Raw genomic sequence first — 57,671 nt, 5'->3', positions numbered from 1 at the left:
AGGCGCGGTTTTACGCCCAAACTTTTCGCTTCTTCTAGTACCAGATCCAGCTCAGAAAGCTTCTCTAGTACGATGAATACCTTGTGACCCAGCTTTTCACCGATCAGTGCAAGACGCACATACTCACGGTCTTTGTAGCCATTACACACGATCACGGAGCTACCTTGTTGAGCCAATGCAAGTACCGCCAACAATTCTGGCTTGCTACCCGCTTCAAGACCAAGCTGCTTGGTTTCTAGTTGAGCTTGGCTCGCTAGAATTTCATCCACCACTTCACGTTGTTGGTTTACTTTAATTGGGTACACCAACAAGTATTTGTTTGGATATTGGTATTCTTCAATTGCTTGGTTGAATGCGTGGCAAATACCATGCACACGTTGGTGCACGATTTGCGGGAAGCGTACTAATACAGGCAGATTTAACTGCTTCGCTTCTAGCTCATTTACAATAGCGCTGAAAGGGATTTGATGTGCACGATCACTACGTGGTGATACATATACTTCGCCTTGGTCATCAATGCCGTAGAAACCTTGGCTCCAGTAGTGAACGTTGTAGTCCGCGCGGATGCGGTCTAATTTAGTTGCTTTTTCCAACTCGATTCTCACAAAAATGTACTTAACTCCTTAATTAATTAGAAGGAAAAGTACAAAAAAGCAAATCATGAGGTATTTACCTCATACCCTGACACGAACTCCGTGTGCGCGCATTAACGGATAAAAGGGCCCTTGAGTCTAATGATTAAAATCTATCATCTCGATTATGATTTGTTGTCGTCGCTACGTGTGAATATTTGTTTACCGAAGCGTCCATTCTGCTGTTATAGTTGGTCTGACCAGTAAGGATTCGGTCATGAAGCATCTCACTAAAATAAGGACATATTTTGCAGCTGCACAGAATTCAGGGGTACATTCAGACCATGTATCTCGCCGAATATCCCGATAAATTATTGTTGCTTGATGGTGCCAGTCGAGCAGACATCCCTCATCTTAAAGACTTTATTGAACATCAACTCCATCGTCCTTTTTCTGACCTAAAGTTGGTTGTTGTGACCCACATGCATCCAGACCATGCTGGTGGTGCGCACAAACTACGTGATTTAACAGGATGTAAGCTATTGGCCGCAAAGCGAGAGAGCCAGTGGTATAGCGGTGTAGACGGTTGGCTAATGCATTTGACCGATTTAATGTTAGCACGCTGGATGGCGAATCGGATGCGTAAACCAAAGCAAAACCTTTGGTATTCCCGCAAGTTAAATCCAGATATTGAACTTATTGATGGAGAGTTTATTCCTGGATTTGATGATTGGCAGGTGCTAGAAACGCTAGGGCATACTGATCGAGATCTGTCGGTTTATCATTCTGAACAAGATGTGTTGTATGTGGCGGATTTAATGGTGCAGGTGAAAAAGCATCTGATTGCGCCGTTTCCCATATTTCATCCGAATCAATATCGGCAATCATTAAAGCGTGTGTTTGAGATGAATCCGCAATGTTTGCTTTTGGCACATGGGGGAGAGGTAACTTTGGATGAAAAAGCGTATCAGCACATTTTGAATACAGCGCCGACTAAGCCAATGACGCACTGGCGAGTGACAAAAGTTAAAGCGAAGGGATTGTTGTTTGCGTTATTTCGTAGGAAGTAAGCGAAGATAAAGCCAGACGAGTGATGCTCAACAAAAACGTTCGATCACTCATCTGAAGCTACGGAGTTAAGATGCCAATAAGTGAGATTGGCTAGGATCAACGAGCACTTTGTCTGCCATGCCCTGACGACCTAACAACATCATGTAAGTCATTTTTTCACGGTTAGTCAACGTAATGTCGATTGGCCATTGTTGGTCGCCCATACGCAGCATCGTCGTGATCACGCAGCGGTGCTCAAAAGTACCGTTAGAAGATTTAACCTTACGGTTTGCTTTTAGTTTCGCTGTGCAGCGAACCACTTGTTCTAAATGGTATACATCTGGGTGCAAATCGAATGCAACATAAGACTGACCATCTTTTTCAAAGCAATCAATATTGTCTACATGTAATGAAGAGGTTTGAGCGCCTGTATCAATACGCGCTTCAAGGTGAGTAATCCCTAACTCTGGCAAGCAAATAGCTTCGGCATTCCCAATGATCATTTTCTGATTCATAGTGTCATCCTAGCGACGAGTAACAAGAGAGCCGGTTTTTGGCTCTCTTGTGCGTTAAACAAAAATCAACCTTTACCGCGAGTACGGTTTGAATTTGGCTTAGCGTTTTTCTCGATAAAATCGAAGATCATACCTGCAATGTTTTTACCCGTTGCTAGTTCGATGCCTTCTAGACCAGGAGAAGAGTTCACTTCCATTACCACTGGGCCATTTTTAGATTGAAGGATATCCACACCACAAAGGTTCAAGCCCATCACTTTCGCTGCATTTACAGCGGTCGCACGCTCTTCTTTGCTCAAACGCACGAGTTGTGCAGAGCCGCCACGGTGAAGGTTAGAACGGAACTCGCCTTCTTTTGCTTGGCGCTTCATTGCGGCGATTACTTTATTTCCGACAACAAAACAACGGATGTCCGCGCCTTTTGCTTCTTCGATAAATTCTTGCACCATGATGTTAGCTTTCAAACCCATGAAAGCTTCAATCACGCTTTCTGCCGCTTTATTTGTTTCAGCAAGTACAACACCAATGCCTTGAGTGCCTTCTAGCAATTTAATCACTAGAGGTGCGCCACCAACGTTTTTGATCACGTCCTGAATATTGTCAGGATGGTGAGCAAAGCCAGTGCGTGGCAAACCGATGCCTTTACGTGATAGCAGTTGTAATGAGCGCAACTTGTCACGAGAGCGGCTGATCGCGACAGATTCGTTGACACAAAATGTACCCATCATTTCAAACTGACGTACAACAGCAGTGCCGTAAAACGTAATAGATGCCCCAATACGTGGAATAACAGCATCGTATTGCGGTAATTCTTCACCCTTGTAGCGGATCTTAGGGTTGTTGCTCGTAATGTCCATATAACAGTGAAGCGTGTCGATCACATCGATTTGATGCCCACGTTCTTCACCCGCCTGTTTTAGGCGCATGGTTGAATATAAATTCTCATTACGAGAGAGAATAGCAATACGCATGGCAATTCCTTAGTAAGTCAGTACCAAATTAAAATATAAGTATAGAGCATAGAATGCAGTAGGCAGGTGATCATGTTATGACATAACCTACTTACTTCAACGATTTAGAATTGTGGTTGAACAACCACGTCGTCAGAGGTGCGCACCTTAGGGCGTTTTTTTGTGAGATGAAAACGAAAAAGCATCGTCGACACGACAAAAATATTTTATCGAACGCTCACGCCTTGCGGTATGAGACTGTCAAGGGTGAGATAAATAAAATTGAGCAAAAATTTCATCGCTTTGTCACGAATTATCGCTTAAAAAAGCGGCCAATTTGACCGCTGTTTTTAGCTGTTTTGATAGTGACTTAAAAAAAGTTCCGCCGTTTGGGTAGCTAACAGCCTAGATTCTTCATTCGACAAAGAGGGGCGAATTCCCATTAACTGCGGCCAGAATGCACTGCCTTTAAGTAAGTTGTGCAATTGAGTGCTTGCTATATGTACATCATCAATTTGCAAAGCGCCACTGTTCGATTTCTCAGTAAGCCAGCGGTACAGGGCGGTTTCCTGTTTCGACATTTGTTCTGCTTGTTCTTTGAGATCTTCCGGCTTAAATAAGAAGTGCCCAAATGCCACTTTTGCCAGCTCAATATAGTTTGGTTCCGTCACCACAATGATCTCGCTGTAGAGTAATTCAATCAATTGATCTTTAAGTGGCAGAGTGGCCAAGCGTTTAATATCGCTTTCCATCATTGACGAACGCCAAAGCTCAGTCAGCAACTCCGTCACGATCGCTTCCTTAGAAGGGAAGTGATTATAGACCGTGCGCTTAGAGACTTGTGCGATTGAAGAGAGCTTATCCATGCTGGTGTTTTGCACTCCAAACTCTTGAAACGCTTGCCTTGCCGCGCACAAGATGGCTTCTCTTTTGGTTTCGCTACGACTTTTTCTTTTTACATTCATAAGCTTGCTAAGTTAAGAAGATCATTTCTTGATCTATTTTACACTAAGTAGTTTACTTTTGATAATTAGAATGTAAACTGCACCGTGTAGTTTACTTTTGTTCGGGTTAACTTTTTATGAAAAAAACTTTGCTAGCCACAGTAGGAGCGTTCGCGATGGGTACATCCATGATTTCTTGTTCTAATGTTGATACTGAAAAAGCGCCAACATACCCGGACAAATTTGCAAATACAGAGTTGGAATACAAAAGCGGTTTGGGCGACATGTTCGAAATCATGAAAGCGTATTTTACGACTGAGCGCCTTAACCCAACACCAACGATTGAAATTCCAGTGCATGCGATCACAGCGCAGCAGCTGTTAGAAGAGCACGATGACGTCATCTATCGTCTGGGTCACTCAAGCGTATTAATGAAGCTCGATGGAAAACTGGTGATGACCGACCCTGTATTCAGTGATCGCGCGTCTCCTGTGAAATGGGCTGGGCCAAAACGTTTTCACAAAACTCCCATCACGATAGAAGATTTGCCAACTATCGATGTGGTGGTGATCAGTCATGACCATTACGATCACCTAGATAAAGCTTCTATTAAAGTGCTAGGCGACAAGGTGGGCACTTTCTTGGTGCCGTTAAAAGTGGGGCAATTACTGGTTAACTGGGGGGTGCCGAAGGAGAAAGTGATCGAGCTAGATTGGTGGGAGTCACATTCTGTCGACGGCATTGAATATACATTGACTCCGACTCAGCATTTCTCCGGTCGAGGTTTGACAGACCGCGATACGACGCTGTGGGGCAGTTGGGTTATCAATGCACAACAACACAAAGTGTTCTTCAGTGGTGACTCTGGTTACTTCAATGGCTTTAAAGAGATTGGCGAAAAGTACGGTCCATTTGACTTCACCATGATTGAAACAGGTGCGTACAATGAACTCTGGTCAGACATTCACATGTTCCCAGAGCAAAGCGTTCAAGCACACATCGATGTGCAGGGCAAAGTTATGATGCCGATCCATAACAGCACGTTTGATTTATCGATGCACGATTGGAATGAACCGATGCAACGCGCGTTAGACATCAGTGAAGAGCGCGGTGTAACGTTAGTTAGCCCTGAGATTGGTCAACGCTTGGCGATTGCGGAGCCTCAGCCTGCTCGGGCATGGTGGCAATAATTGCTGAGCTAAGCAGCCAAACACCAGAATAGTTAAGTCACTTATCAGTAGTTACTATTAGTAGTTAGTAGTTACGTGGCCAGGGATAAGGATAAAGGTGCGATGAAAGCAAAGTGGACGTTGTTACTTACATTAAGCATTCTGCCTACCTTTGCACTAGCAGGGGTAGAGCAAGATATCTCGACGTTGATAAAACGAGTTGAGCAATCCTCTTGCACTTTTATCCGCAACGGCAAGTCGTACACTAATCAAGAAGCAGCAGAACACATGCGCAATAAATGGGATTACGCCAAAGATGACGTTGATTCCGTGGATGTGTTTATAAAAGAAGTTGCGTCGAAAAGTTGGTTATCTGGCAAACCATATTGGGTGGATTGCCAAGAGGAACGCATTACCAGCGAAGAGTGGCTAACATCATTGATGCGCACCACCGATCACATCCAATAACACTTCTTTGATGGTCTGATAGCGCAGAGGTAGAGCACGACTGCGCTTACGAACCAGAAATAGCTCTTCACATACAGTGTTTTTCAATTGAGCAATGTGTAACGTGTCTTTTAGCGGAAAATTGTCGACCGCACTTTGAGGCAGCACGGTGAAGCCAAGTCCTTTGCTGACAGGTAGCAAAATTTGGCTCAATTGATTTACGTAGCCGGATAATGGTAAATCGCTCATCTTAATTTCTTGGAGCTGTGGTTCTTCACACTGGTCAAAAAACAGCGTCATGTAATGCTCGGCATCAGGGTGGCTAATGACACCACAGTCATGCAAGAGTTGTGGCGTTATCTGCTTATTTTGATAATGCTTTGGCAGAACCAAGCACAACCTCTCTTTACCAATTCGCTCACTGTGAAACAGACCTTTGTTGGGAACATCAGTCACGATACCAATATCGATGTGCCCTTGCGTTATGGCGTTGAGAATAGATTGATTTGGCGCGGCTTCTAAATGTAACGATAAGCTCGGGTGCTGTTTTTGCTTCTCCAAAATGGGCCCATACAACATTAACGCCATTGCACCAGAACAAGCCAGTTTACAGTGGCCTGAAAACGCATCATCAAAACTGAGCTCTTCGAGCAGCTTCTTCTCTCTATCTTCTAACTCGAGCGCATATGCGTAGACAATCCTGCCTTGCTCGGTTAATTCGAAGCTTTTGTTTTCGCGCTTGATCAAGGCATGCTGACAACTTTGCTCTAATTTTTTGATGTGTTGGCTGACGCCAGGCTGAGTCATAAAAAGTTTTTCTGCCGTTTGCGTAAAATGACCGACTTCAATCAATGTCTTAAATGTATGTAACCAAACAGGATTAAGCATAGTGTGTGATTTTCTGAGAGCTTTGTTGGGAGACGTAAAGAAAATGATAGCACGGTGTTTTATGAAAACAGAGAAGACTTAAACGATAAAGATGAATCTTTATCAATACATTACAGACAAAATAAAACCCCGCCTGGTTTCCCAGACGGGGCTTATTCTTTTTCGCAGCAATCCCGCTACTAATAGGTGCTCCCTGCATCTATCCTTGATTGTGGCTAAGTCCTTTAACCGAGTTCCTTGTTCATCGCCTTCCTAGCGGTGTCCATTCTTGCCTATCATCCTGACGGGCGAACTCTATCCTAGAGCTTAACTACATCCTTGCTGACAACTCATCCTAAGCTATCAAATCTTCATCCTGAAGATACCCAATCCTTTAGGCTTTTTTCCTGTTCCCGCCAACATCCTGTCGACAAGTTGAGTATTGATGTTTTGCTGATTTGACTCAATTAACTTTTCTAAATTATTTTTACTTATTATTTTAAGTGAATTTAAATATTACTTTTAAATCATATATTTAATGTTTTTTTCTGGCATTGCTCTTAGAGGTGATTAATCTATTTGCTTACAACTCTTGTAAGAGATCTCGCACAAGTTTGGTGGTGAATGTATTAATGTGCGCTTTTTGTTCCGAGTTCTGTGGATTGAACTGGATCACAATGCGTTAAAAGGGAGACGATAAAGATGAAAGTGAATTGATCTTGAGTAGAGATTTGTTTGAAAAGAAATAAAAATTCTTGCGGTTTTTATAAACAGTATGGTAAATCTGAAATGCCCACCTTGTTAATCCTTATTAAGATTCAATGACAGTATAAGTAGGGAACTTGATTGCCATTTTTCTGTCATATCTGGTGAGTAAGTTAACTGTGTCAGATAGATAATATGCCGTTTGCCAGTAAAAACAGGCTGCAAGAAATCGGTAATTATCATTATGTTGTGAAATTGGTCACGGTTAAATGATTGATTCCCTTATAGATTGAAGGGGATACGACCTTAGACAATAAGCTCCATGAGGAGCGTTACTTATATAAGATGAGGGACTTTACTATGAAAAAGACTAGAAGAGCTCAGCTACATCGTGTGCGTATTCAATACTGGAAAGACACGAAAGACGCCCCAGCTAAAAAATCATAGTTAATTATACCTAAAGGCACGAGCTGGCTGTGGAACGCAGTTTCCCGTTGATTGCCAGCTCAAAAACGCCAAAATCACTCCGCGCAACTTCCCAAGCACCCTATTTTTAATATCGCATTCTTCCAAAAATAAAAAAGCCAGTCTTAAGACCAGCTTTCTCTACCATTTATTGAGCTCTGCGTATTACAGGTTGCCCTTTAGTTACAGGTAGTTGGCGTCAACTAGTTCGCCCGCTTGCGCGCTTTTCACTTCTGGGCGTGCTTCTAACCATTTGATAACTTGCGCTTTCTGTTCTTCAGTCGCACTGCCGTAACGGTTAGTAGAACATAGGAAGCCTTCAAACAGTTCTAGACCACCGCCACCGAAGCAAAGACCAAGCTCGTCAATGTAGTCGATAAAGTCATCAACGAATGCATCGTAACGGTCGAAGTCGTTAATGTCTGTTTCACAGCTGATCTCGAAACCTAGGATTGCGAACTCACCTAAGAACAGCTTTTTACGGATACGACGGCTCTTGTTATCGATCTTGTCTAATTTCATGATTATCTCTCGTAGATGATTTGATTTCGTACACCTTATACCTTCTATCATACTTTAGCCCAAGTAAAATCAGAATGAAGCGATACAGTTGGTGATTATGTGACCAGAATTTAATTGCTTCGTTAGCTGTGTTGGTTGGTTTGCAGTATTGTTGAAACACAAGTTTCATATGTTTTAAGCACTTTTGTCATTTTTCTTATCCAAACTTCTTGCCGTTCAACTAATCACTTATTTATTAATTAAACTATAAGATCGGGAAAGTAAAAATGAGCAAGGAAACCTTTGACGCGACGCGTTATAATCAAAGTGAAAACAAACCATTTGAAGAAGTATTAGAAGCGAGCCTATCTCGACGCAGCATTCTGAAAGGTGGTTTAGGTATCAGTGCGATGACAGCGTTTGGTGCTTTCGGATTGGCTGGTTGTAACTCGTCTGACTCAGGGAGTACAGTAAGCAGTGGTTCGGGCGCATCTAAAGCCGTTCTTAACTTTGAATCTATCCCTGGCTCACTCACTGACGCAGTTTCAATTCCACAAGGCTACACCGCACAAGTACTAGTACCTTGGGGAACACCACTTAATGCGCAAGGCAGCGCATGGCAAAATGATGGTACCAACACCAGTACCGATCAGTTAAATGCGCTAGGCATGCACCATGACGGCATGCATTTTTTCCCATTGAACGATAGCACTACAGATGGCTTGCTATGTATTAACCACGAGTACATCGACACATCAGCACTGCATCCAAATGGTCCGACGGTTGAAAATGGCGTACGTACCATTGTAGATGAAGTGCGCAAAGAGATTAACGCGCACGGTGTGTCAGTGGTTCGCATTCAACTGGAAGACAACATGTGGAAGTTGGTTGATACCGATCCACTAAACCGTCGTTATACTGGTGCGACAGTCATGGATTTGTCTGGCCCGGTGGCCCACACATCTTTAACTGTCACTCGTTTCTCGCCAGATGGCAGCCAAGCGCGTGGTACGTTAAACAACTGTGGCAACGGCTACACGCCGTGGGGCACGTACTTAACGTGTGAAGAGAACTGGCCAGGTTACTTTGTTAATGCCGGGACTCGTACAGAAGAGCAAGATCGCATTGGTGTCGATGATCAAAGTACACGCTACTTGTGGGAGACATTAGCAGGAAATTCAGAAGAGCGTCTTGATGAGTTCTCTCGCTTTAATGTGGCTCCAACAGGAGCAAGTGCGATGGATGATTACCGTAATGAAGCCAATGGTCACGGTTACATTGTCGAGATTGACCCTTACACGCAAAACTCACGTGCGAAGAAACGTACTGCGCTAGGTCGTTTCCGTCACGAGGGCTGTACTTTCGGTAAGCTTGAAGAAGGCAAACCAGTGGTATTTTATTCTGGCCACGATTCTCGCTTTGAATACCTATACAAATTTGAATCTGCGGCAGCGTGGGATCCAGCAGATGCTAACCCTGATAACCGCTTGGCGATGGGTGACAAGTACATGGACGAAGGCACACTGTATGTGGCGCGCTTCAATGAAGACAGCACAGGTACTTGGTTACCATTAACGCTTGATAGCGTAACAACCGCTGGTGGTACGTTAGCGGATCACTTTGATTCACTGGCTGAAATTATCATCAATACTGCGGGTGCGGCGGATTTAGTTGGGGCAACACCAATGGATCGACCAGAGTGGTGTACGGTTGATCCATTCACGGGTTCAGTATATTTAACATTGACGAACAATACGCGCCGTACAGATGAAACCAATCCTGCGAATCCACGTTTGAATAATAAGTTTGGTCATGTTATTCGTTGGGATGAAGGTGCTTCAGCAACTGACTTTACTTGGGATATCTTTGTGTTTGGTTCGCCAGCAAATGGTGATGCAGATACCAACCGTTCTGGCTTGAATGAGTTAAACCAGTTTGCGAGCCCAGACGGATTAGCGTTTGATGGCCGTGGTATTTTGTGGATTCAGACTGATAACGGCGCAGATGAAGTCACGTCTTACACCAATGATCAAATGTTGGCTGTTGTTCCATCTAAGCTAACAGATGAGAATGGTGATCAAGCTGTGATTGGTGCGGATAATCAAGCTGAATTGAAACGCTTCTTTGTCGGACCAAATGGTTGTGAAGTAACAGGCTTTACCATCAGCCCTGATTACAAATCATTGTTTGTGAATATTCAGCACCCAGGTAACTGGCCATACAGTGAAGATGCAGCCGAAGAAACGCCTGCTGGTGTTTCTGTGCGCCCACGAGCGGCGACAGTGGTTATTCGCCGTGAAGACGGTGGAGAGATTGCAGTTTAATCTCTAAATGAATAAACACCTTAAAATTCAAGCCCTGCAATTGCAGGGCTTGATGGTTTAGGCGAATGCCTAGTTGCACTTTATACCTAGACAACAGGCTTAGCTTTTCAATGAACCGCCTGAAGTACGAATCACGTCTTGATACCAGAAAAAGCTTTTCTTACGTTTACGTTCTAGCGTTCCTTGCCCATCATCATGACGATCGACATAGATAAAGCCGTAACGTTTGCTCATCTCAGCGGTTGAATTCGCGACCAAATCGATTGGCCCCCAGCTGGTAAAGCCCATCAACTCAACGCCATCCAGAATCGCTTCGTGTGCTTGCACAAGGTGGTCGTTCAAGTAAGCGATGCGGTAATCATCTTGAATCTCACCGTTTTCATCGATTTCATCACGTGCACCTAAGCCGTTTTCTACGACAAACAGTGGTTTTTGGTAGCGATCGTGAAGGAAGTTCAGCAGAATGCGCAGGCCTTTTGGATCGATCAACCAGCCCCATTGGCTCTTCTCAAGATATGGGTTTGGTACGCTATCGACAATGTTACCCACTTCCTTCTGTTTCGGGTCTGCACTTGCACAGCCACTTGCGTAGTAGCTGAATGAGATGAAATCGACACTTGCCGATGCAATTTCTTCTAAGTCGCCTGCTTCCATCTGAATTTCGATGCCGTTTTCACGGAAGTAACGCTTCATGTAGCCAGGGTACTGACCACGTGTTTGCACATCACCGAAGAACAACCACTTGTTGTTTTCATGCATGGCAGCAAGCACGTCATCAGGGTTACAGGTGTATGGGTAGTTGATTGCGCCAAGCAGCATGTTACCAATCTTGCCGTTTGGTACGATTTTCTGACACAGTTTTACCGCTTTTGCGTTTGCGACTAGCTGGTGGTGAATCGCTTGGTAAATCTCTTGTTCATTGGCGTCTTCTTGCAAACCAACACCAGTAAATGGTGCGTGTAGAGACATGTTGATTTCGTTGAAGGTTAACCACAGCTTCACTTTGTCTTTGTAGCGTCCCAGCACGGTGCGAGCATAACGTTCGAAGAATTCGATGACGCGACGATCGCCCCAACCGCCATAGTTTTCAACCAGTGCGTAAGGCATTTCGTAGTGAGATAAGGTCACGAAAGGTTGGATGTTGTGCTCGGCAAGTTCGTCAAAAATTTTATCGTAGAACGCCAAACCTTCTTCATTAGGTTCTAGCTCGTCACCGTTCGGGAAGATGCGGCTCCAAGCTAAAGATAGGCGCAGACAGTTAAAGCCCATCTCTTTGAACAGCGCGATGTCTTCTGGGTAGCGATTGTAGAAGTCGATCGCCACGTCTTTGATACCCGGTGTACGCTCTGCACGGGTTTGATGCGGACTCAAAATACCGTTTGGCAGCATGTCTGATGTCGATAACCCTTTACCCCCAAGGTTGTACGCCCCTTCTACTTGGTTTGCAGCAATGGCACCACCCCAAAGAAAATGTTCAGGAAACTTAATCATGTTTCTCACTCTTTATATTTAGGAAATGTTTGTGGATTTATTGCTTGAGAATAGTGTAGGAGACACCTCGATACTTGTATCGAGATCGTGTTTTTCTCAAACAGCGGGGATGCCTAGTTCTAATGATGATTTTGTAATCAATATCACCTTAGGCTGATTTGAACAATAAAGTGAAAGTCAGCCCATTTTGTTCATTCCTATGCACGGTAATTTGTCCGTTCATATCACGCATATTGTTGGCCGTAATTGCTAAACCCAGCCCTAAGCCTTCACCAATTTTCTTTGAGGTTTGGAAGGGCTCGAACATGGATTCAAGCATCTCATCCGACACGCCGCAGCCATTATCACTGACGATCAGTTCGACCCGATTGCCGGTTGGATTGACGATCAAGTTGAGCTGCGGGTTGGTGGTATTGTTCATTGCGTCTAGCGCATTCGAGACAAGATTACCGAGCACCTGAAGCAGTCGTTGTTCTTCACCCATGACGTTAGGTAAGTCATGAGGAACTCGAACACGTACATCCACTTTGTCTAATTGGGTTTGATAAACGCGTAAGGTCTCTTCGAGTGCAGAGGTGAGAGAAATTGCCTGTAAGCTTTCTGGTTTGTTGTAGGCGAACGTCTTTAACTGACTGGTCATGCTTGCCATACGATCAATCAGCTTCTGTACCAAAACATTGTTGGCTTTCATCATCTCGGTTTCGCCACGTTCCGCTAGCAGCTCGTTTGTAGTGAGCAGGGTTCGCAAACCTGTTAGTGGCTGATTGAGCTCATGAGTGATCGCGCTCGACATGCGACCCAAAGCGGCCATTTTGCTCGATTCAATCAACTGGCTTTGTGCTTCTTTTAGCGCTTGAGTTCGCTCTTCTACTCGCTGTGCCAGTTCTTGGTTGACCTGTTGCAGTGACTGTTCGGCTTTTTTCCGCTTGCTGATGTCGATGATCGTTGCAAGGAAATACTGCTCGCCATGCCAAGGGAAACTGGTTAGCGAGAACAGGACAGGGAAGACGCTTCCGTCACTGCGTCTGGCAATGGTTTCGACCGTGCTGATCTCTGCGAGCTCTTTATGTTTAGGTAAGTCTTTCAGTAGCTTAAGTGTGGTGGAATTGGGATTGCCTGCATCGAATAACTCCCAAGCAAAAGCGTGTCGATTGACGCTTTCTGGTAAACAGAACAAACGCTTCGCCATTGGGTTGAGATCGAACAGTTGCCCTTGTTCATCAATCAATAGCAAACCAACGTGGGTTTTATTGATCATCTGTTTCAAGCGGCGTTGAGACTCTTCCAACAGGGCTTGAATTCGTTGTTGATTGATGTGCTTTTGTCGACGTTGTAGACCAATGATGACGAGTAATACAACCAACAAGAGCAGCGCCGCTACGCTCCAACCAATCACGTTGATGGTTTGTTGAATCGGCTTAGAAGGGGTGAGGTAGCTGACGTACCAATTCAAATCATCCAATTTAACGGTGTGCGCAAAATAGCGTTGCTGGTTGAGCGTCCACACACTGATATTGGTGTTGTCGTATAAGCGTTGCGTTTCTAACTGAACGGTGTTGCTCGGTTCGTTAAACCAGTCAGCGTTATAAAGCGCGCTACTCGATAGGAAAAAGCGTTGTTGACGATTCTGCAACGTGATGATGTCTTGGCTAGTAATGGTCTGTTCGGTCAACAAGCTAAGGTTGATTTGCACCACCACAATGCCAGCGATATCCAGACCATCGTAGATAGGGGCTGCAAGATAATACAATGGGCTCGAACCTTTGGTTTTGTTCACCAAGGAAACACCGCCGCCTTGGTTGTGAATTTGTTCCACAATGGCTTTTCGGTCAGACAGGCTAAAGCGCTCTTCGATTAAACTCGAGACCAATACTTCGCCAGAGTTAGACAGGATTAGCCAACCTTCCGTATTGGCGGCTTTATCTAGCTGAGTCAGTTGGGTTTGCAATGGCTCGTAATAAGTCAGATTCCCTTTCACAAACGCGATGGTTTCTGGGTTATTGGTTACGAGGTAAGGTAAGTGGTAGAAGCGTTTGAGTGCACGGCGAACTTCACCAATATAGTCGAGTAGTTTTTGTTGAGCTTCGGTTTGAGTTTGTACACTCAACCACTGACGGGCAACCTCTCTGCTGGCGCTATAGCAAGACAACATCAGCACTGCCGCAATTGCGACCACAAGCCATGTTTTGCCATTCCTTTTGCGCTGCATACCGACTCCATTCAGCTAGTGCGTTCTCACCAACAGTCATTAAAGAGTGCGCCTAACTGGTTGGATGTTAAAGACTTGTAAGCAAGAAGTGAGATCTAGCTCCTTTTCTCCTCAGTGGTTTTTGCTACCGTTAATAAAGATCGATTTCTTTCCCACCCCACAAAGCAGGCAGTAACTCATGGCTTTTGACGACATCCCTAAAATTGCACTTATCGAAGACGATGACATTGTTCGTCAGGCTACCAGCCAATGGCTGCAACTGGCGGGGTTCGATGTGACCTCATTCAGTTTAGGCGAAGAGGGCAAAGCGGCCATTCTGAGCCAAGAATTTGATGCGATTGTCAGTGACGTTCGCCTGCCAGACACCGATGGTTTGTCGATACTAGAAAGCCTGATTGCCAATCACGTCCCAACGCCAGTTATCTTGATCACCGGACATGGTGACGTCGATATGGCAGTAGGGGCGTTACAAAACGGTGCGTTCGATTTTATTGAGAAACCTTTCCAACCTGAGCGTTTATCCCAACGAGTAACCGAAGCGGTCGAGAGCTATCGCGCACAAACGTCTACTCAAGATCGCCAAGAGTACCTATCTAGCGTTAGCGGCTTAGAAGAGGTGTTGATTGGGCGAAGCCGAGTGATGCAACAGCTTAGAGAACAAGTAGCCAAGTTAGCACGCATTGATACTAACGTGATCATTTACGGCGAAACAGGTTGTGGTAAAGAGCTGGTGGCGACCAGTTTGCATAATGAAAGCCAACGCAGATCCTATCATTTTGTGCCAATCAACTGTGGCGCTATTCCTGAGAACCTGTTTGAAAGTGAGCTGTTTGGGCATGAAGCAGGGGCATTTACCGGAGCGGGTAAAAAGCGCATTGGTAAGTTGGAATACGCGGATAAAGGCACTTTATTCTTTGATGAAATCGAGAGTATGCCGCTGTCCATGCAGGTGAAAGTGTTGCGTTCATTACAGGAACATACGGTAGAGCGCGTTGGGGGCAACCAACAGATCTCAGTTGATTTGAGAGTGATCGCCGCCGCGAAAGAAGATCTCAATGATCATGACGAGTTTCGTCAGGATTTGTACTATCGTCTTAATGTGGCGCAGATCTATTTGCCACCGCTACGTGAGCGAGAAGAAGATGCGTTGATCTTGTTCGAACACTTTGCTCTGAAAAGTAATCCTGAGAGTCGTCTGCTGAGTGAAGCCGATAGAAAGGCCATTCTTGCTTACTCTTGGCCCGGTAACGTACGTGAGCTTAGGAATGTAGCGATGCGTTTTGCATTGGATGAAACCGTCTCCGTGATGGAAGTTCTCTCCAGTCGACCATCCTCAACAACCGAAGAGACGCATGCGGGCGTGCCGTTGGCGATTCAGCTACATAACTTTGAACGTAAGGTGCTACATGATTCTTTAGTCAGGCATCATGGACGCATCAATGAGGTGATGCAGGAGTTGGATTTACCACGTCGAACCCTTAACCAAAAGATGCAGAAGTTTGGTTTGAATCGCTCCGACTATACTTAGTGCGATTTCTAGCTAATTCGAAATTACTGGCATAACAAACACGTTATGCGCTTTTGGCTGGAGCTGGGACAAACTTATAATTTAGGTCTTTACCTTCTCCAAACAAGGTAACGAGGTTCCTTCCAGTATGTTTAGAGCTATATAGCGCTTCGTCTGCTTCAGCAAGCGCCTCTTGAAGTGATTGCCCCTCAGATAACTGACTGATACCAAAGCTCATGGTCACTTCAGTTTTAAATGATTGCAAAGCGGTTTCAGTTTCGACCGCAAGGCGAATTTGCTCTGCGACAATTTTGGCTTGCTGTGCTTTTTCGAGCAAAACAATCATGAACTCGTCACCACCAAATCGCACAATGCAGGCGGACTCAGGAAGATGCTTTTTAAAAATAGTGGAGATCGTTGCCATGACGGAGTCGCCAACCGTGTGACCATAGTGATCATTAATCGCTTTGAACTTGTCGACATCAGTCATAATAATGCTGATTGCTTGGCTTTTTTTATGTGCTTTACTAACCAAGTTTGGAACGATTTCTTCCATGGCTCGACGATTATATAGCCCTGTGAGTGCATCTAAATGAGAGAGATCATTAATGGATTGCACCAAGCGTCCGTTAATTAACCACAGCATACTAAAGCTCAAAGCAACGATCAGGCAGATGCTAAATAAGAACGTCAGCTGATGGATAAGGCCTGCGACCATAAAGCTTGGTAACTCACCTGAAAAAGTACTCCAAAGCGCCCTAAATCCCATAAAAAAACTAAATCCAAAGAAAGAGTAAGCCATTGCTTTAACAGGGAGCTTTAAGTCCTTTTGGGTACCTTTAAGCATGGCGACACCACTAAAGAAGGTGACGATACAAATATACATGCTCAGATAAATAATGCGGCTTTTGATAGAAGGGTCATGGAAGGTGAAATAGTAAAATGAACCACTGAAAACAGGTGTTAACAAGGTAAGACAGTGAGCCAATTTTAAAGGGTATTGACGAAAAATGCTTACGCTATATAGCGTAAGCAAGAAGCCGACTAATATGAGAGTGTTGGCTATGACGATGGTCAGCCAGTCTGGCGCAGAGCCTCTAAAGCCAAGTAAAAAAGGGCCTAAACCAATAAACAGTAGTGATATCGAGAAGGTTTTTAAGCCTTTGACTCTACCCTGAGTGTATTGATAACAAAGCAGACTAATAGAGTAAATGCAAGAGAACAGAATAACGATAAAGTTCAGTGTTCTGATGTCTAGATACTGATTATCCATAGGCGACCCATATCAATCTTTCATTCAGGCAACTCCTTTGCCTGATATCAATAAGCGAGCTACATAGTAACGCACTTATTGAGCGATGTCTTATGTTAAACGGCTATTCATTCACCAGCTCGAATTGTTCGGTTTGGTTGGTTTTCGTCGTAAACAGCAGACCAACAATCATCATAAATACGCTAGGCACAATCCAGCTAGCAAAGTCATTGTACAGAGGCATGTAATTACCCATCCACTCATCAGTGGAACTTGGCATGTAACCTAGGATGTGCAGCGCATCAACACAACCAAACGTTAGAGCAGTGAATGCGGTTGCTACCACCATGATTTGCGACATCTTGTTGCGCACTGGTGCCATGATCATCAACGCAATCGCGACTGGGTGAAGCGCCACAACCGCTGGCAATGTGATAGCCAATAGTTGCTCTAGACCTACGTTGGCGATCAAACCAGCCAATACCATGGTCGTGATAACGCAGCCTTTGTAGTTCACTTTGCTGAAAGTGTTGTCGTAGAACTCACTGCCTGCGGTGGTTACGCCGATAGCAGTAGTCAAACACGCCAATACCATCACGGCACCTAGTAGTAGTGAACCAAACGCGCCGAAGTGGCTGAAGGTGAATGCCGTTAAAATGTCGCCACCATTGCTGAACTCAGAACCCAAGTATGAGCTTGTCGAGCCAATGTAAGCCAATGAGATGTAAACAAACGCCATGGCAACCGCGTACATCAAAGCTGCGATTAGCGTGTATTTTGCGGTGGCTTTCGGGCAATCCACACCCATGCTGCGAATCGCGCGGAAGATAATCCAACCAAAACCGATAGAACCTAATGCATCCATGGTCATGTAACCTTGGGTTAAGCCTTCAGCAAATGCACCAAATAGGTATGGTCCCGTTGCGGCAGTTAGCTCACCTGCAGGAGAAACCAAAGCCGTCACAGACATGATGATCAAGATTGCCATCAAGGCAGGCGTTAAGATCTTGCCTAGGTTGTCGACCAATTTACCCGGATATAGGGCAAATAGAATGGTGATAGCACAGAAGGCAATAGTGAAAGGCACCAAAGCTGCATCACCAAACATTGGCGCAAAGCTAAATTGGTAAGCCACGGTAATTGCACGTGGGATCACGAACGCAGGGCCAATCACGATAAACACCATCACCCAAAAACTGGTCGCCAAAGGTTTAGGTAGGGCAGCGGTTAATTTGTCTGAACCGTTTACGATAGCCACCATCACCAGTGCCATCGCAGGCAGACCTACACCCGTCAAGAGGAAGCCAGACATCCCGCTCAGAAAGTTTTCACCTGCTTGGTAACCCAAAAATGGAGGGAAGATCAGGTTACCCGCGCCTAAGTACATGGCGAAAGTCATGAAGCCCAAAGCGGCGATATTGCGTGCGCTTAACATTGTTATTCCTCTTATGTTTCGCTTGGAAGAAACTGAAAGGAATGGGAGGAGTATGTGGTGTTCCCGTCAGCTTCTTCTCAAGCTGACAGAAAGTTTAGATATAGCCTGTCAGCTCTGAATCAGTTTCAGAGAGAGCAGGAGGATCGCAGCAGCAACGCCAGATGGGCGTTTTAAAGCGAATTGTAATTGCGCAGTTGCTGACATGGGTGATCCTTAAAGACGAAAAAATACCAAGGAATACGTTTGCCTTGGCGTGTTGTTACACTAACGAACATAGGGCCATTGGCACAACCCCGAAGTAGAAAATAAGTTGATACGGTCAATGTTTATTTCTGAACTGGTGGATCGAGCTGCTTTTTAAATTAAAAATTAGAATAAATGACTTTTCATTTTTGTAACATGGCTTTCTTTGCTGTATTTTTGTGCTATTTGTAGTCGTTTAGGCTATAAACCTCAGCTGATAAATTGAGCAGTTTAGAATGATGCGCTTTTTCTTCTTATTGTTAAGACGCTCATTAGTTGCAATTCAATCCAAAATTGCATCGGCAAAATATTGCTTATTAGTGAATCGTGCATTTATTTTGTCTTGATCACATTTTATTAACCTTTTGCGATCTAGGCGTGCAACCTTCTCCTCTTCAATGAGCAAGATCTTGCTCATTACTTTGCTATCAAATCAGCATGATTTTGCTCATTTTTGATGTCTTTCAGCTCTTAGTTCAATAAATACAAAGGGTTAAAAGTTGGCATTTCAATTGCTCTAGGGAATGTGTTGTTAATAAAGGTTTAACATGATGTAAATCCCCAATCGTGAAACGACTACACGGAGAGTAATAATGAAAATGAATAAGCTGGTAAAAGCTTTGGCTGTCGCTGTGACTTCTTTTGGTATTGCTGCTAACGCTGCGGCAGAAGATCGTAGCTATATTCTTGCAACGGCATCGACAGGTGGTACTTACTACCCTGTGGGCGTAGCGTTGGCGACGTTAAGCAAAGTGAAGTTGGCACCAAAGCACCACTTCTCCCTTTCTGCAATCAGCTCTGCGGGCTCTGGTGAAAACGTTAAACTGCTGAATGAAAACGAAGCACAGTTCGCGATTCTACAAGGTCTTTACGGTGCGTGGGCTTGGTCTGGTGAAGGTCCTTATGAGAAGAGCGGTCGCCAAGAACAACTGCGCTCAGTCTCTATGCTTTGGCAAAACGTTGAGCACTTTATTGTTCGCTCTGACCTAGCAAAAACGGGCACAGTGACTGATCTGAACAACCTAGATGGCAAGAAGTTCTCTATCGGTAAGAAGAACTCAGGAACTGAGAACTCTGGTCGCCAAATCATGAAAGGTCTGAAGGTCGACCCTGATAAATTCAATCTTGCTTACATGGGTTACGGCGGCAGTGCGAGCGCACTTCAAAACGGCACCATTGACGGCATGAACACGCCTGCGGGTGTACCTGTTGGTGCGGTCACTCAAGCTTTTGCTGCGTTGGGTAAAGACATTTCGATTCTTTCGTTTACTGACGAACAAATCAAAGAGGCGAACGGCAATTACAACCTATGGACGAAGTACGAGATCCCAGCGAACACGTACCCGGGTCTAGATAAGCCGATCACCACCATTGCACAGCCTAACTTCTTGGCAGTTCGTGAAGATATCTCGGAAGAAGACGTTTACCAGCTAACCAAAGCGATCTACGAGAACCTGCCTTTCCTACAAGGCATCCACAAAGCAACAAAAGCAATGGCGATTGAGAAAGCGATCGCTGGCTTGCCAGTGCCTCTTCACCCAGGTGCGGTGCGTTACTACAAAGAAATGGGCATCGAAATCCCATCAGACCTAATGGCGAAATAACGCCAACTTCGCCCCGAGTTTCGGCTCGGGGCATTTTATCCCTACCGATTTCTAAGATGGAAAAAGCCGCCAGAGCTTGGAGTATGAGATGAGCGACTCAATAGAAAAGGAATTGCAGAAGTTTGAGCTGCCCACGCGCACTGATTTTCCGTGGGTAACCACCACAATCACAGTGTTTGGCGTGGTGTTGTCTGCTTTGCACATTTGGTTTAATACCTTATCGACGTTACCAGAGTTATGGATTTCCGCGACCCACTTTGCTGGCTTTGCGGTGATTTGTGCGCTTTGGTATCCGGCTCATATCTCTCTCAAGCAGAGTAAGATTGCACTTGGCATCGATGTGTTGATTGCCATGGGCGCGGTCGCGTGTTTGCTCTACATTCCCTATGCCGAAGATGCGCTATATGAACGCGGTGTGAAGTTCGTGACCAGCGATTGGGTCTTCGCCATCATGGCAATTTTGATTGTTATCGAACTGATTCGACGCACCATGGGCTGGTTTATTCCAGTGTTGATTGTGGTGTGTTTAAGCTACGTTGTGCTTTGGGGTAAGTGGGCGACAGGTATTTTCCACTTCCCGGGTTTGAGCATGGAAACCTTGCTCTACCGCAGCTTCTATTCTTCTGAGGGCATGTTTGGCTCTATCTCACGCATCAGTTGGACTTTCGTATTCATGTTCATTCTGTTCGGTGCGTTTCTTGTTCGCTCTGGTGTCGGTGATTACATCATCAATGTGGCACGTGCTGCGGCTGGCAAAATCATTGGTGGTCCCGGTTTTATCGCAGTGATTGGCTCGGGATTGATGGGCTCAGTATCTGGATCTAGTGTGGCAAATACGGTTTCAACTGGTGTTATCAGTATTCCTTTAATGCAAAAAGCAGGTTTCCCTTCGCGCTTCGCGGCGGGCGTTGAAGCTGCGGCGTCGACAGGTGGTCAGTTGATGCCACCTGTGATGGGAGCGGGTGCTTTCATAATGGCGTCTTACACGCAAATTCCTTATGTTGATATTATTGCCGTTTCTTTCATTCCTGCTCTTATCTATTTCTTGTCTGTGGCGTTCTTTGTGCGTATCGAAGCCAAACGCAGCGGCGTTCAAAAAATCACGACCAGCGATGAATCTCTACTGAAAGTGCTGATCAGCGGTTGGCACAACCTTATCCCGCTGGCGGTATTGGTTACTTTGTTGGTTCAAGGCTTTACGCCAACTTACGCTGCTGGCTTGTCGATCATTTCTGTGGTGGTGGCTTCTTGGTTCTCAAAAGATCACAAGATGGGACCAAAAGCGATCATCGAAGCACTTTCACAAGGTGCGAAAAACATGGCGACAACCGCCGTATTGCTGGTGGGTATTGGTTTGGTGATCAACGTGATCAGCACAACGGGCATCGGCAACACCTTCTCATTGATGATCGACGGTTGGGCGAATGGTGACTTGTTCATCATGATCGTTCTGATTGCGCTCGCTTCTCTTGTTTTGGGTATGGGTTTACCTGTGACAGCGGCGTATATTGTATTGGGTACACTGTCTGCCCCTGCGCTTTACAAGTTGATTGCGGAAAACCAATTGCTTGAATTGATGGTATCGGGTCAATTGCCTGAACAAGCAAAAGCCATCTTTATGTTGGCAGCGCCAGAAAAGTTGGAACTGCTTAATACACCAATGGCGTTGGAAACCGCGAAAGAAATGGTGGCGTTAGTACCCGCAGACTTTATGGAAACCCTACTAGAGCAAAGTTTGGGTATGGAAGCGGTAGGCTTGGCATTGCTGGCTGCTCACCTCATCATCTTCTGGTTATCGCAAGACAGCAACGTAACGCCTCCAGTGTGTTTGACCGCCTTTGCTGCGGCAACCATCGCTAAAACACCGCCAATGCGTACCGGTTTGATGGCATGGAAAATCGCTAAAGGTTTGTATCTTGTACCGCTGCTGATTGCTTACACAGGCTTAGTAAGTTGGGATGTAACGTCGGTAATTGCCGTGGGCTTCTTCGCCATCATCGGAACCTATGCATTGATTGGTGCGATTGAAGGCTACTTGGAAGGTCCTCTAAACATTCTGACTCGTCTCTTGTTGGTAGTGGTGGGTACATTGCTGGTTTGGCACGACATCCCAATGTTGGTTCGTGTGGCAAGCTGCGCGGTATTTGTCGCGGTGTTCATTTACAGTGGTCGCAAGTTCAAATTGCAACAATCTCAACTATCGGTTTTATAAGAGGTCGTATGAAATCAGTCTATGACTACATCATTGTTGGTGGCGGTATCGTTGGTGTGTCGACAGCATGGCAACTGCAGCAACGCCACCCAGACAAATCCATTTTATTGGTTGAGAAAGAGTCCGGTTTTGCGAAGCACCAAACCGGACACAATAGCGGCGTGATTCATGCTGGAGTGTACTACGCACCGGGCAGCCTAAAAGCCGATTTTTGTAAGCGTGGGGTAGAGCGAACCATTTCGTTCTGTGCTCAGCACGATATTTCGGTGGAGAACTGTGGCAAGTTACTGGTTGCGACCAATGAGCAAGAAGTCGAACGCATGAATGCCCTCTATGAGCGCTGCCATGTCAACGGCATCGACGTAAAGCTACTCGATGAAGTTCAACTCAAGCTGGCTGAGCCAAACATCACAGGCTTGGGCGCGATTTATGTCAAAACCACCAGTATTGTCGATTATCGTTTGGTCACTGAGCAGATGGCGGAAGAGTTCAAAACGCTCGGTGGTCAAATCAGCCTGAGAACCAAAGTGGTGGCTGCCGAAGAGAAGGACGAAGAAGTCCAACTGACCTGCATTTCAGACGGTCAAACGATGCAGCTTAATACCAAGTTCTTGGTTACTTGCAGCGGCTTGATGGCGGATCGCATGACTAAGATGATGGGTATTCCAACTGACTTTCAGATCATCCCTTATCGTGGTGAATACTACCGCTTAGATAGCAAACACGACCAAGTGGTGAATCATCTTATTTATCCAATTCCCGACCCTGATTTGCCATTCTTAGGTGTCCACCTGACTCGCATGATTGATGGCAGTGTGACCGTTGGTCCAAATGCGGTGCAAGGCTGGAAGCGAGAAGGGTACGACAAGGTTAACTTCAGCTTGCAAGATACCATGCAAATGCTCAGTTTCTCCGGCTTTTGGAAGGTGACACAAAAGCATCTAAAAACCGGACTGGGTGAGTTTAAGAACTCGTGGTGGAAGCCGGGCTACCTCAAGTTGGTCAACAAATATTGCCCAAGCATCAAGGTAGAAGATCTCAAACCATATCCTGCGGGTATTCGTGCGCAAGCAGTGTTATCCGACGGAACCTTGGTTCATGACTTCTTGTTTGCCGAGAGCGCAAGAAGCTTACACGTTTGCAACGCCCCCTCTCCTGCAGCGACATCTGCAATGCCTATTGGAGAGTACATTTGCGATAAAGTGAATGAAAAGATAGAGGCGAAAACGGTATAAAACAAAGGCGACGTAACTGTCGCCTTTATTGTATTTGAATCTGGGAATTAGGAGTTGCCATCTTTAGGGCAGAGTTCACCTTTCTTGGCGTGTCTTTCTATCATGTAATCGCCTCGGGCACTGTGCAATACAATTGCATTCCAGACTTGACCATCTTGCAACTCGAACTCAAACGCATAATGGGTGCCGCCGACCATTTTCGTTCTCACCTCATGAATTGCTTTCAATTTATCATCGGCATTCATTTGATAAAGCACCATGTTAAGTGAACGTCTGGCGTCAGGAGTTGCTTCGGCAAGTCGCCAACGGCCCTGCTCGTCTGTTGCGGAGCAAATAGACCGCATTTTACTTTTAATGGCGGATGACATCTGCTTGTCTACGGCCAATGCATTTGGTGAAAACAGTGGAACCGTCAAAGGAATCAAAGTTACCAGAAACCGCTTTAAGGTCATAAAAACACTCCGTTGTTTTACTCTTGCTTGAGTATAGACCTCAATGGCTTCAGATGTGGTGCAGTAGACTCTGGGCCTACAATATCGCAGTTCGTATCAACGAACTGATGATAAACAAGGCGACCACGCTTACCAGCCAAATGCCAATGAACCACAAAATGGGTTTTAGTTTCATCAGTGATATCCTTCTCCACGTTTCATCTTGCCGCGGAAAACCCAGTACGAATAAGCCGTGTAGGCTATGATCAGAGGAAGTAATACCACCGCGCCGGCAAGTAAAAATGCCAAACTTTTGTCTGGCGCGGCGACGTCTTGATAAGTGAGTGCGAATGGGACCAAGTAAGGGAATGTACTGACACCGAAACCCATCGCGGACACAAGAAACAGGCCGATCGCAAGAACGTAGGCTCGGACGGCTTTGTGGTCGAGTAAGGCTTTGAATAGCTGCCAAATGAGTGCCGCTGCAATAATTGGTAATATGAAAAACAGTAGTGAGTTTGGTAATGAGAACCAACGTTCAAAGACGATATTTTGGCTCAATGGCAGCCACAAACTGGCGATAAATATACAGGCTACCATCGCTAGTCCCCATCGTCGCGCGACCACGTAATAGCGCCCCATCAGCTCTTCTGGAAGCTTGATTAATAACCAGCATGAACCGAGCAGGATATAAGCACAAACAAGCGCCAAGCCACAAAATACGCTAAATGGCGAAAGCCAATCAAACCATCCACCTGCGTATGCTCGTTCACTAACCTCTATACCTTGGAGCAGGGTTCCGAGCATAATGCCTTGCATCAATGCCGCGGTGAGTGAACCAATGAAAAAAGCGCTATCCCATAAAAACTTTCCGCGTTGTGTTCGGAAGCGATATTCAAAAGAAACCCCACGCAGAATTAACCCGAGCAGCATTAAAATCAGAGGAGCATAGAGTGCTGGCATAATGACCGCGTAGGCGAGGGGGAACACGGCAAAAAGCCCACCACCACCAAGAACTAGCCAAGTTTCATTCCCATCCCAAACAGGAGCGATGCTGTTCATCATCATGTCGCGCTCTTCATCGTCATTAGCGCTGAGAAATAGGATACCAATACCGAGATCAAAGCCATCTAACACGACATAAATCAGAACGGCGAGCCCAATCAAAGCGTACCAAATTAATGCGTAATCCATGAGTTAGCTCCTAGGTTAGATGGTTAGAATGTGTGATGGCATCAGTTTTCGTGCCATCAGGAAGTCGACTATCTAGACCTTCTTCATATCGAGTTGGAGACTTGCGCATCAAACGTAGGAGATAGAAGAAGCCAGCTCCAAAAACCACAAAGTAAACCACGATGAACGCCGTCAGGGAGACTCTCACCGCGGCGGCATCAATAGGCGATGCCGAATTGGCTGTGGTTAAAAGACCGTATACGGTGTAAGGCTGTCGACCGACTTCGGTAGTTATCCAGCCTGCTAAAACTGCAATGAACCCCGCTGGGGCAAACAGCACACAAATACGTTGAAGTGCCCTTGAATCAAAAAGTTTGCGACGTTTTCTTAGCCAAAGGCTCCACAAACCAATAACAAGCATGCCAAAACCAAGCGCGACCATGACTCGGAAAGACCAGAAAACGATAGAGACAGGAGGGTGTTCCTCCTCTGGAAAAGCATCTAATCCCTTCACTTCACCGTTGAGGTCATGAGTTAAAATCAAACTACCGAGTTTGGGGATTTCCAGTGCGTATTCCATGCGTTTTTCTTCATCGTTAGGGATACCGAAGAGGATCAATGGCGCGCCTTGGTGAGACTCATAGTGCCCTTCCATCGCGGCGACTTTGGCGGGTTGATGTTCAAGGGTGTTTAAACCATGCATGTCTCCAGCAACGATTTGAATTGGTGTCACGATGGCAGCCATCCACATTGCCATCGAGAACATAATTCTGGCTAGAGGGTTATGGTTTGCTTTTAGTAAGTGATAAGCGGCAACGCCGGCTACAACAAAGGCAGTAGTAAGGTAAGCGGCGAGCAACATATGAACGAGCCGGTAAGGGAAGGAAGGGTTGAAGACAATCGCCCACCAGTCTTCTGGGATAAACTGTCCGGCTTCGTTGATACTGTAGCCCGCTGGTGTTTGCATCCAACTATTAACCGAAAGTATCCAAAACGCAGACAAAAACGTCCCGAATGCAACAATACAAGTCGCGGCGAAGTGAAGCTTCTTACCCACCTTATCCATACCGAAAAGCATCACGCCTAAAAACCCCGCTTCGAGGAAAAACGCAGTAAAAACTTCATAACCCATTAGCGGGCCCAGGATTGGGCCTGTTTTGTCGGCAAACACGCTCCAGTTAGTACCGAATTGATAGCTCAACACGATGCCACTCACCACACCCATACCAAAACTGATGGCAAAGATTTTGAGCCAGTACTTATAGATTTGCATGTACTGTTTGTTGCCCGTTTTTAAGTACAAGCCCTCTAATACAGCGAGATAACTTGCCAAACCAATCGTAAAAGCTGGAAAAATAATGTGGAAAGAGACAGTAAAGGCAAATTGGAATCTAGCTAGGTCAATGGCGAGTGTGTCCATGAGCGGTCCCTTTTTCGTTGGATAAACTGTTCGCCGGATTTAAAGAGGAGACAGAAGAGTGGCGAACAAGGTGAAATACGAAGAAGGAAGACGAAGAGATTAAAAAACGATCGCTTTTTACACATGTGCGTACCATCTTTTAGATAAAGGAGGAGCGTTATGAGCCTTAAACATTACTTTGAGAAAGCGACACCTAAGTTTGGTCCAGGTGGGAAGTATCACAAGTTCTACCCACTTTTCGAAGCTGTCGAAACCATTTTTTACACGCCTGGTAAGGTAAACCAGGGCATGACTCACGTTCGAGATAGCATCGATTTAAAACGTATTATGATCATGGTGTGGCTGGCGGTCTTCCCTGCCATGTTCTGGGGTATGTACAACATAGGCCAGCAAGCGAGTGATGCCTTGTTGTATGGAATGGATCAAGCCTCAGCTCAGCAAGCGCTTGTTTCTTCATGGCAACTGAGTTGGGTATGGGGCTCGTTAGATGCGGTTTCACAAGCGGGGTGGGGAAGTAAAATGTGGCTTGGTGCTACTTACTTTCTTCCAGTTTATGCGACGGTGTTTATCGTTGGTGGTTTCTGGGAAGTTCTGTTTGCTATTGTGCGAAAGCATGAGGTAAATGAAGGCTTTTTTGTCAGCTCTATACTCTTTGCGCTGATCCTTCCTCCGACAATTCCACTATGGCAAGCGGCTTTAGGTATCACTTTCGGTATTGTTGTGGCGAAGGAGATTTTTGGTGGTACTGGACGAAACTTCCTAAATCCAGCTTTAGCAGGGCGCGCGTTCTTATACTTTGCCTATCCTGCCAACATGTCCGGTGGTGCCGTGTGGGTCGCGGCTGATGGTTACTCTGGCGCTACTCCACTCAGCCAATGGTATGAAGGAGGGCAAAGTGCTTTGATAAATAATATGACGGGAGAGCCAATTTCATGGGGAGATGCTTTTGTTGGTAATTTACCCGGCTCGATGGGTGAAGTCTCCACGTTGTTGATCGCACTAACAGGCTTGGTTCTCATCTTTATGAAGATTGCATCGTGGAGAATTGTTGCGGGCGTGTTGGTCGGTTTAATCGGAGCTTCATTACTATTGAATGCGATCGGTTCAGACTCTAACCCCATGTTCTCCATGCCGTTCTACTGGCACTTCGTGATTGGTGGGGTTGCGTTTGGTACCTTCTTCATGGCGACAGACCCTGTCTCGGCAGCTTTTACCAATAACGGGAAATGGGCATACGGACTATTAATCGGCGTGATGACGATTTTTATCCGAGTGCTGAACCCGGCTTATCCAGAAGGCATCATGTTAGCTATTCTATTTGCTAACTTATTCGCGCCACTTTTCGATTACCTAGTCAAAGAAAGTAATATCAAACGCAGAATGAAAAGGGCGAGACCTTCTTAAAATGAGGGTGACCTCACTGAAAATTGATTGAAAACTGCACTATATTGAAAAGGTCAGAGACATGGGGTTTCTGACTTTTTATTTTTATCAGGAGGACGAAGACGATGAGAATAAAGGATATTCTCGATAGCCGTTTGGTGCTGTCGTTCTGGTATAACCTAGACTACTGCTTGTCTCTTCTTAGTAAAATCTCTTCTCGTTGATTTCCTCAATGCAATCGCATTGAAAAGCATTCTATCTATTTGTTTTTTAGTCTTACGTGAAACTGCGTAGGGCAATGCGTATAAGGAAATTAACAATGAAACGTATTCCAGAACCTTTCCGTATCAAAATGGTTGAGCCAATCAAAATGACGACTTTGGCAGACCGTGAAGTCGCGTTAAAAGAAGCGGGCTATAATCCATTTCTTCTTCGTAGTGATGATGTTTATATCGATTTGCTGACTGACTCTGGCACTGGTGCCATGAGTGATAATCAGTGGGCTGGCATCATGATGGGGGATGAATCCTATGCGGGGAGTCGAAATTACTACAACCTGTGTGATGCAGTGGAGCACTTCTTCGGTTATAAGCTCACCGTGCCTGCACACCAAGGGCGTGGTGCCGAGCAAATTTTGTTCCCCGCTTTGATTGAGCGTATGCGTCAGGTGCGTGGTGGCGAAACGCCAGTATTTATCTCGAACTACCATTTTGATACCACAGCGGGTCACATTGAACTCAATGGCGGTAAAGCGATTAACGTGGTAACGGAAGAAGCATTCGACACCACTACGCCTTATGATTGGAAGGGCAATTTTGATATCGATAAGCTGGTGGCAACAATTGAAGCGCACGGTTCGCATAACATTTGTGCAATTATCACCACGATTACTTGTAATAGCTCCGGTGGTCAGCCTGTGTCGATGGAAAACATGCGCAGTGTGTACGAGATTGCAACCAAGTACGATATTCCAGTGGTGATTGACTCGGCTCGTTACTGTGAGAACGCCTACTTTATCAAGCAGCGTGAAGCGGGTTACGAGAATAAATCGATTCTGGAAATCATCCGTGAGATGTACCAGTACGGTGATATGCTCACCATGTCAGCTAAGAAAGACCCGATGGTAAACATTGGTGGCATGTGTTGTATTCGTGATCATAAGGAGTTGTTCCAGGCGGTGCAGACGCGCTGCGTACCCATGGAAGGATTTGTAACATACGGCGGCATGGCTGGGCGTGATATGGAAGCGCTCGCTCGCGGTTTGTATGAAGCCGCGGATGAGGATTTTCTTCACTATAGAATTAGCCAAGTTCAATACTTAGGTGAGCGCTTACGTGAAGGCGGTATTCCGATTCAATACCCAACGGGTGGTCATGCGGTGTTTGTGGATGCCGCTAAGATTTTGCCACATATTCCAGCGGATCAGTTTCCTGCGCAGGTATTGTGTAATGCTTTGTACTTGGAAGCGGGTATTCGAGCAGTAGAGATAGGATCGTTGCTGCTTGGTCGAGATCCGGAAACGGGTAAACAAAAAGTGTCAGAGCTTGAGTTGATGCGTTTGACCATTCCACGTCGTGTCTACACAAACGATCATATGGATTACATTGCGGATGCGATTATCGAACTGAAAAATCGTGCACATGAGTTAAAAGGGCTCACTTTCGAGTACGAGCCACCAGTGCTGCGCCACTTTACTGCTCGATTTAAAGAGATCGATTAACTCAAGTTTAAATCTAGATAAGCAAAAGGCCGCGAGTTTCGCGGCCTTTTTCGATTCGTTTATTTCTTAGCGTTACACTTACGCCAACTCTAATGTGATGCGAACGAACTGGTCGTCTTGATACTGCACTTCATAATTGAAGGTACCACTGGCGTAAATGCTGCCAAGAAAAAGTGAACGTTGACTCATTGGTCCGCGGAACAGCATCGAAATAGGAGCGATTAGGGCGTTATTGCCATCAAAGTGCTGATTTAAGTTCTCAGAAAGCACACACAGCAAACAGCCGTGTTGGTCGTGAGATAAGTCGACGTCTTCCGGTCGAGATAATAACACGGTAGTCCCCAGTTTCTTCTCAATCTCGTTGATCAGCAGCAAGTAGCTATCTAGATCGGGTTGAGGGTTGCTGGGTTTGTCTGCACCGACGCAGCGCTCGAGTAATGCTTCCAGGTTTCCGTTCTCACCTTTTGCCTGCTGAGTCAAAGACTTTAACGGCTTTTTAATCAGCTTATAGCGATTACTCTTCAGTTTTGGTTTCAGCCATTTCTGAAGTAAGTCATTACGTTCTTTAAGGGATAGGCCATGCGAGGACGCGTGAATTTTAAAGTGCAGGTGTAATAAAGCGTGAACCGCAAGCTCACTCAGAAGTTGATTAGCATCTGTAGACTGTCTTGCCTGCTTAGAACTTTGCATTACACTCGAACAAAATTAGGGAAGAAGGATAATGGTGCCGAGAGAGGGACTCGAACCCTCACACCAAAGGCACTAGCACCTCATGCTAGCGTGTCTACCAATTTCACCATCTCGGCATCATGATGCTCTGAATACTCAGAGGCCTCGAAAGAAGCAACGCGAATTATAACCAAAATCCACCTGTTGGCGAGAGCAAAATGACGAATTTTGGCTCTTTCGAGTTTGATTGCATATTTATTGGTCACTTTTATGTTTTTTACCATCAACGCCTATCCTTATGCCCTTACTTTTATTAATAGTATGACGACAAAAGAGTGCTTTTGCCTAAATTTTGAACGCTTGAACGTTTGCGTAAATAAATGTGATGAATATCTCTTTTTGTTGGCTATACTTGCGTCCCGTTTAAGCGGGAATTAGGGTTTAGTTGTTCAGGACCCTTACCCATACAAGCCGTCACATGGAGCAGGCCAAGCAACATGCTCGCCAGCAGTGAATGACCCCACGGACCGGACCAGCTACGTTCAATTGCTTGTATAAGGTAAAAATAAGATGTCGAACTATTCGTTCTGTCTACATTCTGGATCTAAAAGTGAGTTATCACTCGCTGCGTTGTCCCTTTCTTCTGCCAATTCCTTTGGCTCTTTTTTCTTTTTCAACGTTTAGTAGGTCCAGCTCATGAGTGTTCTATTTAGTCTATTTGGTATTGTTGCACTGCTAGGTTGTGCTTTCCTACTTTCTGAGGGTCGTTCTTCCATTAATTGGAAAACTGTATCTCGCGCCTTGATGCTACAAATGGGGTTTGCTGCTTTGGTGCTCTATTTCCCGTTGGGTCAAGCGGCGCTGGCGAGTTTAAGTAATGGTGTCGCGGGGCTACTCAGCTTTGCTGATGAAGGGATTAAATTCCTCTTTGGTGACCTCGCTTCTTCTGGCTTTATCTTCGCTATCCGTGTCCTTCCTATCATCATCTTCTTTAGTGCTCTTATCTCCGCCCTTTACTATTTGGGCATTATGCAAAAAGTGATTCAATTTATTGGCGGCGCTATCCAGAAGTTCTTGGGTACGAGTAAAGCAGAGTCTTTGGTTGCAACAGGGAACATTTTCTTATCTCAAGGCGAGTCACCACTTCTTATTCGTCCATTTCTTTCTAACATGACTCGCTCTGAACTGTTTGCCGTGATGGCTGGTGGTATGGCTTCAGTGGCGGGCAGTGTGCTTGGTGGTTATGCTGGTTTGGGTGTCGACCTCAAATACTTGATCGCGGCAAGCTTTATGGCAGCACCAGGTAGTTTGATGATGGCAAAAATCATCGTTCCTGAGCGTCAAACGCCAAGCGATTACAACAATATTGAGCTAGATAAATCAGAAGAAAGTAACGTTATTGATGCGCTAGCAAGCGGTGCCATGGGCGGTATGAAAGTTGCCGTTGCTGTTGGTACCATGCTTATCGCTTTCGTAAGTGTTATCGCGATGGTGAACACGGGGCTAGAAAACTTGGGCGAGATACTTGGTTTCTCTGGCGTAACGCTACAAGCGATTTTTGGTTATTTGTTTGCACCTCTAGCGTGGTTGATTGGTGTGCCAAGCCACGAAATTCTAGCTGCGGGTTCATACATTGGTCAGAAAGTGGTGATGAATGAGTTTGTTGCGTTTATCGATTTTGTGCAGCACAAAGCGACACTGTCTGAGCATACTCAAATTATTATCACTTTTGCGTTGTGTGGTTTTGCGAACATTGGCTCAATTGCGATTCAGTTGGGTTCTATCGGCGTGATGGCACCTGAGCGCCGCAAAGATGTTGCAAGTCTAGGCCTAAAAGCGGTTGCTGCTGGTACACTCGCTAACCTGATGAGTGCGTGCTTAGCGGGCATTTTTATCTCTCTCTAATTTAGATTGAAGATACACACTAAAAACCCGCCTAAATGGCGGGTTTTGTTATTTCTAAGGCTTGGGCATTAAGCCGTAAGGTATCGATTTAAAAGCCTCTGGGTGCTCTTGATAAGTTGGCGCTTTATGTACCCCTTTCCAATCGAGCAGCATGATGGCTAGTACGTTACGGTGTTCGCCGTACTTGAGATCAAAGTTACCGTCGACCGACGGAATCATCCCTTTTTCTGCGTTGATTGCGTGACGAATGGCTTGGCGGGTTTTCTTTACGACCGGATCATGGTCCAAGCCTGCTAACAAAAACGAAATGCCGACTTCCGCAATCACGTCTTCTTTGGCGCGCAGTAGGATAGTATCGATATTGTTGCGAAAGTAATCATAAATCCATTGGTGTTTCTTCTCGCTTACTCGCTCCTGATAATACTGTGAATCGGCAAAGATGATGTGCGTCATACCATAGAGTTTGTTCCAATACTGCTGAGCTGAAAGCATCTTATCTTTATCGTCGGGGTAGGTGTCACGGAAGGTTTGAGTGAATTCCTCGACCACATCTTGCTCTCCTAACTGACGAAGCCAGTAGACTTGGTTTGCAAGCTGAGCTGCCCATGCTTCTATCATCTCTTTGTCCGTAACGTAACGCGAGAAATCGTAGCGCCTAATAATTTTTCTCAGCGTTTTGTCTTGTTTATGCTTTAGGCCGTATTCGTTTGCTCTTGCCATTGCGCCAAGCAAATCCACACCAAGATAAAGGTACTCAGGATGGTGTTTAGTCACGGTATAGCGTCGCTGCCCTCGTTCGGTTTCTTTCTCTTGATACGTGGTCAGCCTTTGAGATGAATAGAGAATGATGTCTTCTGGTTCAACAACTTCATTAGCAAATTGGTTTAACCGGCTGGCTACTTGTGCCATGTCGGTCCAAATGGCAGCGTGATATTTCTCATCTAATGTTTGGCGGTACATGCGTAAGCCAAAATGGCCCTCTTTAAACGCCGGGAAAGTGAACAGTTCCTGTTCGTAGGTACTACGAATCAACTGCGCTGATTGAGTATTATCGAGAAGCGGTACCTCTTCCTGTGATGCCTGAGCAGCAAAGGTAAGTGAGCAAGAGAGTAAGACCGCTAAGCTAAGAGGTTTAATACGCATAAATCCATTCCCTATGAAGTCCTGAACCTAAACCTACCATCAATATTAATTGAGAATGTAAAAGCTGAGTCAATAGTTAAAAATTTGCCTAAAAGTCAGGTTGATACGTTCATCTTTGGTTTTCGCGGTTTTTGGTACGCAGTGCTTCCAGTGATGCTGTAGCTCGCCAGCCATAATCAGTAAGGAGCCGTGAGAAAGCTCATATTCAATCTCAGTTTTACAATGTAAATTTCTAAGCAAAAATCGACGTGTTTCACCTAAGTTCAAAGATGCGATAACAGGGTTTCTACCTAACTCTGGTTCATTATCTTGGTGCCAGCCCATTGAGTCTTGACCGTGTCGATATAAGTTAGCGAGAACAGAATTAAAAGTGACATCAGCAACTGATTCACAACGTACTTTCAGCTGAGTTAACTCAGGAGCCCAAGGGTGAGGCTGCATGGTTAAGCCTGAGTAAGTATATGCTGCATCACCGTGCCACGCTTGTAAGCGAGGTTGAAGTACTGACTTGCCGAACATAGTAATGTGTTCTTGGTGCCATGGCAGTGTCTTTCGAAGTTGGTCAAAGTAATTATCCGCCTCAAGATGGCTAAGAAAATGAGGATCATAATAAAGTTTTCCTCTTTCTACTTCTTGCCATAGATCGCCGCCAAATAAATCGCCTTGTTGATGCATCATCTCACACCTAAAACATAAAAGTTGTCAATCACTGTTACCTTTCTGATTATGATTGGTTATTCTTGTGATAATAAGAATTTTAACAATAAATAAAAAATCTCGTAGTTGTATACGAGTTGTGGGGAGAAAATGCGTTATTTACCCAGAAAGCGATGCTATTTTGCATTGTTCTTCCTCACCTTTTTCGCTTTGTGTATTGGGGTTATCGAGCTGTTAAATCGAAACCAGCAAGAGCTTCACAAAGAGCGAGTTCAAGTTGAGGCCAAAGAACAACTTTCCATTCTCCGTTCCAATTTGGAAGCGGTACTTATGGCGGATATCTACAAAGCCAGTACTTTAGCGACACTCATTACGTTACTTCCTAAAAATCAAGAAGAAGAATTGAGTATCGCCGCTCACCGAATCCTAAATAAAAGTAAACATATTACAATCATCGGTATCGCGAAAAATGATGTAATTAGTCACGTATTTCCACGCCAAGGTAATGAGCGCCTAATCGGCCTTGATTACCGCGCAGTGCCACAGCAGTGGGTACAGGTGCAAAAAGCCAAGGATGTACAAGAAATTTTCATCGCAGGGCCCGTTACATTGATCCAAGGTGGCCGAGGTTTGATCGTGCGTGTGCCTGTTTTTCTTGATCCTCCAATGAATCAGGACTACTGGGGAGTGATCAGTGCGGTGATTGATTTCGATGCTCTGATGAGAGAAACCGGCGTAATTGATTTCTCGTATCGTTACCCTTTAATGATCCGTGGTTACGATAGCGGTGGCTCATTTGGTGATGCTTTCTTTGGCGCGCAAAGTATAAATAGCATGGTATATGCAAAAGAGATGGTTCATTTTCCTTATGGTGGGTGGAGTATGGTGGTTTTCTCTGGAGGCAAAGCTGATCGCCAAATCTCTTGGCATCAGTTGCATTTAGCTAGAGTAATCGGCTATCCCATTATATTCGCACTTAGCCTCGCGCTGTTCGCCATTTATCGACTGTATACCATTGCAGATGACAGAGCTTTACACGATGAACTCACGAATTTACCAAACCGTCGCTATTTTATGAAGTTTTACAAGCAGCAGTTCGAAATAGCGAAACGTTATAAAAAGCGTTATAGCTTCGCCTTAATTAATATTGACCTAGATAGGTTTAAACACATTAACGACACCTATGGTCACGACGCAGGTGACAAAGTTTTAATCGCTACGGCTGAAAGGGTAAAAAGCTCTCTGCGTAAATCAGACATCGTGGCCAGAATGGGCGGTGATGAGTTCTTAGTTGTAGTTCATCACCCAGGAACGGAAGAAAATGTTCAGTCTCTTCTACAAAAACTTCGATTAGCGCTATGCTCTACGCCCGTCATTTACGATGAAACGCTTATCTATTTGAAAGCCAGTATTGGGTACGCGATATTTGACCCGCAAATGTCATCTCCTGAGCAAATGATGAAAATAGCCGATGAGAGAATGTATCAACAAAAGCATGGCGGATGAGCCTGAACCCAGTTTCAATAAGGGGTTAGAGGAATGGTAAAGTTGGGAGCCCGAAATCTCATCATCATTGAGGTGCAAGAATATGTGACTTCATATGTTCACAGACACTTTGCTGAGAGAGTCGTTATTAGCAGTGCATTCAGTGGCATATTTGCATAATGTTGCATTTTGCAAATGCAGTTTGCGAAATTAATGGTTAATAAAGCAACGATATGCATCTGGATCTACTAAAAAACGGCTTTTTTAAAGTTGGCACGCATCGTGCTTTACTTAGAGTGACCCTTATTAAGCCGAGGGTCACCTAGCCAACTGACGTTGTTAGTGAATACAAATTGTTCACAAGTATATACCGCCAATCACGTTTATTGTGATTGGCGTTTTTTCTTTCTAAAGCCCGATGATATTCACGTCGCTGCCCGTCTCATCAGCTTCTCCGCACTTGCTGTAACAACTAGGTTGTCTTGGACAAACCGCCCCTCTGGAGCAGATCAACCTTGCTTGGGTTTGAATCCCGCGCTCTATCCAGTTGATGTTTAATATCTTAGCGATAGTCGTTAAGTCTTTTTTGATGTGGGGAGGAATAACACTACTTCCGCCGGAAGCGACACAAAGGGACTTAAGTTCTTCCGCTATGGAAACGGCATCGCCACCTTGTGCAGAAATAGCAGGGTTAAGATCAATACCGGCACATAGCACGCGATTATTTCCCGCAGGGTCAAATACGTTGACCGATTCGCAGCAGTAGATACGTGGCTCGTCGCCAACATTTAAAATCGAAATTTGCGCTGAACTGGTATCCAAAGGCTGGGAAAGGCGTCGGAATACCGCCCAGTGCTGGCAAGGGTCGTTTACTTTGCGCATGTTGCCCCAAGGCAATGGAATACCATTTCCTCGATACACTGCTTTTAACTTGCCGGGGCCATAGGCATCAAAATAGTGCCAATGAGGGTAAGGCGAGACCACCGTCATGCGACGCATTGCAACGGAAGGAGAAACGCCGGCCTTTTTGTGAACATCAATTTCGTAACCGGAGCGGTCAAGCAACTGACGAAATGGTACTTTGGGGCAAAGCAAGGCACCAGCAAAAAAGCTGGACTCAAAATCACGCCAAGCTTGCAGGATATCTTGCGAATTGAGTTCAGAGTTCGACACAGGGCTGTCCATTTGCTCCCAATTGTTTTGATGCCCGATAGATAAAACGTTATTCATTGCATCGCTGCTATGGAGCACTCGATGGCCGATATATACCGCCAAGTCATACTTCAATCGGGTTGGATAGTCACGCATTCGTTTATTGAGATAAATAGTCCCAGGTGGCTCCATGAAAGACGTAATCAACTGTTTGGCGCTGACGCCCAGTTCATCAATCACATCTTGTGGCGCTCGATCTACCCAGCGGATATCCAATCCCATACTCTTTGCAATGTCTACGAGATCTTCTACAGATAGATTCAGCCGCTTCAAGCCGACCTCTTCGGCGGCGCGCTCTAAATCAGGAAAATGGTTTTGATGGTTTTCTTGGTGTGCGCGGATCAGTAAGTGGGCGAATTGACGCCCCGTGATACCTGTTTGGGAGAGCATTTCTGGTATCGCGATTTGAAGAATATCATTGGAAAACAGGAAGCTCGGCTCCAACGCCATGCCACTAATCCCGCCACGATTTCCTTTGTTGGGTGTGATGGCTTCTAATTCGGGTTCATCATCTAAAAACCACGCCGGATCTTTTTGAAAAACTTCCGCGATCACTTCGAGCATATCGATACTCGGTACGCGTTTTCCGCGCTCAATCATTGAAAGGTAAGAAACCGACGGAGCGTACTCTGGATTAATTCTTACACAACGGGCAGACAAATCTTCCATCGTTAAATGGTTGTTTTTTCTTAGGTTACGAATTTTCGTACCAAGAAAATGAGACTGACGAATAAGGCTTTTTGACACAGACATTTTGTAAAATTCACATTGTAAAATTTTTGTTGTGAAATTGTAGTCAATATTTCGCTAGTCTACATAATGAGCAGGCAAGGAAATTAACCATCCACTTCACAGAATTGCCTGAAACTCAAATAAAGGATTTAAGTTTTTACTCTAGGACGAGTTTTTAAGTGCGAGGATATGACGATGAATATGCTGAACTTCGATAAAAAAGAGATGCAACAACAACAACGCCCATTTATCGCTGAAGCCGTATTTGCCGTCGAAGCGGTAAGTGCTGAGCAGCAGAGTGAGAAACAAGTAAAAGCGAAGCAACTGCTTGACCGCATGTTCCCATTGGAGAACGGGTCGCACCAAGACGTATCAAGTTACGTGATTGATTACCGCCATGTTTTGGCTTATTTCAAAGACGGTACACACAGCGGCCTGAAAAGCCCAAAACACTTCGTGGCGTACACTGGTGAAAAGGAAGATCCAAAGTCGATTTTGTTCAAAGATGATTCGGGCAATCATGTAGAAGTGCTGTTTGGCTGTCATAAAGGCACTGGTTGCGTGGAATTAGTGGACATTGATGATATTCAATTGGAAACTCGCACGACGTTTCATCCTGAACTAACTGGCAATGCACCAACCGCGATGCGCCATTGGATAAGTCTAATCAAAGGCGACAAAAAAGGTAAGCCGATGGCATGCAGTGAAGATAAAGAATATACCGCAAAAAATGGTGACGACTACATTCTAAGTTACTGCTACAGCGTCGATTAAGATACTCATGATTGGATACAAAAACCCCGCACTTTACAGCGCGGGGTTTTCTTTTTTATCATAAAAGTCGTTTTCGCTTAGCCAGTTTATTTAAATTGGCATCACGCGGTTACGACCGAGTTGTTTTGCTTCATAAAGCTGTTTATCGGCTTTATTGATTAAGGCTTCAGGCGTATCACCCAGCTCAAATTCTGCTACCCCAAAAGAAGCGGTAATGCTGTGAACTTGTGTGCCTGAGCGCTTATCTCTGATACGCAGTTTTTCTATCATCCGGCGTAGTGTGTCTGCATATTGGCGAGCAATTCGCAGAGATTTGTTAGGTACAATTAACGCGAATTCTTCACCACCAAAACGGTACGCACATATCCCATCTCGACAACTTTGTTGTAGCCGGCGGGCAATGGCTTTTAATACTGTATCGCCAAAAAGGTGCCCGTAATTGTCGTTAAATGATTTGAAATGATCGATATCAAGCATGATCAAGGTCATTGCCTGATTTGATGCAATAAGTGAAGAGAGATCTTTGTCAAATGCTCGGCGGTTGTATAGGTTTGACAAACCATCGAACAACGCATCTTGCTGTACTTCAGCCAGTTGGTTTTTGAGGCGAGAAATTTCTTCACTCGCGTTAGTCAATTGGCTATTCAAAAACTTTGTTGAGTGACGAATTTCGTGTGACTCTGCGACAAGTTGACGAATCACTACCATCACTTCTTCAATGCTTAGGCTATTGTCCTCAACTTTTTCCAGTTTATTAAAGCTTTTGTCTACCATCTCGGAAAAGGAGGAAGTATCTGAAATCGTATCGCTCATTGAACTGGATACTTCATGTAGCAGAACTTCTACATTGGTTCTAAGATCTTCAAGGCTGGTTTCTGCTTTGCTGGCCACATAGTTGTTGTAAAGCTGTTTATTGGTTGCTGGAGGGCAAATACCGTAGTTTTCTAACACCATGTCTAACTCAAAGTTGAGTTCTGGAATGGTCTTGTCAACGTAGGTATACCAAAGCGCGTAGTTGGCTGGCGTGGCAGCAACATGGTTTTTGATCATCAGTGGGACCGCTTTTTTTAAATTAGCGGTTGATTTCTTAAACTCGTCGGTCATTTCTGCGATGGTACTAGCAAAATGGGATTGGGCTTAGATTAACGGATATTAACTAATGTCGCTTTAATTTTTATCACTTTTGCATGGTTTATATAGAAAATGAGTGATTAAGATCGTGATCAATACCGTTGGATTCAAATTTTATAAAATATCAGTATGAAACATGTACAGGCATTTGGTGGTATTGCGTGTTTTGAGATATCCAGCAAATGGATTCCGTTTGAACGTTAGTAACCTAATGATCGTCAAACTCTCGTTTTCGTATAAAAGCAAGTAAATCAAAAGGCTTAACGTCAGGGTCTCCGTGAAAAGAACTCGTAGACGAAGAATTAACATCTGAGGGTGCGAATTGAAAAAGAAAATAGGACTTTATTGGTTCACGAACGACTTGCGATTGCACGACAACCCACTGTTGAAAAGCGCCAGTGTAGAAATGGACGAGTTAATTTGCTTGTATTGCTACCCTTCAATGACGCCTTACTTGCATCACTTTGCGCAGGAAGCCTCTTTCGGGCGTGCGAAATTGCAGTTTCTCGACTTATCGCTTAGTGAACTCAATCAATCTTTGAATCACCTTGGTCAGCGATTATGGGCGGTTGAACTGACGCCCGATCAAGCAATCAAGTATGCTGTTAATCGCTTCGGCGTCACACATATATATGCTGACGCCTTTCCCGGTTCGGATGAGCAACAAGCGTTAGATCGCGCAGTTGAAGGCGCGTCTCATGTAAAAATAAAACAGCAAGCAATCCGGACCCTGTTAAGGGAAGAACAACTGCCATTTGACTTGAGCAATCTGCCTACGACTTTCACGCAGTTTAGAAAGCAAGTTGAAGGTTTAGACATCTCTCGGCCCCACGAGAGTATCCGTTCGTTACCTCCAATTCCTTTAGGTGTGAATCTTCCTTCCGTTACTGCATATTACTTTGACACAAAAGCTGCGTTTCATGGTGGAGAAAGCCGCGGGCTTGAACATTGTCGCCAGTATTTTGCTTCCACACTAGCCAGTGAATACAAACAAACACGCAATGGTTTAGATGGCATGGATTACTCCACCAAGTTCTCTCCTTGGCTAGCTCATGGGTGCGTTTCTCCGAAAACCATTTATGCCATGTTGAAACGTTATGAAGCGGAGAATGGTGCAAATGATTCAACCTACTGGATTTACTTCGAGCTGCTTTGGCGTGAATACTTTTATTGGTATGCCCGTCGACACAAGCGACAGCTCTTCCGATTCGGTGGCATCCAAAATCAAGCACCACTCACCAGCTTTTACGCGCACCGTTTTCAACAATGGAAGAAAGGTGAAACGCCATTTCCTATCGTCAATGCGTGTATGCACCAACTTAATGAAACCGGTTATATGTCGAATCGTGGCAGACAGTTAGTCGCCAGTTGTTTGGTGCATGAACTTGGCCTTGATTGGCGTTATGGCGCGGCGTACTTTGAGTCACAACTGGTCGATTACGATGTGGCATCAAACTGGGGAAATTGGCAATACCTAGCGGGCGTTGGTGCTGATCCGCGTGGTTCACGACAATTCAACCTCGAAAAGCAAACCGAAATGTACGACCCGCACATGGAGTTCATCGATAGGTGGCAAGGTCGTTGTCCTGGCGCGCATTTGGATAGTGTAGACATGGTCGATTGGCCGATTGTGATGGGCAGCAGTGACAAAGCTTCGTCATCGGAGAAACCGTAATGCAATTTGAAACCGTACGATTGATCTTGGGCGATCAACTTAACAGTGAGCACTCTTGGTTTCAGCAACCGGATGAGCAAGTGCTTTACCTGATTGCGGAGCTCAAGCAAGAGAATACTTACGTCACGCATCATATTCAGAAAGTGTGTGCGTTCTTTTCCGCAATGGAACAGTTTGCGAAAGAGCGTCAGAGTGAAGGTCACCAAGTTCTGCACCTCACGTTGGATGACACACAATCCTTCGACGATCTTGAGCAAGTCTTGCAACACTACGCGAGTGAAGTTGGTGCAAGTAAGTTTGAATATCAACGCCCGGATGAATACCGTCTTCTGGAGCAGTTAGCCAAACTAAAGCTTGATGGGGTCGTGACGCGTTGTGTCGACTCGGAACATTTTTTGTTGCCGTTTGAGGAAATAGAATCGCAGTTTCCTCAAGGTAAACACATCATGATGGAGCACTTTTACCGCCGTATGCGCAAGCGCTTCGACATCTTGATGCAAGACGGAAAACCCGTCGGCGGAAAATGGAATTACGATGCCAACAACCGTAACAAGCTCAAAGCCAAAGACATTGAACAACTGCCACAACCTTTGATGTTCAGTACCGACGTGCGCGATATTACTGAGCGGTTGGCACGACATGACATCAAAACTATCGGAAATCTCGAAGGGGAATTGTTGTGGCCGATTAATCGCGCGCAAAGCCTCTCTTTACTCGCGCATTTCTGCCAAGTCTGTCTGCCGTTATTCGGACGTTTTCAAGATGCTATGACAGGCCAGCACGACGCTAAGTGGAGCTTGTATCACAGCCGAATTTCATTCTCGCTTAACAGCAAATTACTGCACCCGAGAGAAGTCATTGATGCTTCACTCAAGGCATTTCATTCCAACGCGGACATCGACATTTCTCAAGTTGAAGGGTTTATTCGCCAAATATTAGGATGGCGAGAGTACATTCGAGGCGTCTATTGGGCGAACATGCCTCATTACCCGAAAAAGAACGAGTTGGGCGCAGAAAGAAAGCTGCCAGATTTCTTCTGGAATGGTGAAACTAAAATGGCTTGTATGCGCAATGCGATTGGGCAGTCCCTCGATTACGCCTACGCACACCACATCCAACGATTGATGGTCACTGGTAACTTTTGCTTGCTAACCGAGATCGACCCAGATCAAGTGGATGAGTGGTATCTCGGTATCTATGTTGATGCGATTGAATGGGTCGAAATGCCGAACACACGTGGCATGGCATTGTTTGCGGATGGCGGCATTGTTGGCACCAAACCTTACGCGGCGAGTGGTTCTTACATCAACAAAATGAGCGACTACTGTAAGGGTTGCCATTACGACAATAAGGCGAGGAGTGGGGAAGGATCGTGTCCGTTTAACAGCCTTTATTGGCGCTTTATGAACAAACACGACAAGCGCCTCGCAGCCAATCCACGAATCGGGATGATTTTCCGCTCTTGGGACAACATGGAAGAACAACAACGCCAAGCGATTCTTGATACCGCAGAGCACTACATAGAAAACGTGGAGAACTTGTGATGGAAATACTCATCGTCGGTGGCAATGGTGGAATTGGTTTGGCGATGGTGAGAGAAGCCGCAGCTCGGTTTCCTCAAGCTCGCGTGCATGCCACTTATCGTAAGCAGCAACCAGATTGGCAACACCCAAATGTCGTTTGGCATCAAGTGGATGTATCGCAAGACGAGCAGGTAAAAGCGTTCAGTGAGCAGATTGAACACGTCGATTGGTTGGTGAACTGTGTTGGTACGTTGCACACCCAAGAGAAAGGTCCTGAGAAGAATCTTAGCTCGCTCGACGCAGACTTCTTTCAGCAAACCATCACGGTTAATACTTTGCCAAGTTTGCTGTTGGCGAAATACTTCACGCCCAAGCTAAAGCGCAGTACTGCACCCAAGTTTGCGACCATTTCGGCCAAAGTTGGCAGCATTAGCGATAATCAGTTAGGTGGTTGGTACAGCTATCGAGCATCGAAAGCCGCATTAAACATGTTCCTCAAAACCATGTCGATCGAATGGCAAAGAATAGTCAAACATGGCACGGTGCTTTCACTTCACCCTGGCACCACAGATACCGCTTTGTCGGCACCTTTTCAAACCAATGTCCCAGAGGGAAAGTTGTTCACGCCAGAGCGAGTTGCTAAGGATTTATTAGGCTTGATAGAAAAAGCAACCCCGCAAGATAGCGGGGCGTTTTGGGCTTATGATGGGACGTTATTACCTTGGTAAGAGAACGCGTACAAACGTTAATACAAAGGGAATAACATGCTCCAGAGAGGGTCGGAGTGACCTACGTTTTCGTTGGTTTATTTCTTCGGCAACGCTCAGAACAATAAACGATTTCCTCCCAATTTCGCGCCCACTTCTTTCTCCAAGAAAACGGGCGCTGACAGACCGGACAGACTTTCATGGGAAGGTTGGATTTAAAACCTTTCATCGCGCTGAATGTTCACTCCTAATTTGGTTAAAATTACTTATCAAATAGGTACAGGTAATCGCCGTAGCCTAAACTCGCCATCTTGTTCACAGGTACAAATTTCATCGCAGCAGAGTTCATGCAATAGCGTAATCCCGTCGGCTTAGGACCATCTTTAAACACGTGACCTAGGTGTGAATCACCAAACTTACTGCGGATCTCCGTTCTAGGGTAGAGCAGTTTATAATCGGTTTTCTCCACGATGTAACCCGGGTTAATTGGTCGAGTAAAGCTTGGCCAACCTGTGCCAGATTTGTATTTATCAGTAGAAGAAAATAGCGGTTCACCGGTCACAATATCAACATAAATTCCCGCTTCTTTGTTGTCCCAGTATTCATTATCAAACGGACGCTCCGTGCCTTCTTCTTGCGTCACGTAATACTGTAGCTCTGTTAAGTTTGATTTGATTTCAGACTGAGCAGGTTTACTGTACGCTTTCACTTTCGAAAGCAGTTTGTTTTCTTCAATCAACTGTCGAAGTGTTTTAGGGCTTTCTTTTCGATCTTCACCAAACACTTCGTCGAGGTATTTATCGCGACCTGATGCGTAGCGGTAGTATTTGTATTTCAGGCTACTCTTCTTGTAGTAATCCTGATGGTACGACTCCGCAGGGTAAAACTTTTCAAACTCGATCAGCTCTGTTTTCAACGGTTTTGGATAGATCATCGCCTTGTCGATTTCCATCATAAACTGCTTAGCAATCTGCTTTTGCTCCGCATTATGGTAGAAGATCGCTGGACGGTATTGAGGACCACGGTCAACAAATGAACCTTTATCGTCGGTAGGGTCGATATGACGGAAGAAGTAGTCCAGCACTTGCTCGTAGTTCACGACAGCAGGATCGTACTTCACCTCAATCACTTCAATATGACCAGATTTACCAGAAGAGACTTGGCGGTAAGTCGGGTTTTCAATATGACCACCTGAATAACCTGATACAACATCGATTACGCCGGGCAGTTGCTCTAAATCCGATTCTGTACACCAGAAACAACCGCCAGCTAGCGTTGCGATTCTTGTATTCTCTGAAGCCTTCAGCTTATCCATCGTATCGGCGGTACCTGTTTTACTCAATAGTAGAAACAAGACTGGAAGTGCGAAGGAGAAACCGGCCAATAACTTAGACATATTCTTCATAGCTACCTCATCGTTATTTTTGTAGAAAGTGTTACTTAAATAAAAAGTGTTACGTATAGAGAAAGGTAACCGAGCGAAAAAATTACAGTAATGTTGAAAATTCCGTTGCCCTTTTATGCGATAGAGCTAAAGTATCGACAAGAAACACACCGCTAGTAAGGGCAACGATGCCTTGAATAAGCGATGCTAAATGAGGTAAATCATGCAAGCTGAAGTTAAATGGATAGAAGATTTTAAATTCCTTGGGCAATCTCAGTCGGGCCACTCCGTAGTGATGGATGGCAATGGTGGTGCAACCGCACCAAGCCCAATGGAAATGGTACTAATGGCTGCTGGTGGCTGTAGCTCTGTCGATGTTGTTGATGGTTTGAAAACGGCAGGCCAAAAGGTCTCGTCAGTTAATGCCAAGCTAACCACAGAGCGTCGTGAAACCGCACCGCGTATCTTTACGCAAGTGAATATCCACTTTGAAGTGTCAGGTGACGAGCTTGACCCAGAAGTCGTAGCAAAAGTGGCGGCTGACTCGCTAGAAAAATACTGCTCGGTTTGCTTAATGCTAGGTGAAGGTGTTGAGATGACCCACAGCTGGGAAATTGTGTAAGCCGACAGACTCCACAAAATATAAAAACAGGAAAGAGAAAAGTCCGGGCTTTTCTCTTTTTTTATTTCGCAATTCACGTACCTTGTGAGGAATCTGAAAGCAGTAATTGCAGGTTGTAGGAGTCTTCCAGTGACAGAACTAGAAAAAATGATGTCTGGCCAGGTCTTTGATGGCATGGACAAAGAAATTGACGCCATTAGAAGCCATGCTCTTCAAGCACTTAGAGCGCTCAATAATAACACCGACGAAAGTCAGCGCGACGAATTGCAAAAGCAGCTATTTGGCAAGGTAGGCCGTTGTATTGTCCAGTCCCCTTTTCATTGTGAATTTGGTAAGACCATCGAAATAGGTGAAGAAACCTTTATCAACATGAACGTGGTCATGCTCGATGGTGCCAAAATTACCATCGGGAACCACGTGCTCATTGGACCGAGCGTGCAATTTTATACCGCTTCTCATTCTGTTGATTACCGAAGTCGTCGACGTTGGGAAACGTTTTGTAAACCTATCACGATTGAAGATGATGTGTGGATTGGCGGAAATTCCGTCATCAACCAAGGTGTAACAGTTGGCGCTCGCTCGGTGATTGCGGCGAACTCGGTCGTTAACCATGATGTGCAGCCAGATTGTCTATACGGAGGCACGCCAGCTAAGTTGATTCGTCGTCTCAACGAAGAAGAATTATTGTAAGAGAGCAAGCGTCGTTGTGACAATTATATAGCTTTCGAGAAGAATATAGCTTATTCGAGTTACATTAAGCCCAAATAAGCTATTTCTACATTATTCAACTTCAAAGTTTCAACTTGAACTTGAAAAACAATAAGGTATTAAGGGTTTAAACTATCTACTAATGCGAGTATTCCAGCTGAAGAGAATACGACTATCAGCATAGAGGAGTTTATAATAATTATTCCTATTAATAGAATTGATAGTGAACGGTACCATCTAGGCACTTCTTTGGAGATATCGGGTAACTTTCGTTTTTTACCTGAGCTAGGTTGGACGATTAAACGAACAAACATCAATGTTCGGAAAAATGCGTAAGGCCATCCCGTAAATAGAGCTAGTTCGAAAGTGTTAAAATAAGGTTCTGTAAAGTAACTATTGACAACTTTTTTTGGCATTAAAATATGCATGATACCTATAAATAATGTCTGGAGAAAAATAATCAATATTCCAGAAAACATTAAGTATCCAATAATATTCCAAACTAATTGCATATGGCACCCAAGTTTGTCTTTGAAATTAAGTCAGGCTGAGAGCCTAAGTTGTTGTATGTAAGCACAGCTGCTTTACCGGAGGCGTACCCAATAGCGGTAGTACCGGCAGCGAGTACAATGGCAGTCCACCAGTCAATAGGGTTTGATACTAAAAATAGACCGACTAACGCGCTGGTACCCATTCCTACAGCTGTGCTAGTTATTGACTCAACAAAAATTTCATTCTTCTCATGTTGGTCTTGTGTATTCGCAATCTGAATGCAGGAAGCCGTTAGACCAACACATACTAAAACATGTCCGCCAACTTTAGATGCTTGAGCTATTTTATTCAGTTTTTCGGCTTGTTTAACTATATGAGCATTCGCAGGTAACCCTCCACTTCGAGCTATGCGAATAGACTCGTAAGCTTTTTATTATCAAGTGATAAATTTAGCCTTTCATATGGAGCACCATACATGTTTAATATAATTGATGATAAGTTATCATGAGTTTTTATTTTATACTCAAATAATCCCGACACAGAGCACCTCTAGCTAATAATTTGTTTGTGCAGATACTAACAAAAAACTATATTTAAAAAGGTTTATTTTTTGCATTCTAGACTTTCATTTTAAAAAGTTACAAATTAGCTGATGTATTTATTATTTGTATGAAATTGTTAATGTGATTTTTTACATTTAAAGTGTGATATTAAACTTGGTTGGATAAGTGAAGGTCATACATGATTTGCTAGTGATAAAAAATACAAGTGCTAACATTGTAGAGTTTATGATAATTACCCATATTGTTATGAAGGATAATAGGCGGTACCACCTAGGCCCCTCTTGGGATACATCAGGTAACTTTCGCTTTTCACCTGAGCTAGGTTGAACGATTAAACGAACAAACATCAATGTTCGGAAAAATGCTTAACGCCAACCTCCAAATATAGTTGGTCGTGTATAAAATTGATAAACTTAAATGGCGAGATGTAAGCCTTGCACAACTAACAAAGGTTGGTTAAACAAGGCTAATAGTCGGTTATGGATGAATAACGATTTGTTGCTCCTCAGTCATCACAAGTGTCGCTTTGCTTTGTTCGATAAGTTGGGCAGCATAAGAAGGGGTAACGGCCTGCATATCACCTTTAGATCGAAGAGTTAAAGACTCCCACGCTTGATCTCGATATTTCCCTGCTTGGGTGTATTGAATCAGTACTTTCATAGCTTCACGCTCCGGTGTGGTTGACGTGCTACTTAAGTTAACGATCTTAGGTTGGTTGCGCATCTGTTAAAAATGAAACATTAGTTTAACCAAATGTGCCTTTCCAAATATCGAGCATTGAGCAGAGCAATTTAGAATCCTTTTGATGGAAGGATGAAGAACACTCAATCTTTCGATTCATACTGCGCAATATAATGTTTGAGAGATTTGGTTTCCGCACTCTCAAACTCTTCATCGTGCATACGCAGTGCTTGGATACGGTCGAGGCGGAACTGGCGGTAGTCATCGCGCAATTCGCACCAGGCGACCAGCGTCCAGACTTTGCCCCAAAAGAACTGGCCTAACGGTTGGATTTTTCTCTCGGTCACCTGTCCGCTTTCATCTTGGTAATCCAAACTGACCTTAAACTGATGATCAATCGCGTGGCGCAGAAGCTGCCCTCGTTTGGCAGTCTCGGATTGGGTGTGATAATCGGGCACAATCAGCGGACAATCTTCCACTTGTTGTTTGAGCTTATCGGGCAATACCGAAAGTATTTTGGTGGACGCAGAGTGAGACGCTTCGGCGAGTTCAACATCCGACCAGGCTCGAACCATCCGCATACCCAGTTCAAGCGCCATCATCTCTTTTTCTGAGAACATCAAAGGCGGCAGATGAGAGCCAGCTTGCAACAGGTAGCCGACACCTGCTTCACCTTGAATAGGAACACCAGAACTGAGCAACGACTGAATATCGCGATAAATCGTACGTTCGCTAACTTCCATTCTTTCTGCGAGCTCTTTCGCTGTCACGGCGTAACGCTTTGCGCGCAGAAGCGTCAGTAGCTCAAACAGTCGTTCTGATTTGCTCATGATGTTCCTTATCTAGACCTACTGGTTGTTAGTGGTAGTGTGGCTGATTACTTCTCTAGCTCACTGCACATTTTTAAGTTGTGATGTTTAAGCTCGAAGCTTTCGCAGTCAATCATCGATAACAGAGGCTGAAATTCAACGGCTTGCTTAATCTGCTTTCCCGCCTGTTTTGCATCGTCCATTGAACGCCAGTAAATGATGTCTGTCCACAGATCGTCCGTCGCTTCGTGACTGAGTGAGCGATACAAAAAGCCCGGCAGATTCTTCACAAACGTTTGTGACTGTTTGGCAGCGGCGATCACGTCTTGCTCTGTTGTGCTTGCGGTTAGACGAAATTGCACAGTTTCGATAACGGTTTCCATATTGTGATTCCTTATTGGTTTTGGTGGATTGCCTGTTGAGTTCCAAATAAGGTTACGCGGATGGAATGTCAGAACATGTCAGTAGTGAAATCTCACTCACTTATCATCAATATGGTTATTTTTCTGGGCTGTTGTAACGATCCCAGTAAGGTAAATCTGTGCCGAGTTTTTCGCTGATAAAATCGATAAAGGCTCTTACTTTCAATGGCATGTGCTTGCGCTCAGGAAAAACCGCATAAATGGCGTGTTCTGGTAGAGAATACTCTTCCATCACCGGTTTTAGATTTCCTGCTGCAAAGTCTCTTCCTGCAATAAATGTTGGCAGTTGCGCAATGCCTGAGCCTCTTAACAGCAACTGGCGAATGGCTTCGCTGTTATTGACGATAAAGTTTCCTTTTGGAAGTACCTTGTATTCGCTGCCGTTGTTGATGAACATCCATTCGACGCCGCCACGGAAATAGGAGTAGCGCAGGCAGTTGTGACCGACTAAGTCACTTGGTTTTTGTGGTGTTCCAAACTCCGCTAAGTAATCTGGCGAGGCACAAAGCACACTTTTACAAGGGGCGAGACGTTTTGCGATTAGATTGGAAGAGGTGAGTTCACCAATACGGATCCCCAAATCAAAACCGTCTTTAACCAAATCGACCATTTTGTCTTCGAGGTTTAAATCCACTTCAATTTTCGGATAACGAGCGAGAAACTCGCTGATCAAAGGCGCGATATGCAGCACACCGAAAGACATCGGCACGGTAATTTTGAGCCGACCTTGTGGCGAGCCTTGCAGTTCCGATACCGCGTCCACGCCTTGCTGGGCCAGATTGAGCGCTTGAGAAGCGTACTCAAAATAGCGTTCTCCCGCTTCGGTCAGGCTCAGCTTACGCGTGGTTCGGTTAAGGAGACGAATACCCAAATCGTCTTCTAGTTGGTTGATGCGTTTGCTGATCGCCGATTTCGTCAGATTCAGCTGTTTGGCCGCAAGGGAAAAGCTGCCGCATTCGACAACAGCAACAAAAACGGGCAGGGAGGCAATCGCGTTCACATCAATCTCCTATTATCGTGAAGCATTTATTGTTGAGCACAAGGATACAATTAATTTCCAATTATAGAGATTATCTTCAAGAAGAAAACAATCTAGACTATGCACCAGTATTACGACCTTGATTTTGGGAAGAAGAAAATGAAGTACGATTGGATCCTGTTTGACGCTGACGAAACCTTATTCCACTTTGATGCTTTCAAAGGTTTGCAGCTTATGTTTTCTCGCAAAGGCGTAGATTTTACTGAACAAGATTTTGCTCATTACCAAACCGTAAACAAACCGCTTTGGGTGGATTACCAAGACGGCAAAGTAACGGCAGATGAGCTAAAACATAAGCGTTTTACCGAGTGGGCTGAGAAGTTGAATACCACAACAGCAGATCTCAATAGCGCATTTTTAGAAGCAATGGCCGATATTTGCAGCTTGTTGCCAGGTGCAAAAGAGCTGATGGAAGCGCTGCAAGGCAAAGCTAAAATGGGCATCATCACCAACGGTTTTACAGAGTTGCAAGCGATTCGCCTTGAGCGCACAGGGATGACTGAGTACTTCGATAAAGTAGTGATCTCTGAACAAGTGGGCGTAGCAAAACCGGACTTAGGTATTTTTGAATACGCGATGCAGCAAATGGGCAACCCATGCAAAACGCGCGTACTGATGGTGGGTGACAACCTGCATTCCGATATTCTGGGTGGTAATAATTTTGGTATTGAAACTTGCTGGTTAAATACCACAGGCGCAAGCGTTGATGAGCGTATCGCACCAAATTACACCGTTGAGTCTTTGAGTGAACTAAAGAACATTTTGGTGGCGTAACTGAATCGGGTATTATTCCGCAGTAACCCTCAGAAAAATCAAGGAATAACCATGTCAGACATCAAACAGTTAGACAGCAAAGTCGTTTACCAGAATAAGTGGATGACGGTGCGTGAGGACAAAATTTTACGTCCGAGCGGCGCAGAGGGCATCTATGGTGTGGTCGACAAACCTGATTGTGCTGCGATTCTGGCTATCGATAACGGGATGATTCACTTGGTTCAGCAGTACCGTTACACCGTAGGTCAACGTTGTTGGGAGATCCCACAAGGGGCGTGGGAATCAAACCCAGATGCGGATCATCTTGAGCTTGCCAAAGGCGAGCTGCGTGAAGAAACGGGTATGCAGGCGAGCACTATGGTGTATGTCGGCGCGCAGTTTATCGCATACGGCTTTTTGAATCAGACATGTCACGTCTACTTCGCCACTGATTTAACGGACGTGGGCAATCAACTCGACAGTGAAGAAGAGGATTTGATCACTCGCGCTTTTTCTGTTGAGGAGTTCGAACAGATGATGATCGACGGCACGATCAAAGATTGTGTCACCATTGCTGCTTATGGTTTGGCGAAGCTGAAGAAATTCATTTAGTTATTCATGACGATTTTTTAATGAAAACAGCGGCCTAGTGCCGCTGTTTTTAGTTTGGGTGAGCTCGTTGAGCCATCGCTTACTCGTCGATTTTCTTACCTAAGATTTCCACTTGCGCTTTTTTAGTCACCCCCGCGACTTGCAGCGCAGTGCTGCCAACCGATTCATAGTTCAACTCGATTTTGTCTAACTTCGCGTTATCTTTTGTTGGTAGGCTTAAGCTTCTTGATGACATGCCTTTAGTCAGAACCCCTAAACTGTCGAACGTCTTTTCCTGACCATCTTTCATGATTACTTTAACGCTTTTCAGATCGACCGTACCTTGCGTACATTTGATTTTTATGTGGCTGAAACGAGCGTTAGCAAATGGTGACAGTGGATTGACTGTGTCGGTTTCCGATTTAAAACTGACGGTCTTATCTGCAATCTTATCCCAATCGTTGTCTCCTGCAACCGATTGGAAAGAGGCTACAGCCGCTAAAAGACAGAGTGCGATGGTGTTGAACAGTTTCATAGCTTTTCCTTACCTTAGGTTTAGATATTCTGTTTAATCAGTTCGATAACGTGTGTGACTTCGTCTTGAGTTAAAGCCCCTTCTTTCACGAATAAAATTTCACCTTGTTTATTTTGTACGATAATCGCAGAACTTTCTTGCTGCAGATCCCAAGTTGTTGCTAATACGCCATTCTTGTCTAACACCATGGAAGACCAAGAGAATGTCTTTTTGCTGTCCTCTGCCGACGATTTAACAAATGTACCGGTTCCCCAAATGGCGTCTTCTTGGTTGATTACGGTTGTGGTCTGATACTGATCTTCAGGAAAGTGAGCGGCAGTGATTGCTGACATCAGCGGCGCGTTCATCTCTTTGGCTTTACTACGACCTGCAATGGCTTGTATCACACGGATTTTGCCTAACATCTGCTGAGTTGCCCAAGGTTGATAAGCCACATCGTCTCCTTGCAGCGTCATTTCGCCATCGGTATCAATGCTGACGGAAGGGGTGGTTTGACCGACAGAAAGGTTATGAGAGAAGGCGAATGTCGGGGCGAGTGAGAGTAAGAGTGACAGAACAGATGGAGTTTTCATTGGGGGGCCTGTAACGAAGTGAGGTTAGAGCGAATCAAAATAAGGGGCAAATACGATGCCCCTTATCGGATTTGGCGATTAGTTAGAAAGTACAACGCGCGCATTTAACGGTTGTAGCGGACGATTGTTTTGTCCCATGACTTCCATAAGTTTCGCGGCTTGATCTTTGGATAAGGTTTGAGTGTCTTTAAGCACAAACCAGCGCACACCTTCTGAACATGGCGGTGTGGTTAAAGAGCCGTTAAATCGATAGTAGTTTGCAGTTTTTGGCAGTAAGTCGTTAATCTCAAACGTATCTTTAAAGAACGTGGTTTGATTCTCTTGTGGGATTGCGTTGATCAGTTTAGACAGTGCTGCGTTTTGATCGCCAGCATCAAACATCACCGAAATTACCGCCAACTCGCCGTCTGCGTTGGCGTGTACAAAGTGCGCTTCAAGTGGATATTGGCGGCCTTTGATTTGGTTTTCTGATGGTGTGTGGAAATGGAACTGTTGCAGCTCGAACGTCTCGCCATCAATGGTGAAGCTGTTACGTCCGTTCACTTGCGCTTGCAGCGTATGACCATTGTTGGTTAAACCAATGACCTGACCAGTGTACGAAAGGTTCAGTGCTTCCAGTTTTGCATCGGCTGGGTTGTCGATGTTGATTGGGCTTTGGTTTTTCGTGGTTGCGCAGTCTTTGGCGATTTTCCCCAGTGCTCTGGCCCGTGTTTGTCATTGCCATAGCCCCATTCCGAAGCCTGAGCTGCGCTTAGAGTGAGAAGTGAGAGTGAAAAAGCAAGTAGTGTTTTGTTCATAATAATGTCTCTGTTCGGTCGCTTTGATAAGCGTTGTTACAAGGCAATGACCTAGAGGTTTGATCACTGCCTGACAAATTAGAAACGGTGGCTGAGTTGGGCACCAATTAGGAACGCATTTGAATGGGTCACGCCCGTTACCATCGGTGCAGGAACACCTTCATACGCGTACTCTTCTACGTTGACATCTTCACCAATCAAGTACGTCATGCCGATGTCAACCGTGGTATCTGATGACCATTGGTAAGAGGCACCCGCAGATAACCAGTGACGGTTCGAATCTGGGATAGAAAGCGAAGTCAGCTCATCGACAGGTGTTTTGTCGAACATGTAACCCGTGCGTAGTGTCCAACGTTCATTGGCGTACCAAGTCGCACCGATGGAGTAGTGCGCGGAGTCTTGCCACTGAAAATCTTTTAGCAACTGATCATCAGCTTTCAAGCTGTCAAATGCTGACCAACCAATCCACTGCACAGAATAGTGCAGGGCAAATTTAGGTAAGACGCGGTGATAACCGGAAAACTCCGCAATATCCGGTAGCGGCATAGCAAGTGAGTCGTACGATTCGCCAGCAAAGTGGATGTCACCCTTGGCATCGATGTTAGGGCTGTGCTTGTAGCTTAAACCTAAGCGATGACGTTCGTTAAACTCGTACATCATGCCAATATTCGCACCAAGCCCAATGCCGCCGGCTTCCACATCAAGTGCGTTGCCTTTTACGGATCCACAGCGTTGTTCTAGTTCGTTTCCAAGTATGTTCCCACCAACGCAAAAACCCACGTCCATATCGCGGTACAGCTCACCAGAGCCGTAAATCACATCAATACCACCACCGATACTAAAACGATCGTTCACCTTGTATGCCAAGCTTGCGCCAAGGTTGACACTCGCTACGCTGGTGACACCGCCAAAAACAGGTGCGCCATAGTTTGGTTTAAACTCCATGTCGGTTCCGAAGTTGGAATATGCCGATAAGCCTAGATACCAGTCGTCGTTGATAGGGTGAATAAAGTAAAAATTGGGTACAACGGCTGGTTGACCAACGCCATCGACGTCATCAATGTCGGTCACGGTTTGAGAGAAGGACGGGGTAATGTCAACTTGAGGGGACGGAGGAAAACCACCCATACCAACATTGACATCCGCATTAATGTTAGCTCGATGATATTGCGCATTTTTAACGGTAACGTCAGGTTTGACGTAAGTGACACCGAACGATAAGGTATTTTGTTTAAACAGCGTCATCGCTGCGGCGTTGCGGCTGATTACAGACGCATTATCACCAATGACGGCATCACCAGCAAAAGCACGACCAAGACCCGTCGCAGAATGTTCGTTAATTTGAAAACCACCGGCATACGCCGTCGAGGAGGCTAACCCGATTAATAAATAAATCGGTGAAAGAGTTAATTGTCGCTGCATGTTTTTCTCATGAATTAATTAGAAGTTGTATTGCAGCGAAAAGTAGTAAAATAAACAAATCTGACCAGTGTGTTTAGGAGTAAAACTAACAGTGTGCTGACAATAAGTAAATTTAACTTAATAAATATTTATTGTTTAATTTATTAATGCTTCATGGCGTGAATATAGTAGTTATTTTACGTGTAAATTAAATCCTGAACCTCTATTTTTATTGTACTGACTGTTCCCTAACAAATAGAGGGAAATCCAGCGATAAAGTGTCCGTGATGGAAACTCTGAGTCATTTGTATTTCCATTGCATCCCAACGTTGGTAGTTCGAATCAGCAAGAGAACTATCGTTTAAACCCACATGACACACTCCTCTCGGTCTTACCTGTGTTATGTGGGTATTTTTTATTTAACTTGCCACTTAACTCCTCTTTAAATTCAATCATCAAAGTGACCATCATGAAATTTAAAATGATTGCATATTGAATAAGTTTAGTTTTTACTAGTTTTTTGGTATTTAAAAGTTTTGTTTATAATACTTATAACTTGAATTTCTATATTAAAAATGGTCTTTGCTATACGTATTGAATAATAAAGTTTTGAAGTGAATATAATATCTCTGATTTTTCACGTTAGTGATGTTATTCCTTCAGTATCTTGACGTTAATTTACCTATCTTTACGTCTCGTACCCTGTACGGCTAAGACAAATAGCAGTATAAAATCAAAACGATTATTTACTTCACTCCTGCTATGAAACTCAATAAAAAATGGCTCGTTTTGTGTGGCCTACTTGCTATTGGTGCTGGTGGTTATCATTATCTGCAACGTCCAGAACCCATTTCTCCTTACGCGACAGAAGTCGTTCGCAAAGGCAATATCGAAAAGGCGGTATTAGCCAACGGCATGTTGCAAGCGTCCAAATTGGTGAATGTAGGTGCGCAAGTATCTGGGCAAATTCAACGCCTCGCTGTGAACTTAGGGGATGAGATAAAACAGGGGGACTTGATTGCACAGATTGACAGCCTGACTCAGCAAAACAGCCTCAAAGAAGCCCAAGCGTCTCTTAATAGTCTCAACGCTCAGTACCAGGCTAAGCAAGCGCAGATTAAACAAGCAAACTATGAATACGTGCGCCAAAAAGGCATGTTGGCAGCGAAAGCGAGCTCACGAGCTGATTACGAGAATGCCGAAGCGACGCTCGCCATCTACAAAGCCGAGTTAGCGCAACTGGATGCCGAAATCGAGAAAGCCAAAATCAACGTCGACAATGCGCAGTTAGATCTCGGTTACACCACCATCAACGCACCGATGGGTGGCACGGTGGTCTACACCGCGGTGGAAGAAGGACAAACCGTAAACGCCAATCAAACCACGCCAACGATTATCGAGTTAGCCAAGTTAGATACGATGACGGTGAAAGCCGAAATTTCGGAAGCCGATGTGATTTTTGTTCACCCAGGCCAAACGGCGCTGTTCACCATTTTAGGCAAACCGAATCAGCAGTTTAAAGGTACATTGCGCGCCATTGAGCCGGGGCCAACCATCATGGATGGCGATGACAGCGATTTGAGCATTTCAGATAGCGACGCCATTTACTACAACGCTGTATTTGATGTGAAGAACCCGCAAGGTATTTTGCGCATCGGCATGACTGCGCAAGTTTCGATTGTCCTTGAGCAATCGGAAAATACCTTGATTGTCCCTTCACAAGTGCTGCAAAAATCTGGCGGCAAAGGCAACTATACCGTGCCAGTGCTTGAACAGGGCCAAGTGGTGCAAAAGCCCGTGACAGTGGGTATTAACAACAAAGTGAACGCAGAAATTCTCTCAGGTTTGAAGGAGGGCGACCAAGTTGTTCTTGGCAATGCTATGGATGGAGAATCATCAAGCCGAGGTGATCGTCGTCGACCTCCAATGAGGTTCTAATATGAGTGACGTGCTTTTAAAAGTTGAGGATTTAACTCGACGATTTGTCTCTGGCGACGAGTCGCTTACCGTGTTGAACCACATTAATTTAGAGATAAAACGCGGTGAAATGGTCGCGATCGTGGGGGCATCAGGCTCAGGTAAATCGACGCTGATGAATGTGCTCGGCTGCTTGGATAAACCGTCCAGCGGTCGATACTTCATTAATGGGCAAGATGTCTCGACGTTGGAATCTGATCAACTGGCGGAGCTGCGCCGCGAGTATTTTGGCTTTATATTCCAGCGTTACCATCTGCTGGGGGATTTAACCGCGGTGGCAAACGTGGAAGTACCTGCGGTTTACGCGGGAGTTCCTCATCGTCAAAGAACGGAGCGAGCGCAGTCGTTATTGGCTCGCTTAGGGCTGGAAGATCGTTTGACTCACAAGCCCAGCCAACTAAGTGGCGGCCAGCAACAGCGCGTGAGTGTTGCTCGTGCACTGATGAACGGTGGTGAGGTGATTCTCGCTGATGAGCCCACTGGCGCATTAGACAGTCACAGTGGGCAAGAGATGATGGCACTGCTTAAAGAGTTGCATCAACTTGGGCATACGATCATCTTAGTGACTCATGATATGAATGTGGCGAACTTTGCGGATCGCATCATTGAAATCAAAGATGGTGAAATCATTGCAGATACGCCAAATGCACAAGTTGTAATCAATGAGCAAGCAGCAAAGACACCGAGCGCGTCTTTTCATCGCCCAGCGCAAGCCGCCAGTAAGTGGTGGAAGTGGGACAGTTTTATTGACGCGCTCAAAATGGCGCTGCTGGCGATGTCTAGCCACAGAATGCGCACGTTTTTGACCATGCTCGGCATCATTATTGGTATAGCCTCGGTGGTTTCCGTGGTGGCACTAGGTAATGGTTCACAACAGCAAATTTTGTC

Annotated in this window: 51 protein-coding genes, 1 tRNA gene and 1 pseudogene (2 of these 53 running past the window's edge); 22 read left to right on the top strand and 31 right to left on the bottom strand. The window is 45.0% G+C overall.

Annotation, left to right across the window (positions count from 1 at the left end; genetic code table 11):
- Nucleotides 1–593, bottom strand: partial view of an arginine decarboxylase gene (gene speA, locus R7P80_RS14610; protein ID WP_033906546.1) — the 5' portion only. Its footprint begins 1,318 nt before the window's first position; only the first 593 of its 1,911 coding nucleotides appear in the window; it begins with the start codon at nt 591–593; its stop codon lies beyond the left edge, outside the window.
- A 323-nt stretch (nt 594–916) separates the two neighbouring features.
- Between speA and R7P80_RS14605 the strand changes: the two genes are divergently transcribed.
- A complete protein-coding gene (locus R7P80_RS14605) occupies nt 917–1,642 on the top strand; it encodes an MBL fold metallo-hydrolase (RefSeq protein ID WP_005384195.1) in 726 nt (241 codons plus the stop codon).
- A 66-nt stretch (nt 1,643–1,708) separates the two neighbouring features.
- On the opposite strand, the gene R7P80_RS14600 is transcribed toward R7P80_RS14605, so the two are convergent.
- The 3 genes from R7P80_RS14600 to R7P80_RS14590 all read right to left on the bottom strand — a co-directional run bounded on the left by R7P80_RS14600 (nt 1,709) and on the right by R7P80_RS14590 (nt 4,052).
- Nucleotides 1,709–2,137: an ATP-dependent zinc protease gene (locus R7P80_RS14600; protein ID WP_005384193.1), complete on the bottom strand. Its 429-nt coding sequence runs from the start codon at nt 2,135–2,137 to the stop codon at nt 1,709–1,711.
- A gap of 65 nt (nt 2,138–2,202) precedes the next feature.
- On the bottom strand, nt 2,203–3,108 hold the full coding sequence (rimK, locus tag R7P80_RS14595) for a 30S ribosomal protein S6--L-glutamate ligase (RefSeq protein ID WP_005374224.1): 906 nt from the start codon (nt 3,106–3,108) through the stop codon (nt 2,203–2,205).
- 329 nt (nt 3,109–3,437) lie between these two features.
- Nucleotides 3,438–4,052: a TetR/AcrR family transcriptional regulator gene (locus tag R7P80_RS14590; RefSeq protein WP_021035906.1), complete on the bottom strand. Its 615-nt coding sequence runs from the start codon at nt 4,050–4,052 to the stop codon at nt 3,438–3,440.
- A 155-nt stretch (nt 4,053–4,207) separates the two neighbouring features.
- Here R7P80_RS14590 and R7P80_RS14585 point away from each other — a divergent pair, with 155 nt between their 5' ends.
- The gene (locus R7P80_RS14585) at nt 4,208–5,221 is read left to right on the top strand and encodes an MBL fold metallo-hydrolase (protein ID WP_017819715.1); all 1,014 of its coding nucleotides are present in this window, start codon (nt 4,208–4,210) and stop codon (nt 5,219–5,221) included.
- A gap of 102 nt (nt 5,222–5,323) precedes the next feature.
- A complete protein-coding gene (locus R7P80_RS14580) occupies nt 5,324–5,668 on the top strand; it encodes a DUF5329 family protein (protein WP_017819716.1) in 345 nt (114 codons plus the stop codon).
- On the opposite strand, the gene R7P80_RS14575 is transcribed toward R7P80_RS14580, so the two are convergent.
- Entirely contained in the window at nt 5,636–6,535 is a 900-nt protein-coding gene (locus tag R7P80_RS14575; protein WP_005384184.1) for a LysR family transcriptional regulator, read from the bottom strand. The genes R7P80_RS14580 and R7P80_RS14575 overlap by 33 nt on opposite strands.
- Before the next feature lie 1,332 nt (nt 6,536–7,867).
- Nucleotides 7,868–8,206: a YggL family protein gene (locus tag R7P80_RS14570; RefSeq protein ID WP_054701928.1), complete on the bottom strand. Its 339-nt coding sequence runs from the start codon at nt 8,204–8,206 to the stop codon at nt 7,868–7,870.
- Nucleotides 8,207–8,472: 266 nt separating this feature from the next.
- Between R7P80_RS14570 and R7P80_RS14565 the strand changes: the two genes are divergently transcribed.
- Nucleotides 8,473–10,509: a PhoX family protein gene (locus R7P80_RS14565; RefSeq protein WP_130546491.1), complete on the top strand. Its 2,037-nt coding sequence runs from the start codon at nt 8,473–8,475 to the stop codon at nt 10,507–10,509.
- Between the two features lie 99 nt (nt 10,510–10,608).
- On the opposite strand, the gene R7P80_RS14560 is transcribed toward R7P80_RS14565, so the two are convergent.
- Both R7P80_RS14560 and R7P80_RS14555 read right to left on the bottom strand, forming a co-directional pair.
- On the bottom strand, nt 10,609–12,000 hold the full coding sequence (locus R7P80_RS14560; protein WP_033906241.1) for a glycoside hydrolase family 1 protein: 1,392 nt from the start codon (nt 11,998–12,000) through the stop codon (nt 10,609–10,611).
- Nucleotides 12,001–12,148: 148 nt separating this feature from the next.
- Complete coding sequence (locus R7P80_RS14555; protein ID WP_225491655.1) at nt 12,149–14,209, bottom strand: sensor histidine kinase; 2,061 nt, start codon at nt 14,207–14,209, stop codon at nt 12,149–12,151.
- A 178-nt stretch (nt 14,210–14,387) separates the two neighbouring features.
- On the opposite strand from R7P80_RS14555, the gene R7P80_RS14550 reads away from it, so the two are divergent.
- The gene (locus tag R7P80_RS14550; protein WP_225491656.1) at nt 14,388–15,737 is read left to right on the top strand and encodes a sigma-54-dependent transcriptional regulator; all 1,350 of its coding nucleotides are present in this window, start codon (nt 14,388–14,390) and stop codon (nt 15,735–15,737) included.
- Between the two features lie 43 nt (nt 15,738–15,780).
- Here the strand turns inward: R7P80_RS14550 and R7P80_RS14545 are convergent, their stop codons facing one another.
- Entirely contained in the window at nt 15,781–16,989 is a 1,209-nt protein-coding gene (locus R7P80_RS14545) for a GGDEF domain-containing protein (protein ID WP_005374203.1), read from the bottom strand.
- A 103-nt stretch (nt 16,990–17,092) separates the two neighbouring features.
- Complete coding sequence (gene brnQ / locus R7P80_RS14540) at nt 17,093–18,403, bottom strand: branched-chain amino acid transport system II carrier protein (RefSeq protein WP_206949471.1); 1,311 nt, start codon at nt 18,401–18,403, stop codon at nt 17,093–17,095.
- Nucleotides 18,404–19,239: 836 nt separating this feature from the next.
- Between brnQ and R7P80_RS14535 the strand changes: the two genes are divergently transcribed.
- The 3 genes from R7P80_RS14535 (at nt 19,240) to lhgO (ending at nt 23,697) form a co-directional block, all read left to right on the top strand.
- Entirely contained in the window at nt 19,240–20,250 is a 1,011-nt protein-coding gene (locus R7P80_RS14535; RefSeq protein ID WP_017635521.1) for a TAXI family TRAP transporter solute-binding subunit, read from the top strand.
- An 88-nt stretch (nt 20,251–20,338) separates the two neighbouring features.
- Complete coding sequence (locus tag R7P80_RS14530) at nt 20,339–22,462, top strand: TRAP transporter permease (protein ID WP_225491657.1); 2,124 nt, start codon at nt 20,339–20,341, stop codon at nt 22,460–22,462.
- Nucleotides 22,463–22,470: 8 nt separating this feature from the next.
- Nucleotides 22,471–23,697 carry an L-2-hydroxyglutarate oxidase gene (gene lhgO, locus R7P80_RS14525; protein ID WP_225491658.1) on the top strand — a complete coding sequence of 409 codons (1,227 nt, stop codon included), beginning with the start codon at nt 22,471–22,473 and terminating at the stop codon, nt 23,695–23,697.
- Nucleotides 23,698–23,744: 47 nt separating this feature from the next.
- On the opposite strand, the gene R7P80_RS14520 is transcribed toward lhgO, so the two are convergent.
- The 3 genes from R7P80_RS14520 to R7P80_RS14510 form a co-directional block, all read right to left on the bottom strand.
- On the bottom strand, nt 23,745–24,149 hold the full coding sequence (locus R7P80_RS14520; RefSeq protein WP_017635518.1) for a hypothetical protein: 405 nt from the start codon (nt 24,147–24,149) through the stop codon (nt 23,745–23,747).
- Between the two features lie 174 nt (nt 24,150–24,323).
- Nucleotides 24,324–25,322: a cytochrome d ubiquinol oxidase subunit II gene (gene cydB, locus R7P80_RS14515; RefSeq protein ID WP_005374173.1), complete on the bottom strand. Its 999-nt coding sequence runs from the start codon at nt 25,320–25,322 to the stop codon at nt 24,324–24,326.
- Between the two features lie 10 nt (nt 25,323–25,332).
- The gene (locus R7P80_RS14510) at nt 25,333–26,721 is read right to left on the bottom strand and encodes a cytochrome ubiquinol oxidase subunit I (protein WP_225491659.1); all 1,389 of its coding nucleotides are present in this window, start codon (nt 26,719–26,721) and stop codon (nt 25,333–25,335) included.
- Between the two features lie 159 nt (nt 26,722–26,880).
- Here R7P80_RS14510 and R7P80_RS14505 point away from each other — a divergent pair, with 159 nt between their 5' ends.
- Both R7P80_RS14505 and R7P80_RS14500 read left to right on the top strand, forming a co-directional pair.
- Entirely contained in the window at nt 26,881–28,125 is a 1,245-nt protein-coding gene (locus tag R7P80_RS14505; protein ID WP_047102825.1) for an NADH:ubiquinone reductase (Na(+)-transporting) subunit B, read from the top strand.
- 298 nt (nt 28,126–28,423) lie between these two features.
- Nucleotides 28,424–29,824, top strand: a complete 1,401-nt coding sequence (locus R7P80_RS14500) for a tryptophanase (RefSeq protein ID WP_053307136.1) — start codon at nt 28,424–28,426, stop codon at nt 29,822–29,824.
- A 78-nt stretch (nt 29,825–29,902) separates the two neighbouring features.
- On the opposite strand, the gene R7P80_RS14495 is transcribed toward R7P80_RS14500, so the two are convergent.
- From R7P80_RS14495 to R7P80_RS14485, 3 genes are all read right to left on the bottom strand, one after another.
- Nucleotides 29,903–30,514 carry a DUF2913 family protein gene (locus R7P80_RS14495; protein ID WP_054574504.1) on the bottom strand — a complete coding sequence of 204 codons (612 nt, stop codon included), beginning with the start codon at nt 30,512–30,514 and terminating at the stop codon, nt 29,903–29,905.
- 32 nt (nt 30,515–30,546) lie between these two features.
- A tRNA-Leu gene (locus R7P80_RS14490) sits at nt 30,547–30,630 on the bottom strand.
- Nucleotides 30,595–30,777 (bottom strand): hypothetical protein, encoded by a 183-nt coding sequence (locus R7P80_RS14485; RefSeq protein WP_021035910.1) that lies wholly within the window; start codon nt 30,775–30,777, stop codon nt 30,595–30,597. The genes R7P80_RS14490 and R7P80_RS14485 overlap by 36 nt, the downstream gene beginning before the upstream one ends.
- Nucleotides 30,778–31,189: 412 nt before the next feature.
- Between R7P80_RS14485 and R7P80_RS14480 the strand changes: the two genes are divergently transcribed.
- On the top strand, nt 31,190–32,398 hold the full coding sequence (locus tag R7P80_RS14480) for a NupC/NupG family nucleoside CNT transporter (RefSeq protein ID WP_017635515.1): 1,209 nt from the start codon (nt 31,190–31,192) through the stop codon (nt 32,396–32,398).
- A 54-nt stretch (nt 32,399–32,452) separates the two neighbouring features.
- On the opposite strand, the gene R7P80_RS14475 is transcribed toward R7P80_RS14480, so the two are convergent.
- Both R7P80_RS14475 and R7P80_RS14470 read right to left on the bottom strand, forming a co-directional pair.
- Nucleotides 32,453–33,541 carry a DUF3541 domain-containing protein gene (locus R7P80_RS14475; protein ID WP_005384167.1) on the bottom strand — a complete coding sequence of 363 codons (1,089 nt, stop codon included), beginning with the start codon at nt 33,539–33,541 and terminating at the stop codon, nt 32,453–32,455.
- Between the two features lie 69 nt (nt 33,542–33,610).
- Nucleotides 33,611–34,216: an alpha-ketoglutarate-dependent dioxygenase AlkB family protein gene (locus R7P80_RS14470; RefSeq protein WP_033906254.1), complete on the bottom strand. Its 606-nt coding sequence runs from the start codon at nt 34,214–34,216 to the stop codon at nt 33,611–33,613.
- A gap of 132 nt (nt 34,217–34,348) precedes the next feature.
- Here R7P80_RS14470 and R7P80_RS14465 point away from each other — a divergent pair, with 132 nt between their 5' ends.
- Nucleotides 34,349–35,704: a diguanylate cyclase gene (locus tag R7P80_RS14465; RefSeq protein WP_053304658.1), complete on the top strand. Its 1,356-nt coding sequence runs from the start codon at nt 34,349–34,351 to the stop codon at nt 35,702–35,704.
- Between the two features lie 387 nt (nt 35,705–36,091).
- On the opposite strand, the gene R7P80_RS14460 is transcribed toward R7P80_RS14465, so the two are convergent.
- Nucleotides 36,092–37,648, bottom strand: coding sequence for a DUF3612 domain-containing protein (locus R7P80_RS14460; protein ID WP_080773721.1), 1,557 nt, complete (start codon nt 37,646–37,648; stop codon nt 36,092–36,094).
- A 174-nt stretch (nt 37,649–37,822) separates the two neighbouring features.
- On the opposite strand from R7P80_RS14460, the gene R7P80_RS14455 reads away from it, so the two are divergent.
- Nucleotides 37,823–38,401 carry a malate synthase gene (locus R7P80_RS14455; RefSeq protein ID WP_005374156.1) on the top strand — a complete coding sequence of 193 codons (579 nt, stop codon included), beginning with the start codon at nt 37,823–37,825 and terminating at the stop codon, nt 38,399–38,401.
- Nucleotides 38,402–38,491: 90 nt separating this feature from the next.
- Here R7P80_RS14455 and R7P80_RS14450 read toward each other — a convergent pair whose 3' ends face one another.
- Nucleotides 38,492–39,505, bottom strand: a complete 1,014-nt coding sequence (locus tag R7P80_RS14450) for a GGDEF domain-containing protein (protein ID WP_017635511.1) — start codon at nt 39,503–39,505, stop codon at nt 38,492–38,494.
- 349 nt (nt 39,506–39,854) lie between these two features.
- Here R7P80_RS14450 and R7P80_RS14445 point away from each other — a divergent pair, with 349 nt between their 5' ends.
- The 3 genes from R7P80_RS14445 to R7P80_RS14435 are packed head-to-tail and all read left to right on the top strand — an operon-like array spanning nt 39,855 to nt 43,458.
- The gene (locus R7P80_RS14445; protein ID WP_053304657.1) at nt 39,855–41,207 is read left to right on the top strand and encodes a DASH family cryptochrome; all 1,353 of its coding nucleotides are present in this window, start codon (nt 39,855–39,857) and stop codon (nt 41,205–41,207) included.
- The gene (locus tag R7P80_RS14440; protein ID WP_053304656.1) at nt 41,207–42,751 is read left to right on the top strand and encodes a cryptochrome/photolyase family protein; all 1,545 of its coding nucleotides are present in this window, start codon (nt 41,207–41,209) and stop codon (nt 42,749–42,751) included. Before R7P80_RS14445 ends, R7P80_RS14440 begins: the two co-directional genes overlap by 1 nt.
- Complete coding sequence (locus R7P80_RS14435) at nt 42,751–43,458, top strand: SDR family oxidoreductase (protein WP_053304655.1); 708 nt, start codon at nt 42,751–42,753, stop codon at nt 43,456–43,458. The genes R7P80_RS14440 and R7P80_RS14435 overlap by 1 nt, the downstream gene beginning before the upstream one ends.
- Before the next feature lie 61 nt (nt 43,459–43,519).
- On the opposite strand, the gene R7P80_RS14430 is transcribed toward R7P80_RS14435, so the two are convergent.
- Both R7P80_RS14430 and msrB read right to left on the bottom strand, forming a co-directional pair.
- On the bottom strand, nt 43,520–43,666 hold the full coding sequence (locus R7P80_RS14430) for a DUF2256 domain-containing protein (RefSeq protein WP_080996743.1): 147 nt from the start codon (nt 43,664–43,666) through the stop codon (nt 43,520–43,522).
- Between the two features lie 33 nt (nt 43,667–43,699).
- On the bottom strand, nt 43,700–44,842 hold the full coding sequence (gene msrB, locus R7P80_RS14425) for a peptide-methionine (R)-S-oxide reductase MsrB (protein ID WP_053304654.1): 1,143 nt from the start codon (nt 44,840–44,842) through the stop codon (nt 43,700–43,702).
- Between the two features lie 202 nt (nt 44,843–45,044).
- On the opposite strand from msrB, the gene R7P80_RS14420 reads away from it, so the two are divergent.
- Both R7P80_RS14420 and R7P80_RS14415 read left to right on the top strand, forming a co-directional pair.
- Nucleotides 45,045–45,443 carry an OsmC family protein gene (locus R7P80_RS14420; protein WP_005374132.1) on the top strand — a complete coding sequence of 133 codons (399 nt, stop codon included), beginning with the start codon at nt 45,045–45,047 and terminating at the stop codon, nt 45,441–45,443.
- Between the two features lie 129 nt (nt 45,444–45,572).
- A complete protein-coding gene (locus R7P80_RS14415; protein WP_053304653.1) occupies nt 45,573–46,133 on the top strand; it encodes a sugar O-acetyltransferase in 561 nt (186 codons plus the stop codon).
- Between the two features lie 520 nt (nt 46,134–46,653).
- Here the strand turns inward: R7P80_RS14415 and R7P80_RS14410 are convergent.
- The 5 genes from R7P80_RS14410 to R7P80_RS14390 all read right to left on the bottom strand — a co-directional run bounded on the left by R7P80_RS14410 (nt 46,654) and on the right by R7P80_RS14390 (nt 50,118).
- Nucleotides 46,654–46,845 carry a hypothetical protein gene (locus R7P80_RS14410; protein WP_318096701.1) on the bottom strand — a complete coding sequence of 64 codons (192 nt, stop codon included), beginning with the start codon at nt 46,843–46,845 and terminating at the stop codon, nt 46,654–46,656.
- A gap of 838 nt (nt 46,846–47,683) precedes the next feature.
- Nucleotides 47,684–47,866: a hypothetical protein gene (locus R7P80_RS14405; protein ID WP_021035913.1), complete on the bottom strand. Its 183-nt coding sequence runs from the start codon at nt 47,864–47,866 to the stop codon at nt 47,684–47,686.
- A 164-nt stretch (nt 47,867–48,030) separates the two neighbouring features.
- Nucleotides 48,031–48,717 (bottom strand): helix-turn-helix transcriptional regulator, encoded by a 687-nt coding sequence (locus tag R7P80_RS14400; RefSeq protein ID WP_138939780.1) that lies wholly within the window; start codon nt 48,715–48,717, stop codon nt 48,031–48,033.
- Nucleotides 48,718–48,764: 47 nt separating this feature from the next.
- On the bottom strand, nt 48,765–49,079 hold the full coding sequence (locus R7P80_RS14395) for a hypothetical protein (RefSeq protein WP_225491660.1): 315 nt from the start codon (nt 49,077–49,079) through the stop codon (nt 48,765–48,767).
- Between the two features lie 115 nt (nt 49,080–49,194).
- Nucleotides 49,195–50,118 carry a LysR family transcriptional regulator gene (locus tag R7P80_RS14390; protein WP_053307145.1) on the bottom strand — a complete coding sequence of 308 codons (924 nt, stop codon included), beginning with the start codon at nt 50,116–50,118 and terminating at the stop codon, nt 49,195–49,197.
- A gap of 138 nt (nt 50,119–50,256) precedes the next feature.
- Between R7P80_RS14390 and yjjG the strand changes: the two genes are divergently transcribed.
- Both yjjG and R7P80_RS14380 read left to right on the top strand, forming a co-directional pair.
- The gene (gene yjjG / locus R7P80_RS14385; RefSeq protein ID WP_005374109.1) at nt 50,257–50,931 is read left to right on the top strand and encodes a pyrimidine 5'-nucleotidase; all 675 of its coding nucleotides are present in this window, start codon (nt 50,257–50,259) and stop codon (nt 50,929–50,931) included.
- 51 nt (nt 50,932–50,982) lie between these two features.
- On the top strand, nt 50,983–51,522 hold the full coding sequence (locus R7P80_RS14380) for an NUDIX domain-containing protein (RefSeq protein WP_086047560.1): 540 nt from the start codon (nt 50,983–50,985) through the stop codon (nt 51,520–51,522).
- 79 nt (nt 51,523–51,601) lie between these two features.
- Here R7P80_RS14380 and R7P80_RS14375 read toward each other — a convergent pair whose 3' ends face one another.
- The 4 genes and pseudogenes from R7P80_RS14375 to R7P80_RS14360 form a co-directional block, all read right to left on the bottom strand.
- A complete protein-coding gene (locus R7P80_RS14375) occupies nt 51,602–52,036 on the bottom strand; it encodes a hypothetical protein (protein WP_005480927.1) in 435 nt (144 codons plus the stop codon).
- A gap of 20 nt (nt 52,037–52,056) precedes the next feature.
- Entirely contained in the window at nt 52,057–52,608 is a 552-nt protein-coding gene (locus tag R7P80_RS14370) for a YtfJ family protein (RefSeq protein ID WP_086047559.1), read from the bottom strand.
- A gap of 78 nt (nt 52,609–52,686) precedes the next feature.
- A pseudogene (locus R7P80_RS14365) lies at nt 52,687–53,405 on the bottom strand (carbonic anhydrase).
- A gap of 78 nt (nt 53,406–53,483) precedes the next feature.
- Entirely contained in the window at nt 53,484–54,827 is a 1,344-nt protein-coding gene (locus R7P80_RS14360; RefSeq protein ID WP_225491661.1) for an OmpP1/FadL family transporter, read from the bottom strand.
- Between the two features lie 741 nt (nt 54,828–55,568).
- Between R7P80_RS14360 and R7P80_RS14355 the strand changes: the two genes are divergently transcribed.
- Nucleotides 55,569–56,744 carry an efflux RND transporter periplasmic adaptor subunit gene (locus R7P80_RS14355; protein ID WP_225491662.1) on the top strand — a complete coding sequence of 392 codons (1,176 nt, stop codon included), beginning with the start codon at nt 55,569–55,571 and terminating at the stop codon, nt 56,742–56,744.
- Nucleotide 56,745: 1 nt separating this feature from the next.
- Nucleotides 56,746–57,671 carry the 5' end (the start) of a MacB family efflux pump subunit gene (locus tag R7P80_RS14350; RefSeq protein ID WP_029855402.1) on the top strand. Its footprint extends 1,039 nt past the window's final position, so 926 of the gene's 1,965 nt are visible here — the first part of the coding sequence; the start codon lies at nt 56,746–56,748; the stop codon falls past the right edge of the window.

Origin of the sequence: Vibrio sp. 2092, assembly GCF_033339635.1 — a bacterium.
In the GTDB taxonomy this organism is placed as follows: Bacteria; Pseudomonadota; Gammaproteobacteria; order Enterobacterales; family Vibrionaceae; genus Vibrio; species Vibrio alginolyticus.
Note: the sequence above shows the minus strand (reverse complement) of the source record. Positions and strands in the feature narration are given on the sequence as shown.

What these genes read in the sequence shown, in the direction of transcription:
- R7P80_RS14605 (WP_005384195.1), top strand. Translation starts at nt 917, where the DNA reads ATGTATCTCGCCGAATATCCCGATAAATTATTGTTGCTTGATGGTGCC.
- R7P80_RS14600 (WP_005384193.1), bottom strand. Translation starts at nt 2,137, where the DNA reads ATGAATCAGAAAATGATCATTGGGAATGCCGAAGCTATTTGCTTGCCA.
- rimK (WP_005374224.1), bottom strand. Translation starts at nt 3,108, where the DNA reads ATGCGTATTGCTATTCTCTCTCGTAATGAGAATTTATATTCAACCATG.
- R7P80_RS14590 (WP_021035906.1), bottom strand. Translation starts at nt 4,052, where the DNA reads ATGAATGTAAAAAGAAAAAGTCGTAGCGAAACCAAAAGAGAAGCCATC.
- R7P80_RS14585 (WP_017819715.1), top strand. Translation starts at nt 4,208, where the DNA reads ATGGGTACATCCATGATTTCTTGTTCTAATGTTGATACTGAAAAAGCG.
- R7P80_RS14580 (WP_017819716.1), top strand. Translation starts at nt 5,324, where the DNA reads ATGAAAGCAAAGTGGACGTTGTTACTTACATTAAGCATTCTGCCTACC.
- R7P80_RS14575 (WP_005384184.1), bottom strand. Translation starts at nt 6,535, where the DNA reads ATGCTTAATCCTGTTTGGTTACATACATTTAAGACATTGATTGAAGTC.
- R7P80_RS14570 (WP_054701928.1), bottom strand. Translation starts at nt 8,206, where the DNA reads ATGAAATTAGACAAGATCGATAACAAGAGCCGTCGTATCCGTAAAAAG.
- R7P80_RS14565 (WP_130546491.1), top strand. Translation starts at nt 8,473, where the DNA reads ATGAGCAAGGAAACCTTTGACGCGACGCGTTATAATCAAAGTGAAAAC.
- R7P80_RS14560 (WP_033906241.1), bottom strand. Translation starts at nt 12,000, where the DNA reads ATGATTAAGTTTCCTGAACATTTTCTTTGGGGTGGTGCCATTGCTGCA.
- R7P80_RS14555 (WP_225491655.1), bottom strand. Translation starts at nt 14,209, where the DNA reads ATGCAGCGCAAAAGGAATGGCAAAACATGGCTTGTGGTCGCAATTGCG.
- R7P80_RS14550 (WP_225491656.1), top strand. Translation starts at nt 14,388, where the DNA reads ATGGCTTTTGACGACATCCCTAAAATTGCACTTATCGAAGACGATGAC.
- R7P80_RS14545 (WP_005374203.1), bottom strand. Translation starts at nt 16,989, where the DNA reads ATGGATAATCAGTATCTAGACATCAGAACACTGAACTTTATCGTTATT.
- brnQ (WP_206949471.1), bottom strand. Translation starts at nt 18,403, where the DNA reads ATGTTAAGCGCACGCAATATCGCCGCTTTGGGCTTCATGACTTTCGCC.
- R7P80_RS14535 (WP_017635521.1), top strand. Translation starts at nt 19,240, where the DNA reads ATGAAAATGAATAAGCTGGTAAAAGCTTTGGCTGTCGCTGTGACTTCT.
- R7P80_RS14530 (WP_225491657.1), top strand. Translation starts at nt 20,339, where the DNA reads ATGAGCGACTCAATAGAAAAGGAATTGCAGAAGTTTGAGCTGCCCACG.
- lhgO (WP_225491658.1), top strand. Translation starts at nt 22,471, where the DNA reads ATGAAATCAGTCTATGACTACATCATTGTTGGTGGCGGTATCGTTGGT.
- R7P80_RS14520 (WP_017635518.1), bottom strand. Translation starts at nt 24,149, where the DNA reads ATGACCTTAAAGCGGTTTCTGGTAACTTTGATTCCTTTGACGGTTCCA.
- cydB (WP_005374173.1), bottom strand. Translation starts at nt 25,322, where the DNA reads ATGGATTACGCATTAATTTGGTACGCTTTGATTGGGCTCGCCGTTCTG.
- R7P80_RS14510 (WP_225491659.1), bottom strand. Translation starts at nt 26,721, where the DNA reads ATGGACACACTCGCCATTGACCTAGCTAGATTCCAATTTGCCTTTACT.
- R7P80_RS14505 (WP_047102825.1), top strand. Translation starts at nt 26,881, where the DNA reads ATGAGCCTTAAACATTACTTTGAGAAAGCGACACCTAAGTTTGGTCCA.
- R7P80_RS14500 (WP_053307136.1), top strand. Translation starts at nt 28,424, where the DNA reads ATGAAACGTATTCCAGAACCTTTCCGTATCAAAATGGTTGAGCCAATC.
- R7P80_RS14495 (WP_054574504.1), bottom strand. Translation starts at nt 30,514, where the DNA reads ATGCAAAGTTCTAAGCAGGCAAGACAGTCTACAGATGCTAATCAACTT.
- R7P80_RS14485 (WP_021035910.1), bottom strand. Translation starts at nt 30,777, where the DNA reads ATGGTAAAAAACATAAAAGTGACCAATAAATATGCAATCAAACTCGAA.
- R7P80_RS14480 (WP_017635515.1), top strand. Translation starts at nt 31,190, where the DNA reads ATGAGTGTTCTATTTAGTCTATTTGGTATTGTTGCACTGCTAGGTTGT.
- R7P80_RS14475 (WP_005384167.1), bottom strand. Translation starts at nt 33,541, where the DNA reads ATGCGTATTAAACCTCTTAGCTTAGCGGTCTTACTCTCTTGCTCACTT.
- R7P80_RS14470 (WP_033906254.1), bottom strand. Translation starts at nt 34,216, where the DNA reads ATGCATCAACAAGGCGATTTATTTGGCGGCGATCTATGGCAAGAAGTA.
- R7P80_RS14465 (WP_053304658.1), top strand. Translation starts at nt 34,349, where the DNA reads ATGCGTTATTTACCCAGAAAGCGATGCTATTTTGCATTGTTCTTCCTC.
- R7P80_RS14460 (WP_080773721.1), bottom strand. Translation starts at nt 37,648, where the DNA reads ATGTCTGTGTCAAAAAGCCTTATTCGTCAGTCTCATTTTCTTGGTACG.
- R7P80_RS14455 (WP_005374156.1), top strand. Translation starts at nt 37,823, where the DNA reads ATGAATATGCTGAACTTCGATAAAAAAGAGATGCAACAACAACAACGC.
- R7P80_RS14450 (WP_017635511.1), bottom strand. Translation starts at nt 39,505, where the DNA reads ATGACCGACGAGTTTAAGAAATCAACCGCTAATTTAAAAAAAGCGGTC.
- R7P80_RS14440 (WP_053304656.1), top strand. Translation starts at nt 41,207, where the DNA reads ATGCAATTTGAAACCGTACGATTGATCTTGGGCGATCAACTTAACAGT.
- R7P80_RS14435 (WP_053304655.1), top strand. Translation starts at nt 42,751, where the DNA reads ATGGAAATACTCATCGTCGGTGGCAATGGTGGAATTGGTTTGGCGATG.
- R7P80_RS14430 (WP_080996743.1), bottom strand. Translation starts at nt 43,666, where the DNA reads ATGAAAGGTTTTAAATCCAACCTTCCCATGAAAGTCTGTCCGGTCTGT.
- msrB (WP_053304654.1), bottom strand. Translation starts at nt 44,842, where the DNA reads ATGAAGAATATGTCTAAGTTATTGGCCGGTTTCTCCTTCGCACTTCCA.
- R7P80_RS14420 (WP_005374132.1), top strand. Translation starts at nt 45,045, where the DNA reads ATGCAAGCTGAAGTTAAATGGATAGAAGATTTTAAATTCCTTGGGCAA.
- R7P80_RS14410 (WP_318096701.1), bottom strand. Translation starts at nt 46,845, where the DNA reads ATGGGTACCAGCGCGTTAGTCGGTCTATTTTTAGTATCAAACCCTATT.
- R7P80_RS14405 (WP_021035913.1), bottom strand. Translation starts at nt 47,866, where the DNA reads ATGAAAGTACTGATTCAATACACCCAAGCAGGGAAATATCGAGATCAA.
- R7P80_RS14400 (WP_138939780.1), bottom strand. Translation starts at nt 48,717, where the DNA reads ATGAGCAAATCAGAACGACTGTTTGAGCTACTGACGCTTCTGCGCGCA.
- R7P80_RS14395 (WP_225491660.1), bottom strand. Translation starts at nt 49,079, where the DNA reads ATGGAAACCGTTATCGAAACTGTGCAATTTCGTCTAACCGCAAGCACA.
- yjjG (WP_005374109.1), top strand. Translation starts at nt 50,257, where the DNA reads ATGAAGTACGATTGGATCCTGTTTGACGCTGACGAAACCTTATTCCAC.
- R7P80_RS14380 (WP_086047560.1), top strand. Translation starts at nt 50,983, where the DNA reads ATGTCAGACATCAAACAGTTAGACAGCAAAGTCGTTTACCAGAATAAG.
- R7P80_RS14375 (WP_005480927.1), bottom strand. Translation starts at nt 52,036, where the DNA reads ATGAAACTGTTCAACACCATCGCACTCTGTCTTTTAGCGGCTGTAGCC.
- R7P80_RS14370 (WP_086047559.1), bottom strand. Translation starts at nt 52,608, where the DNA reads ATGAAAACTCCATCTGTTCTGTCACTCTTACTCTCACTCGCCCCGACA.
- R7P80_RS14360 (WP_225491661.1), bottom strand. Translation starts at nt 54,827, where the DNA reads ATGCAGCGACAATTAACTCTTTCACCGATTTATTTATTAATCGGGTTA.
- R7P80_RS14355 (WP_225491662.1), top strand. Translation starts at nt 55,569, where the DNA reads ATGAAACTCAATAAAAAATGGCTCGTTTTGTGTGGCCTACTTGCTATT.